Source organism: Heyndrickxia acidicola, from assembly GCF_001636425.1.
Taxonomy (GTDB): Bacteria; Bacillota; Bacilli; order Bacillales; family Bacillaceae_C; genus Bacillus_AE; species Bacillus_AE acidicola.
Genome location: NZ_KV440953.1, coordinates 491,533 through 549,203, shown reverse-complemented (window position 1 = coordinate 549,203; position 57,671 = coordinate 491,533). Strand labels below are relative to the sequence as shown.

The window sequence follows — 57,671 nt, the reverse complement described above, 5'->3', positions numbered from 1 at the left end:
AAGGCGTTGCTGCAGCAGCTGATTCAGCTTTGGAATCTTCATCATCATACTGCTGATAAAACCTATTGATTGTTCTATGTATTTTTCACATTCGTGAAATAATATAGCTTTCTTCTCATTTGGAAGCTCCTGAAAAGGAGCATGCTGCTTTGAAGGCAAAAAAGTCCTCATTAAGGCTTCAAATAAAACAGAAGCCTCGCCTTTAACGGCATTTTCTTTTTCTTTCAGCAGCCTATTTAGCAATAATACTTCTTCAGCCAGGGCTGCAATTGACTGTGAATCAAAAAACTGGCTAAATTTCGAAACAATCGTCGACTCTGCCTTTTTCAGGTGAACTAAAAATTCATCAATATGGGAATTTTCATTTTGATACACTAAGATTTTATATTCATTAACCGTTTTAATGCCTTCAGCTAATACGCGAATTAATGGCACATGTTCAATGTCAGCTAAAATTTTATAATATAATCCGCTAAAATAATCCCCCGCTAATATGGTTAATTGTCTTTGTTTCAGCGGTTCCTGGAGATTAGAAATTTTATCGTGGGTATCAAGGGCAATTTGCACAAGCATAGCAGTTGTCACAAATTTCTCAAAGTTTTGACACGAAAGATCTTGTCCCGCTAAACTGTTGATCATTAGCAAAATTCGATCTTCGTCTATGTGAGGGACCTCAATAAATTGTTTTAAGTAATAGTGAGAGATTTTATTCTGCACCATTTCTTTTATTGAAGTAACTTGTTGTATCCGTTCTTGCAAGGTCATGTCCCTTAATCCCCATTTCATCCTCAAATTATCACGTTTCAAACGAACTATCATTTTGTAAACAATATATAGTATACCATAAATCAAAATAGCAAGTGTGATATCGTCTATTTTTTCACAATTGCCTGCGCTCATTCAAGAATATTGCACTATTTCTTTGCAGATTCACTTTCAATTTCAGCAATACTTGTGAAAATTTTAGCATTTCCTCTGACTTTAATCGCAGAGGTATGCTCTGTAAACTGGGCAATCATGACCTCGCCGCTGTCCAGCTTTTCAGTATGGTGAAATCTAGTATCTGAACCCCTTGTCAGCCCAATAACACTTACACCATCATCTATAGCTTTAATGACAATATAGTCACTTGAATTAGCTTGATTTTTCATTAATTCTCTTCCCTTCTATGGACTTATTAACGACTTTTTAAAAAAATCCTTCTGCTCATCATCATGTTGTAAGGCTCATTTTCGGAAACATAGTTGCTGTTTGAAATAAAAAATTGTTTATAATAATAGCTTCAGTATTTTGATTTGCTTGCAAGATCATGTTTAGCAACCATTCATGCGAAAACTGCCTTCTTTTCATTTCAGTAATCGTTATGTATAACTCGTTATTCCTGCAATAATCTATTCGTACATTAAAAGATTTTGATCAGATTATACGGCAGTCATATATGTTCTATATTGACGCGGCTCTTTGCATGATGTTTTCCCTGCAGGACAAAAATTAGGCATGGTAATCTTTATAATATTAGCATAGACCTTTTCTATCAGCAAAACTCAAACCTGCATTCTTTAAGATAGACTCTGTTAATCTTGCCTTTTTTTTCTTACTCTAAGCGCTCGTTTCTTGGAGGGGCAGTTTTGAAACCTCATCATCATTTTTAAGACTTCCGGATCTCCCTTAATCTATTTATTGATCAGGAGTCTCCCTCCCGCCCTCCTCTCAAACACCCTCGTATTTAGTAATATTGAGATTTAAAACATTCCTAAAAAAGAATTGAAAATAGAAAAAGGACTGCTTGTTAAGCAGTCCCATTCATTCGCTCAAAGCTAATATATGTAATTATTTTACAGCATCTTTAAGCGCCTTGCCTGGTTTGAATGCAGGCACTTTGCTAGCAGCGATTTCAATCTCTTCACCAGTTTGCGGGTTGCGTCCTTTACGGGCAGCACGCTCGCGTACTTCAAAGTTACCAAAACCAATTAGTTGGACTTTATCTCCATTTGCTAACGCATTCTGGATTGTATCGAAAATAGCATCAACTGCTTTTGTAGCATCCTTCTTAGATATTTCAGCCGCTTCAGCAACAGCATTAATAAGTTCAGTTTTGTTCATGCCGTTCACCTCCTCCCAAAAAATTAAAAAAACAAATTGTTTTTTTTCGCTTATTACATTTGTAAACAATTTTACGGTTTATATACATCTTATTAATAAAAAAACCGCTAGAACCTTGTCGTAACTGTCTCCAACAATAATTCTGATAAAAGATTATCACATTAAAAATTGGTTAGCAAGAATAATTCGCGAAAATATGGGAAACTTTTCAGTTAAAATGCCCTATTCCAAAGGTTTCTCCGCTTTTTTGTCCTATTTCGAACCAATTTCCACTTCAGAATTAACTTCCATGAAATGATAGATCCCGCAGCCTTCCACGATAAAAAAGAAACTAGATGTTGTCTAATCGAAGGGAGGAGACTATATATCCGAAAACTGTTTTTTTGGCTCATTCGTGTGAAACTTTCTTTACTGTAACCTTTCAGCTCAGCTGAAAGGTTACAGTAAAGAAAGGAACTAAAAAACAACAAAGTCCCATAAAAAGCCTAATAAAAAGTTTTATGCTTATTATCCATAAACAAAGAGCTGCCAGATTTAATTGGCAGCTCTTTGTTGAATTTCTACAGAATAATGGCAATTAATCCGCCAGATCCCTCGTTGATAATCCTTTCAAGTGTTTCTTTTAACTTATATCTCGCATTTTCTGGCATTAAAGATAGCTTCGCTTGTATTCCTTCCCGTACTATCGAACTTAAATTGCGTCCAAAAATATCTGAATTCCAAATGGAGAGGGGATCATCTTCAAAGTCCTGCATGAGATAACGGACCAGTTCTTCACTTTGTTTCTCCGTTCCAATGATTGGTGCAAATTCCGATTCGACGTCTACTTTAATCATGTGAATGGATGGAGCAACCGCTTTTAAGCGTACACCGAATCGGGATCCCTGCCGAATGATTTCAGGTTCATCGAGGCTCATATCCTCAAGCGAAGGAGAAGCTATGCCATAACCGGTTTGCTTCACCATTTTTAACGCTTCAGAGATTTGATCGTATTCCGTTTTTGCATGGGCAAAATCCTGCATAAGCTCCAGTAAGTGGTCTTTCCCGCGGATTTCAACACCTACAATTTCTTTTAAGACCTGATCATATAACTCATCCGGCGCATACAAGTCAATCTCTGCAATTCCCTGCCCCATTTCAATTCCTGCTAATCCTGCGCTTTCAATAAATTCATACTCATTAAAGTATTGAACAACCCTGTCTACATCCCTCAAACGTTTTATATCTTTCACTGTTTCTTTTACTGCCGATTGATAATTCTCACGCAGCCAGTGGTTTTCTTTAAGTACCATAACCCAGCTTGGCAGGTTTACATTTACTTCGAGGACCGGAAATTCGAACAGGGCCTCTCTTAAAACATTTAAAACATCTGCTTCACGCATACTCTCAACCGACATGGCCACAACTGGAATATCATATTTTTCCGCAAGTGAAGAGCGTAAATTTTCTGTTTCTGGATGGTGTGGCTTTGCCGAGTTCACAACCATAATAAACGGCTTACCCACTTCTTTTAATTCTGAAATAACTCTTTCCTCAGCTTCTACGTAATTCGGTCTAGGTATTTCTCCAATCGTTCCATCAGTTGTAATGACGATGCCGATAACAGAATGCTCCTGAATAACTTTTCTTGTGCCAATCTCAGCTGCTTCCTGGAAGGAGATTGGCTCTTCATACCATGGTGTATGAATCATGCGGGGCCCATTTTCATCCTCCAACCCCTTTGCCCCAGGCACTGTATAACCGACACAATCTACAAGCCGAATGTTGACATCAAGTCCAGTTTCTACTTGAACTGAAACAGCTTGATTAGGCACGAATTTAGGCTCTGTCGTCATGATGGTTTTTCCGGCTGCACTTTGCGGCAGCTCATCCTGTGCCCTGCTTCGTTCTGCTTCGTTTGAAATATTTGGCAGAACAACTAATTCCATGAATTTTTTAATAAACGTTGATTTCCCAGTCCTTACCGCCCCTACTACCCCTAAATAGATATCACCGCCAGTTCTCTCTGCGATATCATTAAAAATATCAAACTTTTCCAAGAAATTCCCTCCCCACATTAAGTTCCCGGGACATAACATCCTTAAAATGATAATGGACAATATATGTGTATGATGTTGTCCTATTATGATATGACTCAAAAATAAAATTTTTCTTTTTCATTAACCTGCTAATAAAACACAGGGTATTCTTTCATCAGCCAAGCAAACATTCAAGTAAGCAATGATACTTCTATTCGGGGCTGAAATCAACATAATATGCGAAGAGTTCCATCGAAAAACCCTTCCTTTAGAATATATTGATAAAAGGAAGGGTTATGACTATTTTGCCATAAATATAGGCTCATTTTTTTCATTTACAGTGTAAGGAAGTGAATAAGCTGGAACGAACGGAGAGTGATCCGTTAGTATCGACCTAATATCCATTCCCTTTTTAAATTTTCGTTGTCCCTTTTGTTTTAGTGCCTGGTATAAGTCACTTTGATAATCAACATAGATGTCGCCGGTTCCAGTAATAACGAATGGAAGAGTATGACCGGTATAGGGGGATATGACATAAGGCTCTTGTTTATAGCCAAGCTTTTTATAATCCAGCGTATATACATCTCTAGCAATTTCGGCTTTAAAAGGGGGATAGCCTTGTATATCAATCCGTATATGCAGCTCCCGAATCTTTTCCGCAATTTCAAGATTAAAAATTTTGACCAGTGGCTTCTTTTCCGCGTTTATTAATACATATTGATAGTCCCCTCCATTTTCATAAGCATCTCCGGGTGGCTCGCTTAGATAAATGGGGGTTAATTTAGTAAAATCGATTGGATATTTTTGATATATAGGTGTATCCTGATTTTCCGTTTTTATTGGGAGAATTCCATCATTCTTTTTCTGGTATTCATTAATGGCTGTCTGGACTATTTCTAGCTGCTGGTCATTTGGTATCTCGCTTTCTGCCTTTTGATCCTGAGGGTATAAACAGCCGCCAAGCAATAATGCCGGCAATAAACATAATATAAGGAATCCTAATCTTTTCAATCTTCGGATCATCCTCTCTCTTTTAGTCTTTCAATCAGGCAGACGGTCCGCTGATTACGACAAAGATCATAATTAAGGCGCCGACAAAAAGGCAAATATACGCAATGAAAGCGGTTAGAATTTTTAAAAATTGAATTTTTATCCTATATCTGCTCAGGTATATAGTAACCATTGCAACTGCCATCAAGCCCATCGCTAAAATCGAAATCCACATTTTAAGCATAGCCAGAGACATCTTTTACTACCCCTTTCCGCTTTCATTCTATTGTTCCATTAGCCAAGAATTATGTAATAAAAGTAAACTACGGAAAATATTATATCATAATAGCAGACTCTAAAAATAAGAAATCGATGAAATTTTTCATTATTCCAAAAATATTTGAAGCACCCTGGAGCACGATTCAACCAAATTCATTTTTATTCCTTTAATGCACTAAAGGAATAAAAATGTTAGTTTAGCTGGTCCACACTGTTTGCATAAAAAAACTGAAGCAAGGGGTTCCCTTAACTTCAGTTCAACACTAGAGACAATTACCCATACCATTAGCTTAAAGCTTTTTACTTCATAGCATAGTATGCTTCCTGCTCCATAATGGCATCTTGAAATGGCCTAAATCTTATAGTGTTTCTTTCTCTGTTAGACTGCTAGTCCACTTATTCTCTGAACTGATCCTCTAGAATATCTGTCAGATCCTCCATTTCATTCGTTTTCAATCTCCCCATCAAGCGGTCAACTGCTTCCTTGGGTTTATCTCCATTGAACAATACATTGTATAAGGCTTCTGTTATTGGCATACTGACATTGTACTCCTTGGCAAGCTGATAAGCTGCCTTTGTTGTACGTACTCCCTCAACAACCATTCCCATACTTTCCAGGACTTCTTGAAGCGTTTTACCCTTTCCAAGCATATTTCCTGCTCTCCAGTTCCGGGAATGGACACTTGTACAAGTGACAATTAGGTCACCAATGCCGGTAAGCCCTGAAAAGGTTAATGGATTTGCTCCCATTTTCACTCCAAGCCTGGCGATTTCAGCCAGACCACGTGTAATAAGAGCAGCTTTTGCATTGTCCCCGTAGCCTAGTCCATCTGAAATACCTGCAGCAAGAGCAATAATATTCTTCAATGCACCGCCGATTTCGACACCAATAACGTCCGCGTTTGTATAAACACGGAAGTTTTGGTTCATAAACAGATCCTGGATACGATTAGCTGCCTCCATATTTGACGAAGTAACCGTCACTGTAGTAGGGTGGCGAAGACTTACCTCTTCGGCATGACTTGGACCAGAAAGGACAACGATATCCTTTTGCAGCTTCTTTGGCACCTCATGCGCAATCATTTCAGTAATTCTTAACAATGAATCAGGCTCTATCCCTTTACTTACATGGACAATCGTTAAAGGCTCTTTCTGAAATTCAATGATGTTCTTTAGTACTTCCCTAATTGCTTTTGTAGGAACAGCCAGAATAATCAAATCAAGGTCCTTTAAAGCATCCTGTAAAGAATCAAAGCCTTTTATACCTTCCGGCAAGCTAATATTGGGAAGATATTTATGATTCATATGCGTTTTATTTATTTCATCAATAAGCTCTTTTTTGTGTCCCCAAAGACGTACTTCATGACCATTGTCCGCCAGTACCATGGCCAAAGCAGTTCCCCAGCTTCCTGCTCCCAATACAGCCACTTTTTCTTTAACACCGCTCAACTTCTTCACCTGCTTATTATTTAAAATTTACCCTGCCATATTATTTTCTATGACGAGGTATAATTCGGATTGGCGTACCTTCAAAATCAAATGAATCTCTGATACGGTTTTCAAGGAAACGCTGATAAGAAAAATGCATAAGTTCAGGCTCATTAACAAAAACAACAAAGGTAGGCGGCTTTACCGCCACTTGGGTAGTATAATAAATTCGTAATCTGCGCCCATTATCCGTCGGGGTCGGATTCATCGCAACGGCATCTGATATGATGTCATTTAAAATACTGGATTGTACACGCATTGCATGATTTTCACTGACTCTTTGAATAACTGGCAACAAAGAAAAGACTCTTTTCTTTGTTTTGGCTGATAAAAAGACAATGGGTGCATAGCTTAAGAATAAGAAGTGCTCCCTGATAGTTTGTTCAAAAACTTTCATGGTTTTCTCGTCTTTTTCGACCGCATCCCATTTATTCACCACAATAATGACAGCTCTTCCTGCTTCATGTGCGTAGCCGGCAATTTTTTTATCCTGTTCCCTTATGCCCTCTTCCCCATTTAAAACAACACAAACAACATCGGAACGTTCAATTGCTCTTAAAGCGCGCAATACACTATATTTTTCTGTGCTTTCGTATACTTTCCCTTTTTTTCTGATACCAGCCGTATCTATGATGACATAATCCTGGTCTTCATATGTATACATAGAATCAACTGCATCTCTTGTAGTCCCTTCAATATCACTTACAATAACACGTTCTTCGCCCAGAATTGCATTCACTAATGACGACTTTCCTACATTCGGACGTCCAATAAAAGAAAACTTTATAGTGTTTTCATCATATTCTGCATCTTCATCCTTAGGAAAATGCTTGGCAACCTCATCCAGAAGATCCCCAAGTCCAATACCATGTGAACCAGAAACCGGAAATGGTTCCCCAAATCCTAATGCATAAAAATCGTAAAGCTGGTCCCTCATTTCAGGATTATCAATTTTATTTACCCCTAAGACAACCGGTTTTTTTGTTTTATATAATATTTTCGCTACCGTTTCATCTGCAGATGTGACGCCTTCGCGGCCGCTTGTTAAAAATATTATGACATCCGCTTCATCAATAGCTATTTCCGCCTGCTGCCTGATTTGCTCAAGAAATGGCTCATCTCCAATGTCAATCCCGCCTGTATCAATAAGATTAAATTCATGAGTTAACCACTCGGCTGAGCTGTAGATACGATCTCTGGTAACACCTGGAATGTCTTCAACAATTGAAATCCTTTCCCCCGCAATACGGTTGAAAATCGTTGATTTCCCTACATTCGGACGTCCTACTATGGCGACAACTGGTTTTGTCATTTTAATCACCCTTTCTATTTACCCTTTTAATCGTACTCATTTATATCTGTTCTGTCATAATGATATATATTTAGAAGCTGCTCTTCGGAATATCATTTCAAACTTAACTTTAATAGTTTAACAATAATATCCTAAGCAGGCAATCCACTTTTAAAACAGTTCCTGGCCTGCCTAATACTGTCTTTCATTTTTCACAGATTGCCGTACAGACATAAAAGTTGAGAGTTGATTTATAAGATGCCAGATAATTGTAAACGATAAATAAACGGAACAAATATCTAAAAATGGGTCAGATGCTATGGGATAGTGAATTCCCCATTTTGACAAAAAGATGGAAAAGAGAATCTCACCATGTATAGCAGCGATCACCATACTAGAAAGACACTTATATAAAGATTGAGGGTATAAAAACTGTCCCAAAAGAAAGACCATGCCACCAAGCATAAGCCTTCTATCCATGAACATCCAGATGGGATCATACAATTCCATTAACATAGCACCAGTAAAACCGGAAGTGATTATCATAACCGACAATATCATATATAATTTCCTTGTAAATGAAAGGGAATTAAGATAGTAATACCCTATAGCAAGCAATAATAATGCGGGTAATTTAATGGAAAATGAAAAAATCGGAATACTATAAGGATAAGAAATAATCAAAATTAACGACAAGGCTGCAGCCGGAATTCTCATTGAATTTTGCTTATTCAAAAAAAATGTTGCAATTAGCCACACAGCCCATAAGAAACCTAAAAACATCTCTCCATCCATTTCTACATCACCTCACTCCCATTATGGGAAAAGATAATGAACTCTAACCATGAATAACAAAAATTTATAGTGAAAACCTTATAATAGGAGGTGTTTAATATGGGAAAAGATCGTCAGGAAAAGAAATTAAAAGCAAGCCGCACCGTGGAGTCGAACCGAGACCAAGCCCTTCATTATGACGGAGCCACAAGAATGGAAAGCCCAGAAGAAGCAAGAAAAAATCAGAGGTAGCAAGAAAAGCGGAAGCTGCCCGCTTATCGGCGACCAGCATAAGACGAGCCAGACATTAGGGTCGATCTTTACCCTTATGTCTGGCTTGGCTTATGACCTCGAGCCGATGGCAGCTGAAGCTGGACATATTGAAAAGTGGAGGGCGACGTTTAGCGGCGTACAGACTTTTTAGGGCTTCGACTGAGATAAAGGAAACACGAAAAGCGAAAGCTTTTCGATGTTGACTTATCATAGGGAGAAGACCGAAAGTCTGCTAGCCGCTGGAGCCCGGAACTGGACATCTTAGAAAAGCGGAAGCTGCCCGCTTATCGGCGACCAGCATAAGACGAGCCAGACATTAGGGTTGATCTTTACCCTTATGTCTGGCTTGGCTTATGACCTTGAGCCGATGGTGACGAAAATTGGTTTTTAATCCTTTCAACTGGGACTAAAAATTCCATTTCCCATTCTTGAACTGCTATAGGAATAAACACTAATAAACAACAGCCTCTAAAATAGAAAAAGAGCTCCCTTATTGAGAACTCTTTTTTATAAATATTAATCTTTTTTTAGGCTTTTTAATTTATCTCCGATCATATCACCAAGAGAGAATCCTTTTGTTTCTTCAGGAAGCTCAAAATCATGGTTTTCAGAGGCTGGAGCTTCTTCAAGTTCCTTAATGCTTAAGGATAATCTTTGCTCACTTGCATTTACATCCAATACCTTCACTTTTACTTCCTGGCCTTCCTTCAACACTTCATGAGGTGTCCCGATATGCTTGTGTGAAATTTGTGAAATGTGGACAAGCCCTTCCACTCCAGGAAATACTTCGACAAATACTCCAAAAGAAACAATTCTTTTCACTGTGCCTGTATGAATAGAACCGAGAGGAGCTTTCTCATCAATATTAGACCAAGGGCCAGGCAGTGTTTCTTTAATGGAAAGTGAGACTCTTTCATTGTCACGATCAACCGAAAGGACCTTTACCTTCACTTTGTCTCCCTCTTTCACAACATCAGAAGGCATCGCAACATGTTCATATGAAAGCTGTGAAATATGGACAAGCCCATCTACACCGCCAATATCTACAAAAGCACCAAAATCTGTCAAGCGCTGTACTGTACCTTCAAGGACTTGTCCAACTTCAATCGACTCAAGTACTTGTTTTTTACGATTAGCTTTTTGAGATTCAAGAACGGCACGGTGTGATAAAATTAAGCGGTTTTTTTCACGATCAAGCTCCACAATTTTAAAGGTAAGTGTTTTTCCTTTATAATCAGAAAAATCTTCAACATAACGGTCTTCAACAAGAGATGCAGGAACAAATCCCCTTACACCTAAGTCAATGACAAGACCGCCTTTGACTACATCGCTGACTTCCGCTTCGAAAATTTCATTGTCTTCAAAACGGCGCTGCATTTCCTCCCAGGCTTTTTCAGCATCCACTTTTCGTTTGGAAACAATTAATGCTTCTTCTTCAATTTTCGTTACAACCAGATCAAGTACATCGCCTTCATTCACAACATCTGAAGCCTGTTCAATATGGAGGCTCGATAACTCACTGATCGGAATAATTCCGTCAAGCTTGCTGCCCTCGATGGAAACTAGAACTTGTTTCTCTTCCACCTTTGTTACAGTTCCTTTAACTTTATCATTTTCTGAAAAAGACCTTACCTCTACTTGATTCATATCTTCTGTCATTATGTATTCCTCCTTTATCCGACTGCTGAATCATATTAGTCAGCTACGGCTTCGGGGCTTTAATGTCAAAGATTTCCTCTGGCATCGGTTATTAAACAAAACTTTTTATTCGCCCATTTCAAAAGACCGAAGCTCTCATTTAAATTCATACTAATCAAAAAAAACTACTAATATAAACTTCTAACAATTAAGGCTTTTTGTCAAGCAAAGACACTCAAGACCGATGTTTTTCCATAAGTTTACGGATTTCATTCATAATCACTTCTGTTGCTTCCTCTGCACTTTTTTTATTTTGCCTTAAAGGATCCATATCAATTGGCTGGCCATATACTACTTTCAGCCTTTTAAATGGTTTGTATGGGCCAATAATGGCACAGGGAACAACATTTGCTTTTGTCCTTAAGGCAAAGAAACCGGCTCCTGCCATGCCCTTCCCCAGCTCTCCTGTTTTACTTCGAGTACCCTCTGGGAACACACCTAAAACCTGATTCTCCTTTAAAACACTTAATGCCATTCTTAGCGCTTCTCTGTCATTCTTCCCTCTCTTTACAGGGAAAACGTTGAGCTTTATCATAAGCTTTTTCATAAAAGGGGATTTAAACAGTTCTTCCTTGGCCATAAAAATAATGGGTCTCGGGGCAGTAATCCCTACAACCGGCGGATCCAGGTTGTTAATATGATTTGAGCACAGAAGTACACCCCCATCTTTAGGGAAATGCTCAAGCCCAATGATTTCAAATCGATAAATCGGGTTTAAAAGCTGCCAGACTGCCCTTTTTGCGAACATATAGAATGTCACATTCACTCTTTCCTTTCCAAAGCTAGTGTCATGATTTTATCTACTACATCCATAATAGATAACGAAGTAGTGTCAATGGTCACAGCATCTTCTGCTTTTCTTAATGGAGATACTTCTCTTTCAGAATCCAGTTTATCCCTTTGCTCAATTTCCAGCTTTAGCTGTTCAAGCTCAGAGGGATAGCCCTTTGCCAGGTTTTCAGAATGACGTCGCTCGGCCCGCTCTTCAACGCTGGCCAATAGGAATATTTTTAGCTCTGCATCCGGAATCACCTGTGTGCCTATATCCCGGCCGTCCATTACAACTCCGCCGTCCTTGGCAAGCACCTTCTGTCTTCTAACCATCTCTTCACGCACCAGGCGATATTTTGAAACTTGGGATACAGAGTTTGTTACATTAGATTCTCTAATCAGGCTTGTAACATTCTGCCCGTCTACCAAAACAATTTGGCCTTCGCTTCCGGGTTTTAGTTCAATAGTCGTATTATAAAGAAGGTCAGCAAGTGCATCTTCATCCTGAAGATCCACTTGTTTTTGAAGTGCTTTATATGTTAAGGATCTGTACATAGCACCCGTGTCAATATAAATAAACGAAAGATTTTCAGCTATTATTTTCGCTACCGTGCTCTTTCCTGCCGCTGCCGGTCCGTCAATCGCAATTCGGATTTTTTTCTTCATTACAGCTTCACCCATTCTATTTCATTTCTACATGATTTTAAGTAATCCTTCTTATTTTACCATAAGAGTTTCCAATAAAAAAAATCTCTTCATAAATTTTAGGCTGTGTTAAATTCAATGTTGATAACTGCTCGTTTTTTTGTTCATTTTACAGTAAAGAAAGGAATGAGCTAAAAAACAACAGCGTTCTTTAACACAGCCAAATGTTAAATACTGAGTATTTCCAATTCCTTCAAAATAAGAATTCCACAAAAAAAAAGAAGACTTAATGTCTTCTTATCTTCTATTCCATGTTTCCATTATCGGGGTTTCGGTATTGCTATTTACACCCTCGTAAAGAGTAATTTTTTGAAGCTGGCCAAGAAAATGAAACTGATGAAATATCATTTGTACAGTAATCAGCAAAATAAAGTGCAGGATGACTAGCTTTAAAAGCCACCTTTCAATAAACTTCATTGTTTTCACTCCTGGAAAGGCATGTATACTACTTTCTATTATGCTTTTGTTCATCCTGCATTATTCATAGGCTATGTATAATGAGTCTGTTGTTTTTCAGACATTCGGATAAATCGGCTGTTTAACAAACCTTTGAACTCGGCTGTCAGTTGATTACTAAGCCTTTCTTCCTTAGATGTAATTGGCGGATAAAGCAAAAACGAATCAACAGCTGCTGCTCTTTTTCTTGCAACTGCCTGAATTGAAGAGAGACTTTCCTGCTGCCTGCTTCTTCCCATGTGCGTATGACTTTAAATTCCAGCTGAAGATAATGATATTCGCCCGATGACATCGGAAATACAAAAATCCCTTCTCCTTCTTCTTGGTCATTCGGGATGGAATCTAATGGCAATATTACAGCACAGCCTCCTGCGCTGAGATCGGTTGTTACCGTTGGAATGTGCATATTTGATTCGCGGAAATGCAAGGCGGTGTCTACAGCCGTTTCAACCCTAACGAATTGACGCCTTTGGATTTTTTCTATCTTATCTTCTTCAGGAAGCTCCAATATAACGAGCGGAATTTCCTTTTTAATTCTTCCTACTACCTGCGTTCTGAATTTATATGCGTTTTGTTTTTCGTCTATAAAGATAATATCAAGTGATTGGGAATTCAAAAGAAAAACAGTCCGATTGGTTCGAATATCTATCGGATAATCTATATAGATTCGGTTTTCCTCTATATCCGCAACTTTGCATCTAAATTTTTCATGTTTTGAGTTGGCGGGTTCCATCGTTAAAGATGCTCCAATATTTAACATAACAGCAAGCCCTTTCTATTCTATCCCTCCTTATAATTATGACATAAATAGACTGATTTTTCTAGACTTTATCTTTTAAGGAAAATATTATTATTTTTTACAAGAAAAAGCACTTCTCTTCTTAACGAAGGAGAAGTGCTGCCTGTTTTATAGTGTATTTTTATAAATCTTCTCTGCATTTTGCAGTTTATCGACCTTTTCTTCGGCTCCATCTTTTGCATTAATATATATTCTGTACGTATCATTTCCCATTGTACCTAGAAATTCATAACAAAGCACTTCTTTTCCCAAGTCATTTACTACTACTGCTAATCTTTCTTCCATAATTTTTATTTTTGGATTCACATACGTGCGAGCTTTTTTTAGTGAAAGAACTGGTTTTGGGAGCTTTCTATCATGGTGCGCTTTCAAATAATCATCTGCGGTAAATCCAATGATTTGTCCATTATCCAAAGCCACCTTCATTCTAATTGTTTCAGGGTAAATAAAAACACCATTTTGACTAGTAACAAAGGAGAAGACTCCAATTGTGTCATATTGTGAGCTTTCGAACAAATCCATATGCTGATAATGATTTTTCGTTAAAAATGCTGCTGCCTTGTTCGCCGCTTCATTTAAACTGAGCTTTTGTTTACCGATATTACGCCTTTCGATATACCAAATGGGGAAACCGCCTTTTTTGGTGATGTCCAAGTATCCTTCATTATGATTCTTATCTACAATAGAAATGCTGTAAAAACCATATTTAGAGCCCTTTCTATTTTGTGTCACTTTTACTTTTAACGGTTTTTTCATATTGGAATACTTCTCGGCAATACGAATGGCCTCTTGCTTGGAAATGGATTTTCCCTTTAAATTTCTAAAGTTCTCATCCTTCTTTTGAATATTGACAAAATTAGGATTTTCCGTAGGTGCGTCTGAATAGCTGCTTGCCGTTTTATCTACGGTCTTAAAACCATCTATAATGGTATTGTCAGAACTTTGCTTTCCGTTTGCAAGTGCTGTCTGCACATCCATCCAGTGTAGATTGTTTTTTAGAACCAAATATTGAACCTGCCTTAACCCATCCTGGATATTCCCACTTTGGCCATATAACTTTTGAAGCGTTCCATACTCCTTATCTGTTAAAGGCTCTTTATCAAGATCTCGCACGGCAGTACGGTAGCTGAAATTCCCAACATTATTTAAAAATTCTTCGGTTTTATTAAAAGGCATAAGAGATAACGGCAGTTGTCCCACATCGTTATGGGCTTCTGAAGTTATCCTCCATACTTCTGCCAGAGATGGTGAAAGAGACTTGCGCGAATTCATGGCAAGCGTTGACCCGATTTTGTCGTGAAGCAAATCCATTCTATAACTTAGTTCGTGAAAAGACCTTTGATAATTATTTTCTGCGTTTACTAAAGCGGCTTGCTTTTGGCGGTGCTGCTGGTAGCCCCACGCTCCTGTTCCTACTACTGCCAATACTAATACTACAATGATAATACTTTTATACATTCAATTCCCCCCCTTACTTACAGAAAATGTGTTTCCCAATTTTTTTAATTTGCGGCCGCGACCATATCCACTTGCTCGTGGCAGTATCAGGATTAAAATAATAAAGCGCATGTCCAGTTGGATCCCATCCGTTTATAGCATCAATCACGGCCCTTTTGGCTGTTTCATTTGGAGTCAGCCAAATTTGACCGTCGGAAACAGCTGTAAAAGCTCCAGGTTCAAAAATAACTCCCGAAACAGTATTAGGAAAAGAAGGGCTTTGCACACGGTTTAAGATTACTGCTGCAACGCCAACCTGTCCGATAAACGGCTCACCTCTCGATTCTCCATAAACGGCATTTGCCAGAAGCTTGATATCATTTTGGGAGAAACCATTTGGAACATTTAAAGCACCTGTATTCGTTGTCGTTTGTCCGGCAGATGAAGAGGAGCTTGCAGGCGGTTTGGTGCCTGGATTTTGATTGCGAGGAGCCCCCCCATAATAGGTAAATGGACGCATTGAATTAATCTGTGATTTTACATACCCCTTATCATATTTAGAGACATCCACTAATTTATTTTTCACCGAATCCCCCGCCAGCCCGTCAACAGGTAGACCATACGCTTGCTGAAAATTACGCAATGCCCAATATGTACCCCAGCTGAAAACACCATCAATCTGCCCTTTAAAATACCCGATATATTGAAGGCGTGCCTGTAATTCTATTACATCATCGCCAACTGCTCCCCGCTGGATTACCTGATTGGTAAAAGCATGCGCTGGTTCATTACGCAAAGTTAATACCATGAAGCCTAAAAAGAAGGCTGCAAGCCCCTTTTTAACATTACTGTCCTTCAATCTTTCAACCCCCCATCACATATTTACGCCTAGTTTTTGTTGACAGAGGGATTTTATTCAATAAAAAAACAATTGAACGTTTAATTGTCCAATTGTTTAATAAAGGCTCTTTTTGTCTACTTTGTTCCTGTTTGACATAATTAATGATTTAAATAACAGGTTATGAATTAAAATTTGTGAATAGCTTACGAAAAGATGCCGTGAAGACAGGCAACTTAGCGATTTATCCATTATACGAAAAGCAACAATCTATGCAAAAAAAACCCTAGAAAATATCTATTTGGTATATTTCTTTCTAGTCAGGCTATTATACCTATTTCTTTAAAGGCTTTGTTAAATTCCTATGTTGATAACTGCTCGTTTTCAGATCATTTTTCAGCTGATCTGAAAAATAAGTTAAAAAACAACAGAGTCCTTTAATAGAGCCTATTTAAAAGAAAAATACAGACAGTGATCAATCAAAATTCTGATTTCCGGCCAATTGCACTTTTTCATGCATTTTTCTGGTTAAATGTCTGGCATGCTTCACTTTCCTCATACCCAGCCACCACAAAAAAAGCATAAAGGGAATAATATACGTTACCCATCGCTTTTCAATGAGAAAAATATAATCATATAATCCGTGTAGCAGATAAGGGATTATGAGTGCCATAAAGAGCCAGCTGGCCTTTTTATTATCGATGGTAAATTTCCCTTTCCCAAAATAATAGCCCATAATTACACCAAACAAGGCATGGCTTGAAACTGGCATCAGCGCTCTTCCAAGTGCAACTTGAAGACCATTCGCCAGAATATACAAAATGTTCTCAACCGTTGCAAAACCAAGAGATACGCTGACACAATAAACGATTCCATCATATGGCTCATTAAATTGGTCGTGATGAAAGATTACAAAATAAACAATGAACCATTTAAAAAATTCTTCCGGAAGACTGGAAGCTAAAAAGGCATTGGCAATATGCCCCATAAAAATATTCTCTGTTGTTAAAACATGCTGGATAAACATTATAGGAAAAGTGATGACAGAACCCAATAGAAACGTTTTGACCACCAGGCGGATTGGCTCAGGATTAAACTGGTCTTTTAAATAAAAGTAGCTTAACAGTGCAAGGCCCGGAGCAATTCCAGCTGACAAAACCATCAGCATAGTATACCCTCTTTTCATTCCCTTTCTTTACTTAAGGCTATTTCCTCATAGATTATTCATAGATTATTGCCTTTAACATGGTTAAAATTTTTGATGCATTTATCCGTTAAGTTATTGCATTTTAATTAGCGGCAAAACAAAAAGATTTATCTTCTACTTTTTAAAATATTCCGGGTCAATATCCTCATAGCTTGCCAATAGGACAGCTAACTTTATCCTTGCCTTTTTGCTGTCATAATCTTCTCCAAGAATAACTCCGCGCTCCAGCAGGTCGTGAGCACTTCCCAAGTAGCTGTAGGCTGGATATACTTTCCCTTCTTCTGCACTGGTAGTTACAACAATTTTCATTCCTTTGTTTAACGCATTTTGAATTGAATCAACCATGCTTGGTGCAGCCTGGCCTCTACCAACCCCTTCAAGCACAATCCCTTCTACTTGATGCTGAGTGGCAGCATCAATAAACATTCCTGTTGCACCACTGTAGCACTTAATGATTTCTACCCTTGGAATTTCCTTTATTAATTGATGTGTCTCATGAATTATTGGTTTTTGATAAACACTTACCACATCATTATCAATTATGCCTAAATAGCCATAGCCAAACGACTCGAAGCCTTGTAAATTTGAAGCGTGAACTTTCTTTACATACCTGGCTGAGTAAATTCTTTCATTGAAAACAACTACTACACCTACATCTGACAGAATCGTATCTGTGGCAACAAAAATAGAATTTCTCAAATTTGAATATACATCTGTACCAACATCATGAGGTGAACGCTGTGAACCTGTAATCACAATTGGTCTTGGATCATTAATTGTTAAATCAAGAAAATAGGCAGTCTCCTCTAAAGAGTCAGTACCATGTGTCACTACGATGCCCGAAACCGTTTCATCCAGCAGTTCTTTCTCAATCGCTTTTCTTATGTAATCCATTTTTCCAAAATCAATATGCATTGACGGAAGCTGAAGCAAGTTAATGACTCTTATTTCAATATCATCCGGTAATTGACAAAGAGCAGCTAATTCATCCCCCGTTAAGGCGCCAGATGAAAGTAAGCCATTTTCAATTGTTTTACTTGCAATGGTTCCCCCCGTTGTAATGAGCGATACTTTCTTTTTCAATTCCTTCACCCTTTCTACTCAATATTTTACACTAAAAAAGAAGGATTGCGTGACATTAGAAAAGATTAGTTTTTCATTTAATTCGTTTCAACTTCCCTTTTTTCATATCTTGGAAAACATATACTTATTAAATTATCCTGTGTTTATTCCCTTATTCAACGGATTCTTACAATGGTTGTTTTACTGTAGAGTATGAGCTTAATTATGCATGTTCACCAGCATATTTTCACTTAATCTGCTTTTCAAACGCCTTTGTTATTCCGCTGCAGACACTCGCTTTCCGCAGGGCAGTCAGAGAGCCTCCTCGGCGCAATTTGCGCTTGTTTGGTGCCGCCTGTAGTAGGACAAGAAAAATATCTACAGATTTTAGCATTTTGTAATTTCCTGCTAAAAATAAAAAATCGGCTTTCACCGATTTTTATTTAAGATTTATTCGTTAAATCATTTAACCAATATAGTCTCTGTCTAGTTCCAGCGCCCATTGATTTTCTGCGTTTCCTCCCTGCGAAAAGTCAACATCTAGTTTTCTTTATCTCAGTCAAGATTATAAAATCGGTACACCAATGAGCAGGGGGCAGCACGGTTCTTATTCTCTGTCTGCAATAGAAGCAGCAATCAGGCCGCCATGAAAACGCCCATTTTCAATAAAAATTTCATTCGCATTATTTCCTGCAGCAATAACCCCTGAAATAAAAATCCCTTCAATGTTTGTTTCCATTGTTTCGGGATTGTGAACGGGTCTTCCTGTAACGGCATCCAGTTCAACTCCCATATTTTTAATAAAGGAATGGTCAGGATGATAGCCTGTCATCGCGAATACAAAATCATTTTTTATCTTTTTTAGCTCATTTCCTTTTTGATAGACAACTTGTGTTTCTGTAACTTCGGTCAAATGTGCACCAAATTCCAATTTAATGTGTTCATTTCGAATTAAGGCATCGTATTCAGGCAAGATCCACGGTTTAACACTTTCAGAGTATTTGGTGCCTCTGTATAAAGCGGTAACACGGGCACCTGCTTTATTTAATTCAATTGCTGCATCCACAGCTGAATTTTTACCCCCGATTACTACCACATCCGTATCAAAAAATGGATGTGCCTCTTTAAAATAATGGAAAACCTTGTCAAGGCTTTCCCCCGGTATATTTAAATAGTTGGGGTGGTCATAATACCCTGTAGCCACAATGACATAAGGTGTCTCATATACTTGTTTTTCTGATACCACTTTAAATAAACCGTTTTCCTGCTTTTCTACTTTTTCTACCCTTTCAAAACGATTTACCCTCAGGTTCTTTCTCTTTGTTACTTCCCGGTAGTAAACAAGAGCCTGATTCCGTTTTGGTTTTAATTCTTCATTGACAAATGGAACAGAACCAATTTCAAGCTTTTCACTTGAGCTAAAAAATGTTTGATGCGTTGGATAGTTAAAAATTGAATTAACGATATTTCCTTTTTCAATAATTAAAGGAATTTTACCTGCATCCTTTAAAGCAATGGCAGCAGCAAGCCCGCATGGCCCGCCGCCAATAATTACACAATCTTCTTTTTGCATTACTTTCACCTCTGTCATAACAGCTTTATTCTATAATCGCTATTCGTAATTTACATACCAGACTGCAAACTTAGTTCGAAATAATACGAAGCAACAATTAATAATTAGAAGAAATCCGTTCTTTTTGTATTTGTTTCTGTTAATCTTGCCTGTTGATTTCTGCTGAAGGCACTCGCTTTTCGTGGCGGCAGGGGACTGCTCGCGGCATGCTCCTGCAGGGTCTCCCCTAACTGACTTTTCTAAGCAGGAGTCTTTCGCCTTTTGCTCTAATCAACAAAGGGATAAAATTATCATTGCTCTTTAATAGAGCCTTGTTCTTACTAAGGCTCTATTCGTAAACTCTGTTGTAATTGAACATATGAAAATAAAAAAACAACAGGTTCTGTATTAAAACTTGTGATTAGATTACAAAAAATATACACGAAAGCGCAACCGAAAACGGAATTGATCTATTGTATGAAATGCAACAATCAATCCGAAAACAGCCTTAGCTAATAAGGCTACAACCATTCTATATAGATGGTTTTATTAAAGAGCTCTGTTGATTTTAGCTCATTAGTGGAAAACAGCCGTTTTACACACCTTTAAGCTAGCTAAAAAACGAGCAGTTATCAACATAGAAAATAAATAGACCCAAAAATAAAAAATCTCCCATCGATTATGATAGGAGATTTTTTGTCTTCCTGCAATGATCTTGCCCGGATAAAATAAAATTATTGCTGTTTACTTTTAGAACAAAAATTAAATCCAGCCTCTGAAACGGGAAGCTTCAGCTGATTTCCGTACACCAACCATATAAGCAGCCAACCGCATATCGACCCGCCTGGTTTCAGCAGTATTGTATACATTTTCAAAGGAGCTGACCAATACTTTTTCAAGCTTTTCTTCAATTTCCTCTTCAGTCCAGTAATACCCCTGATTATTTTGAACCCATTCAAAGTAAGAAACGGTTACGCCGCCGGCAGAAGCAAGGACATCCGGAACCAAAAGTATACCGCGTTCAGACAGAATTTTAGTTGCTTCAAGAGTCGTTGGGCCGTTCGCTGCCTCTACTACAATTTGCGCTTTAATATTATGTGCGTTATCTTCGGTAATTTGATTTTCAATTGCAGCCGGAACTAAAATATCACAGTCAAGTTCAAGCAATTCCTTATTCGATATCGTATTATTAAAAAGCTTTGTTACTGTACCAAAGCTGTCTCTTCGATCAAGCAAGTAATCAATGTCCAAGCCTTCAGGATCATGGAGGGCGCCATAAGCATCAGAAATTCCAATTACCTTTGCTCCAGCATCGTGCATGAATTTAGCTAGGAAACTGCCTGCATTTCCAAAGCCTTGAATGACGACTCTCGCGCCTTCAATTTTGATATTTCGTCTTTTTGCAGCCTCACGGATACAAATGGTTACCCCCTGGGCTGTTGCTGATTCACGGCCATGAGATCCGCCTAAGACAAGAGGTTTACCAGTAATAAAGCCTGGAGAATCATTTTCCTTTAAACGGCTGTATTCATCCATCATCCACGCCATAATTTGTGAATTTGTAAAGACATCCGGAGCTGGAATATCCTTTGTAGGTCCTACAATCTGGCTGATCGCCCGGACATAGCCGCGGCTTAGGTTCTCAAGCTCGCGGAATGACATATCGCGAGGATCGCAAATGATGCCGCCTTTTCCCCCTCCATATGGAAGGTTTACAATTCCGCATTTCAACGTCATCCAAATGGACAATGCCTTTACTTCCTTTTCCGACACATTTGGATGAAAGCGTACTCCTCCTTTAGTCGGACCGACAGCATCATTATGCTGTGCACGGTACCCAGTAAAAATTTTAACGGATCCATCATCCATACGGACTGGAATTTTAACAGTAAGCATACGAATCGGCTCTTTAAGCAATTCATATACTTCCTCAGGGTAGCCCAGTCTGTCCAAAGCTTTGCGAATTACGGTCTGTGTTGATTTTAATACATCATGCTTTTCTTCAAGTGTGTGTTTATCTGCACCCTGTTCGGCTGCCATTGTTGGTAACCTCCTAAAATATCACTTTCATGAACGATAAGTTTCGTCCTTCAGAAAATAGTATACACTTTTACTATATTTATGCAATATGATTTTTCAAAGAATTGAAACCGCTACCAAATGATATGTTCCTTCACCTTCCTTTTACAAATGTCGTTAAAAGAGATACATTTTCTGCTAAAATCAGCATGCGGCATCTCACTTAAATTCCCCTTTTTTTCGTAAAGGTTTGTTAAAGGACAATGGTGTTTTTAGCTCAGTGAAACATCAGTTTCACTGAGCTAAAAAATGAGCAGTTATCAACATTTTACACATCCCTTGTTTAGAAAAAGATAAAAATTAGACAATAAAATACTCCGAACCCCTCCCTGCAATTTTTCCTTCCAAAAAAGCAAAAAGGACACCCAAGGCGCCCTCATTTTATATCCATTTTTAGATTCTAATTTATTATGTCATTTGCAGGTCATTATTTTTTAAAGTGCACTAATAGTGTATCAATGGCCTTTTCTTCTATTAGACAGCTGCCATACTCCTCAACCATGTGGATAAAGGTATGAGCAGGTGTACCAAACTCCTCAAATAAAGAATGAACGTACACTGATTCGGATTGTATCACCGCATAATATTTTTCTTCAAATTGATATAGCTTACTATTTAAATGGATTTTGTGATTATCCATGCAAAATGCCAGCTCAATTAAATCATCGATCGTTTCAAAAGCATATAAGAAGGCCTTCCCCAATATTTCTTCGGCCTCGGAAAGAGTTTCTAATATTTCTTCATTATCGTCATAAACTTCATCCATCGTTAGAATAAGCACAATTTCTTTCGCATTTAAAGAGTATATTTCAACAGAAATCGTATCGGAAGCTTCGAGCTGATATTCTTCCCGTGCCACTTCCACCATTTCGTCAAACAAGTCATACCAAATAAAGGATTCTAATTCTTCTGCAAGAAACCCTCGTTTCTGCAATTCTTCAAACGTAATGGAGTATTTAATTTTGTTTGGAGAAAGTCGTTCAAGTTTCATGTATTCCGCCCCCTGATATGGCTCTTAACACCATACTATGTTATCAGGGGAAGATGGTTCTTTTATCTGACTATATTTCATCCTTTTTTTAATGTAATTACATGCACTTCCGGTTTTGCACCAAGCCTAAGAGGCAGATGAGAGGTGCCATAGCCATTGCTGATCAATTGAATCATCCCTTCTTTTGTCCGTATTCCCCCTCTTTTATATGGACTATAGCCTAAGATATGAATTTGTCCCCCATGTGTATGGCCGCTTAAAATAAACGGGATGAAGGTATTCTTGTTTAACTGGTCCATGATTGATGGATTATGAGATAATAAAATTTTAAATTTTGCATTTTCTGTATTTACTAATGCGGCTTCCAGATCATCTTTCTCCATTGCAATATCATCAATTCCAATCAGTGCTATGCTTTTTTCAGACGATCCAAGCAAAAGGCTTTCATTACGGATCATCCTGACATTGGTATTCTTCAATAACGAAATGAGCTGTTCTTCCTTCACATCATAATCATTATTGCCCCATACAAAAAAGACGGGACCTATCTCCTTAAGCCGCTGCAAATTTTGGGTTACTCTTTCCATAGGAACTTTCTTTTCGAGAAGATCGCCGCCAATAATGACAAGATCTGCATTGCCTTTTCCCTTTTCAATGATAGATGGATGAATGATCCTTTTATGTATATCAGAAATAAAAAAGATTTTAAGCGGTTCACGATCATGCGGGAACGAGGAAAAAGAAAATGTGTGACTTAGCACATTATTCTCAAAAGCTTCTTTTACCATAAAAATCAGGAGCGCAAGCCCCATAATGACCAGTAAGCCAATGCCGATGATGTATACCATTTTTGCCTCCTAATCTGTTCATTTTAGTATGATACCACTACAGGCAGCTGTTTTAAACATCAATCAAGCTGCCGCTGTTACACAAAACAGCCATCAGGCAAATTTTCCAGTAGGCTCTGTTAATCCTGTTTGTTGATTTCCACTCCAAGCGCTGCTTATCGCCTGTGAGTTCTTCCTTTACTCGCTATTCCCTAAGGACTACAGCATATCCGTTCCAATCAAAGTTCGATCAATATCAACATTGAACTGTAGCATAGCATTTCAGATAAAAGTGTGAAACAGTACATGAACAGCTTTTGCAATTATGGAATGCCATACAAAAAAGGAGACTTACCATTACAGCAGCTCCCTCTTGTGCATCATTCTCCCGCATTCAATCCTCAGTTTATCAGTCCTCAAAAATACTTAAAATACGGAAACCTGCATTTTCCAATTTCTTCACAAACCTATCGAGATTATCCTTTTTTTCAACCTTTAATACAATTCTTCTTACAAGCATATCATTTTCGTCGAACGTCACTAAAGAAATAACTGATTCATGGAATTGTTTAATAATCTCTGAAAGCCTTGAAATTCGCCCTTCCACTTCCACCGAGCTTAACGCTATCCGAACTCCCGGACGGTTCATGCCAAAAGCACTTTGAAATTGCTCAAGTACATTAAAGCGTGTAACCACACCTTTAAACTGTCTGTTTGAATCTACCACAGCTAAAAGAGGGAAATCTTTAAGACTGACAAGTGTTTCTTCAAAAATTTCGTTCCCTTGAAAAAAATCGTTTTCATGAGTCACTATATCTTTTGCTTTAGTGGAAAGCAAGAATTCTTCTTTTGAAAGACCCGTTTTGAAAAATGCTTTATAAATATGGTAATGGGTAATCATGCCCACATATTCCTCACCATTTAACACCGGAAGTCCATCCACAGCTTTTTCCTTCAATACCTCTAAAGTCTTTTCAAGGGAATCATTTACATCCACAACAAAGCAATTGTGCTTTGGAATCATTACACTTTTAATAAACATATTACTACCGCCCTTCAATAAAGCAAAATTATTTTCAGTTTCATTATACTTCGACAAAATTGGGATAATTCCTCTTCTCCTTTTAAAGCCATAAAATATTATTTTGATTTTCTATTAAAATTACCCCAGTTCAATCTTTCCTTCTGATTTCCCTCTCCTGGCGCCTGCACTCCGATGCCGGTTTGGGAACCAGATCTCCTCATTAAACCTGCGGTGGCTCCTTTAACCTTTTTTCCTGCAGTGTTTTCCGCCTTTTCCCCATAAGATCTGAGCCAAAATGAACAATGCGTTTACACAGACTTAAATTTATGCCGTGTTACATTTCTATGTTGAAAACTGCTCGTTTTTCAGCTCATTTTCATGAGCTAAAAAACAACAGAGACCTTTAACAAAGCCTAAATTTAAAAGACATGAATAACATCACCTGGCCATACAATGAAATAATGACATACAAAAGGAGGAAATTATGAGTACAAATTATAAAAGCTACGAGCCGTATGCCAGTCCTTTTGATCCTTGTCCGCCCATTAAGGTGAAAACATATTCAACACCGCCAAATCTTTATATGGGGTTTCAGCCCTCAAGCCTTCCACAGTTTTCTCCCAAGGAAGCTTTAAAAAGAGGCACTCTTTGGAAACCCTTCTACGACCCCTATTACAGTCCATATGAAAGCGCAAGGGAGAGATCGGAAATATGAAACAGCTCCCTCCTGAGTATTATGAAATATTGGAAGAGCTGCAGACAGTCGATTTTGTGATCGTAGATCTTGCCCTATATCTCGATACACATCCGGAAGACCAGGAAGCCATCCAGCAATATAACAGCATGATTAAACAGAGGAAGCGGATCAAAAAGCAATATGAACTGCAATTCGGTCCCTTGACTAGCTTTGGAGGAAGCTATTCCCCTTTTCCCTTCGAATGGAAAGAAGCTCCATGGCCATGGCAAGTATAGTTCAATATGTTTCGATTTTATTGAAAAGGAAGTGAAGATTATTTATGTGGGTTTATGAAAAAAAACTCCAATATCCTGTTAAAGTTTCCACGTGCAACCCAAAGCTAGCCAAATTCCTTATTGAACAGTATGGAGGAGCCGATGGTGAATTGGCGGCAGCACTTCGCTATTTAAATCAGCGTTATACTATTCCTGACAAAGTCATTGGATTATTAACCGATATCGGTACAGAGGAATTTGCCCATTTAGAAATGATCGCCGCAATGGTTTATAAGCTTACAAAGGACGCCACACCTGATCAAATGAAAGAAGCCGGTCTGGAAGGGCATTATACAAACCATGATAATGCCCTTTTCTATCATAATACTGCCGGTGTCCCCTTTACTGCTACCTATATTCAAGCAAAAGGAGATCCAATTGCCGATTTATATGAGGATATTGCTGCTGAGGAAAAAGCAAGGGCTACCTATCAATGGATTATCAATTTAAGCGATGATCCTGATCTAAACGACAGCCTCCGCTTCTTGAGAGAACGGGAAATCATCCATTCCCAGCGTTTTAGGGAAGCTGTGGAAATTTTGAAGGAAGAGCGTGACAGAAAGAAAATTTTTTAAGATCTCTTTTCTACAACGGATAACTCCTTTTTACTTACTTTGATGAAATAAATTTATATCATATTTTTTCTTCATCATTTCAAAAACCAAATGTCTTTCTTTCCATGCTTCGTTTTTCCATAAATCCTTACTCTTATCAATAATCTCACAACGGAGAGCATGATACTCGCTTTCCGTCTTTTGTTTTTTATCATAAAGAATTTTCGTAGCGCCCCATAATCCTGCAGCAGACAATAAAAACAATGCATGCTTAAATTGTCCTGCAAACACCATAAAAATCTCCCCAAACGAATATGAATAAGGCTCTAAGACTGTGTGATACAAAAGATAAAGACAGGCAAAGCTATAAAATACGCTTGTCCATAATAAAAGCAAGTGACGCTTTTTATACCGTTCAAATTTTTTTTTTCTGCTAACAAGATTCTGCAGCATTTGTTTTGTGGTTTGATCAGTATATTGGTTCAGCATTGCAATGTTCTGTTCCATCCCCCATCCCCCTTACTAAAAATTATGAATAGTCCCCTTAAACTATGATTGATATTTTTATTATTCTTAAAGTTTCTACCTTAACACACTTTTCTAAGCAGGATTCTCGCGCAACTGCTCCAATCAACATAGGTTTAAAATCACATTCCATTGTTTTTGGCTGTTTTCGCATAGATTGTTGCTTTTCGCAGAAATGTTCAATCAGAATTAAGTGAGTCATCGTGGCATTATTTCGGCTGAAGTTATTTAGTTTAGAAGCCTGAACTCTGTGTAACTTAGATTAATTTATACAAATAACAACAAAGTTTACGCAAAGAGACTTTTTCTTTAACAAAGACCACTATACTAATCAAATTCGCATTATGGAGCATTAAAATGTGTTCTTTTTTCATAACGATAAGGCAATGATTATACCAGTGGTCAATTTGGCCTGACGTTTCGAACTCGTAACAAAGTTATTTTTAGGGTAGCCAAAAACTAAACAAAAAAAGAGATTCACAGTTTCACCTGGTAATCTCTCTTAGCGTTACGTATTATGAACCAATAACAATTTTAAGTGTCTGTCCAGACTGTATCCCGTTCGGTCCTATTTTGTTCCATTTTTCTATTGTTGCAATACCTGCCTGGGAGTGATAATACTTCATGGCAATACTAAATAAAGTTTCTTTCGGTTTTACTTGGTGATATAAAACCAGAGCCTTCGAATCCTTACTTCCCTTAGAAGGAGCTGAAGCCTTATTAGGGCTTCTATTTATGGGTTTTGCTATCTTAACAGGCTGCAGTTTTTCCTCAGGCTTTTTCACAGGCTGTGTGGACTTTTCTGACGGTTTTGAGCTTTCATCGGACTTTTTTACTAATACTTGATTTTTCTTTTTTTGAGAATCTGCTGCTGTGGAACTGGCTGTTGCTGTTGAAGAAGTATTACCGCCGCCAATATGGTTATCATAGGAAATTTCCACCCCTACCCCGTTGTCCTTCTGCGCATTTACCAGCTTTGGGTGTGAGGAAAAGTATGTATAAGCAAAGAAAACCGTAATGGGCAGCAATATAAAAAATACTAATAAACCTCTTAAAAGAGGAAAGCCAAGTGATGGTTTTTGCTCTTGTTTTTGCTCATTTTCCTCTTTAGGACCGTCCTCTTGTAGGGAATCCTGTTTAATCAGTTTTTGTTTTTTCATTTGATGGTATTCCCTGCGAGTCGGCAAAGTCTGGTCTTCCAGTTTTACGAATTTGACATTGTTATCGGCTTTTTGCCGCATCTTCTCCATTCGCTCTTGATAAGGATCATACTCCATTCACTATCCCTCCCTATCATCTATCTGTCTCTTTTGTATTTAATTAATAGTCCAGAAAAAAAATCAATGACAAAATGCATGACTATAACCGTCAAAAGATTATGATGAGAATATTCATAGATACCGCCTATCCAAAAGCTTAAGATCAAAATATTGACAATTAAAAACCAGTGCCCCCAATAGCGGATATGGACGATTGCAAAGATTAAGCTTGCTGCAATCCAGCCAAAATGTGTCTGGATGATGCCTCGGAATAATATTTCCTCAGAAAAGGCAATGAGCAATGTCAGAAAAAAGATACCACTAAAGCTTCTCCTTTTAAAGATTCTCTCATTAATCCCTCCATCGTGATAGTAATGCCCTGGAACCCATTTCATTAATAACATGTCAAGCAGCACTACTGCAGCACCGCTGGAAATGCCCATACTGTAAATAGAAGAATCAAACCGAATAAGTTCAAAAAATGTCGATAAATCTTTAAATAAAAATATACCTGAAATTACCGAAATCGTTAATAGTGCAAATTGAGTATAAATTAAGTGAAAATTCAGTTCTCTATCTGTTAACTGCTGTATTATTTCAGATTGGCTTTTCTTTTTTTTCATCTCTGCTCACTTTCTTAACAATAGCCTTCTAAGCGTCATTTCCCAAGACTCAATCGGAATTTCACTATCTTCCCCTTCATTGGCACTGTAGTGATCCAAATTTACACCGCATTGATCGCAGCAGTTCAATATACGTAAAGGAGCTTTCTCATTGAAATAGCTTAATATCCCCTTACGCCGGCAGCTGTTGGAATTTAACCATGCCTTCACTTCTTTGAACTTTCCTATCTTATACGCTATTCTCTCAGACCTTATCTTTTTTACCTGCCTCACTGTTTCAGCAGTATGAGAAGAAAGTATTTGATAAAAACGTAAAAAACGTTCCTGAACATCTGTCAGGCCTATTTCAAGACTTCTCTCAGGATTGAGATAATACGCTTCAATTTGATATTCTTCAGGAAGTTCATTTTCAATCATGGATAAAGGCAAGGAATCGTCTCCGGGGCTATATAACAGAATCGCAACACTCGGTTTCCCATCCCTTCCTGCGCGTCCAATTTCCTGGAGGTAGGATTCCATCTGCTGAGGCAAATGAAAATGAATGACAAAACGAATATCCCCTTTATTGATTCCCATTCCAAAAGCGCTTGTGGCGCAAATAACATCTAACTGCCCATATAGAAATTGCTGTTGAATTAAAAGTCTTTGCTCCTGCTCCATTCCTCCATGATAGGCATCCGCCTTAATTCCTTGCTGTTTAAGGAGCAGTGCCATTTCTTCGGCCATTTTTTTACTTGTAAAATAAACAATTCTCGGTTTTTTTAAACTGTTAACAAGATTCATTAATTTCTCTGTCTTCGCTTCAAAATGGTCAAGCTCCTCCACTTGGATAGCAATATTGGGTCTGTCCACTGAAAATACCCATTCATCAACAGGATCCAGCTCTAAAAGCCTGATAATATCCTCTCGCACTTGTTCAGTTGCCGTTGCTGTTAAAGCAAGAGTGACAGGATTATTAAGCTGCTTTCTGATTTGCCCAAGTTTTAAATAATCCGTACGAAAGTCGTATCCCCATTGAGAGATACAATGTGCTTCATCAATAACAAACAAAGAAATCATTAGCCTGCTGCATTTTTCAATTACATAGGGATTTGAGAGCATCTCAGGAGATATATAAATAAAACGGTAATTCTCTAAAGAATCTAACACATTTTTCCTTTCAGCAGGCGATAAAAATGAATTTAAAGCCACCGCTTTTTTCTCCCCCTGTACTCTTAGCTGCTCCACCTGATCCTGCATCAATGAGAGCAGCGGCGATACAATTAGAACAGAACCCTTTAACATATATCCTGGAAGCTGGTAGCACAATGACTTCCCTGTACCTGTAGGAAGTAACGCAAGAGTATGATGTCCATTTAAAACGGAAGTAACAACTTCTTTCTGTCCTTCACGGAAGCTTTCGTATCCAAAATGCTGTTTAAGTGCTTGTTGCATGTTCATGTATCTGTCCCCTTTTTGCCAAAGCCAGCCTGATCTGAAAATAGGAAGCATTTTTAACGGCTTCTTTAATCGGCTTTAATCTTTTAAGGCCCAGAGTCTGCGAGGCAAGAAAAATATTTTGTTCCATTTTTTTATCCAAATACATATCAATTTGAAATTCCGGTTCATTTAATGCAATTTCTATGATATGGTCTTCAATTGTACTGGTTTTAAGGTTTCTCATTTCCGCAATTTCACTGACTGTGTATTGTTTTTTTAATAAGTCATATGTTTTTTGTGTGGAACGTGTCCAAGCGATTTCCTGATATGAATCTGCTATCACCTTATGAAGAATCAGATACTGATCAGGTGTTTCTGTTACTTTTTGAATAAGCGAATGGAGCAGATGCAAAAAACGATACCAATACTCGGATTCCTCCATATTCAAATATTCTGAAGCCTGTTTCATCGTTTTGCCAATATGTTGATAGCCTGTCAAACGAATTACTAAAATTTCCGGATCCTCAGGGGGATTCTCAGATAAAAAATTCGTTAGTTCCTTATACAATTGTCCAGAAAGCTCTTCTTTTGGAAGAGCCTTGTTCTGCAAAAAGCCCTTCATCCAACGAAGTAATGCTTCGTCTCTTTGAATAGGATAATAATGGTTTTCGTTATTAACCAGATTAGACATAACCTGTATGGTTAAACTTAATCTTTTCCAAAGTAAATTAGCCGTATCCTGATATTTCAAGCCATTTATCTGCTTTGGGAAAGGATGGTGAAGAAAAAAAACCTTTATTTGATCAAGTCCTTTTTGAGTTAGCAAGGCATGCGAATCATTTTCTTCAAGTAACATTTGTTTACGCAAGTTTTTAATTATTGCGGCATAGGCTTCTCTTGAAAGAAAAGGATAGGTTTGAAAAAGGTGCCCCAATTGAAAGATATGAGCATCCTGGATGGTTTGGGAGGATTTTTTCCCTTTTAATAAGTGGTAAATTGAATAAATGGTCCTTTCGTTTTTGACTTTATTTAAGGACCAAAGAATGACAGCATCCAAAAAAGTCATAGGCAGAACCCCTTATTTCATGTCTTTTTATGTCTTATTTTATCATAAAAATCTCAATTTTTGTCATATATATTTTCCAACAAATATGAACATGGAGTGAAGAAACCAACGTTTGATTTGCATTTCCTAAGGATTATCTATTGAATTCTTTGGAAATCAGCTTTAGAATAATGAGGGGAATTCTCATTTTCCTGACATCATCCTTGTCATAAAAGCAAAGGGTGTAGAATGATATAGATAAACACTCGCTTAATGCTTTGTACGTTAAGCAGAACTACCAGGAGGTTATAGGATGGCTAAATTTACAATCGTTGATAAAGATACTTGTATCGCTTGCGGTGCTTGCGGTGCCGCAGCTCCAGATATTTATGATTACGATGATGAAGGTCTTGCCTATGTTATTTTAGACGATAACAAAGGGATAGCGGAAGTTCCGGAAATACTCGAGGAAGACCTTCTTGATGCGTTTGAAGGCTGCCCGACTGAATCTATCAAAATGGCAGATGAAACCTTTGATGGTGACCCATTAAAATTTGAATAGTACTATAAAAGCAGAGCGCCCGTTTATCGGCGATCTGCAAAAGACTGGCCGGCTGAAAGATTGTTTTTTTACCTTTTGGCCGGCCAGTCTTTTGACCTCGAGCCGATGGCGCATGGAGCTGGACATCATAGAAAAGCGGAGAGCGCCTGCTCATCGGCATGTCTTTTAACCCCGAGCTGGACATTTTAGAAAAGCGGAGAGTTCCTGTTTATCAGCGTACGGATTTCGTGGTTTACGACTATGATAAAGGAAACAAAAGCGAGTTAGTAAACAGTTGATTTTGACTTATAGCAAAAAAACGCAACCTCCCCGGCGCCAGGTGCTGGAGGTTGACAGAGACTGCATTGATTTAAGAATTTTATACTTATATTTAAAAAAGACTGTGTTAAATTTCAATGTTGATAACTGCTCGATTTTCAGCTTTGCTGAAAGGCGTGTGAAACAGCCGTTTCACAGGAATAAGCAAAAAAACAACAGTGTCCCTTTAACAAAGCCTAAAAAAAACAAAAAAACCAGGTGGTTCAACACCTGATTTTTTTTATTAGATAACGGATCGCTTTTCAATCCATCCCTGCAAACGTGTAAAAATAAGCATGAAAACAAGTGTAACAATAAATCCTTTTATGATATTAAACGGTAAAATACCAGCAATAATGTAGCTTTTAACGTTCGGAATATGCAAATTCGCAAGAACAAAATAGGCTGGCAGGATTACAAAATAGTTTAGTACACTCATTAACACTGCCAGTGAAACAGTTCCTGCTATTAATCCGATTGTCATTCCTTTTTTGGTTTTTAAATGCCTATAGATATAGTAAGTCGGCAATACAAAAAGAAGTCCTGACACAAAATTTGCAGCATTTCCAATCGGTATGCCTACATCACTGCTTACCATCAGATAATTTATGATATTTTTTATCAATTCAACAAGTACTGCGCCAATCGGTCCAAACACCAAAGCAGCTATTAAAGCGGGAATATCGCTAAAATCAACTGTCAAATAGGAAGGGAATGGCGGTATGGGGAATTTAATCAGCATCAGCAGACATGCCAGACTGCTTAACGCCGCTATTCCCACGGTCGATCTAAGATTTACTTTCCTCATTTTCCTCTCTCCTTATGAGATTCACCTCAAGCAGAAGAAAAGCTCGCCATTATTTGGACATCCCCTAAAAATATAAAACCCCAAAGAATAGTATCTTTAGGGGAGTAAAGGCATGCACAAATAAATGTTTTAAATTTTTTTAAAAAAATTCAAAAACATCGGCTAACCTTCATCTTCTCCCATCCAGACTTTACTGTCGGCTCTGGAATCACACCAGATCCTGCCTAAAAGGCTCGCGGGCTTATAAGCTTTAGCTTCATTACCGCCGGTCGGGAATTTCACCCAGCCCCGAAGATGAACCGTATTATTTTACATTTTTTATTATATTATAAAGAAATCTTTTTGGAAAGAATTTTGTTTTCGTTATTGAAGTGTATTGGTTGTAATTCCTCTTGAAAGTGAATATTCCTTCTGATTTCCTTCAAAATGCTCATAAAGAATATTCAATACTTAGTTCGCTTTTATTTTGGAATAGCAATTTTTTGGTTAGGAAAGATTTGGCTTCCTTTATCCTTAAGATGATTTATTGTAATAAGTTTCTTAACTGTTGTATTGTGTTTTTTCGCTATTTCCCATAAGGTTTCATTTTTTGCCACGATGTATATACTTATGTTTTTGCGGTTGTCAATCAAATGAGAAGTTACTCCACCCGATACTTCAATCGCTGGATATGGGTGGTGCTCCAACGCCACGACAGACTGTCCTATTTTTCCTTTTCCAAATACGTCAAAAGGATCTATTGCGTTTACCTTGCTGATTGTCCATTTGCCATTATGTACTTCAAAATGAAGGTGATTCCCAGTGGAATTCCCTGTACTTCCCATCAACCCAATCTCTTCACCCTTTATGACTTTTTCACCCTTTGTAACCAGTCTTTCGTCAAGATGAGCATATACGGTTTCAAATCCATTTAAATGATGAATAAAAACAACGTTTCCATAACTGGAAGAACGATAAGATTTTGTCACTATTCCATTACCCACAGCAAAGATAGGTGTATGGTAACTTCCTGCTATATCTATCCCTTTGTGAAGCCCTCCTCTTGAATCAAAAACATCCGAAATAGTTCCTTCTGCAGGAAAAAACCAGTCTGATGTTTGGTTCATAACGCTTCTATCGGATGCCTGAATCTTATTGTTTGGTGCCAAACCGCTTCCTACTGCCAATAGTATCATGATGTATAAAAATCTTTTCCCTGCTGAACCCATATTAGCCTCCTTAATTTGGCCCTTGTTTGAATGAATCCTCTGCCATACATAAATTGGCCATACTTCCACATTGAAGTTAACAAGAGCATCTTCTATTGTAGACCAAAAGCGAAATATTATACTTTGATCCTTTTATTAAGGGGCCGATTGATAGTTGATCTTTTTTAGCTCATTTCTTTCTTTACTGTAAAATGAGCTAAAAAACGAGCAGTTGTATCAACATTGAAATTTAACACAGCCTTTAAAAAAGCAATCAGGTCTCATCCTGATTGCTTCTTTCGAGTTTTATCTTGTTTGCTATTGCTCAAGGCGGTTCGGTGCTACTGGCACTTCAATTGCTTTTGAAAAATGAAAACCATTCCAGCTGGCAGGTTCAATATTTTGAAAGGTTACAGTGGAATAACCGAAGTCTTTCCCGGTAAGCAGAATCGCTTCAATCATATTCATAGCATTCTTTGGTGATTCCTTTGTTAAATCTACCTTTCTATCAAATCTAACGGTCACATTTTTCCCATCTTGGTTCAACTCCGTCACTCCTATGCCGCCGGTGAAAACGGAATGATATAAATCGTTTGGAGACTTTTTCATGGCAGCTAAAGCATCCGACAGTTGCTTAAAGGTTTGGTCAGAAGGTACGAGATAGCTTTTATTTCCTATGGTATACGAATAATATCCGCTTTTAGGTACTTTATTAATTTGAACATTGTTCACTTCACCAATCTCTCCAATGCTTAATGGCTCCCCTTTTTCATTCTTGAATTCAGCCTCTTTAACAGGCAAGTATCTGAAGCTGTCATTGACCAATTTATCCAGATTAAGCTGAAGAGACTCAGGAATAAATCCTGCCTGATTTTGATAGACCGTAATGCGGATAATTTGATTCGCGGAATCATATGCTAAAACGCTTTTTAAAGGAAAAAATTGATCAAACCCCCATTCCGGTTTGGGTGTTTGGCTGGCAATTTGTTTATATTTATCAAACCAATTCTCAGAAGATTTCGGCACGACTACACTTACTGGAACAGGAATAGCATCATGGGTCAGCACCCCGTAAGTATATACATCATGACTTTTAAGATCACTGGAATAAACGGCACTTCGATCTTCGCTTTCCTGATTTTTTGCTGATTCCATTTTGTTTGATGACAAAGCCGATTGATTTCTTTTTACAGAATCGGAAATTTGTCCTGCAGTTTGATGAATAACCGGCTGTTTTTTTGATACTTGGTGCTGAGGCACATTCGCCGCTGTTAAATGAACATTTTTTTGTGATAATTCAGCCCCTCTGGCGGACTTTGTTTGTTCTTTATTCACCATTGAAACAGCTAAAACCATTATAATAGCAATTGCTGCTGTTGTGGCTGCCGGTATCCATAGAGCTCTTTTTTGCTTGTGTTTATGCTCTTTTCTGCTTTGCACTTTACGATACACCTCTTCTTGGTTTTGTCGATCTCTTATAATGGGCATTTTGCGGAGAAGCTCTTCTATTTGGTGTTCATCTTGATCAAAGTTAGCCATAATTGACTTCTCCTTTCCTTTCTTTTTGATTCATTAATCGTTTCAATACCAATAGAGCCCTATGCTGAGTTGTTTTGACCTTGCTTTCCGTCCATTCCAGCGCTTCAGCCGTTTCCTGTATGTTTAAATGATTCAAATAGCGCATGATTACCACCATTTTCTGGTCTTGGCTGCATTCATCTAAACATCTGTAAAGCTGCTGTATTTCTTCTTTTAAGACAGTTAGTTCCTCAGGAAGTGGTTTGGGATCGCTATAGTCTCTTCCTTTCCAGTCCAATTCTTCGGCAATTCTTAGTCGCCATCGCTTTTGCTTTCTGAAGTAATCAATTGAAACATTTTTTGCAATGGAGAAAAGCCATGTCTTCTCTGAACTTTTTCCTTCGAAGAATCTATAGGATTTTAAAACTCTTAAGTAAACCTCCTGCACAAGATCTTCAGCAAGGTCTCTATCCTTTACCATGTAAAAAATAAACTGATAAAGGTCTTGATGGTATTTTTGGTATATTTCTTGAAAAACGGAGTCCATTTCTATCCCTCCCCCGTTAACTAGTAGTCGAATGAAAAACTAAAAAGTTACAGCATTTCGTAAAATTTTAATACTCTTTCTTCTTTCATCTATTTTAAAGGGAAGAATAGAAAAAGCACAAGTTACCATTTATCCATACAAGGTCTAAATAAGGTAAAATATTCTTTAATTGTTAAATAAATCTATCACATTCTGGCTTCCCATTCGTCAGAAACGGCTTTTCCATACAAATGAGCTAAAAAATAACCAGTGATCAATATGGGCATTTAGCAAAACCTTGCGATGCTGACTTATCGTATGGAGAAGACATCGATATCCAAAGACTCCATTAGTTAATTATTTAATTGTACAAAAAAGCGCCATTTTGAAATGGCGCTTTTTGGTGAATTCACCAAACAGTTTCTCATGAAACAAGATTTATCGGCTTTTTTCTTCACTTTGTGCTTTGTATTCGCGGAAGATAGAAAGAAAATGTCGTGCCTTGTCCAACTTTGCTTTTTACCGAAATACGGCCATGGTGTGCCTCGATAATATTCTTTGCAATAGCAAGACCTAAACCAGTCCCGGATTTACCTCGTGTGCGGGCCTTATCCGCCTTATAAAATCTTTCAAATACAAATGGAAGATCTTCATCCTGTATCCCAGTCCCGCTATCTGTAACACTTATAAGGACACCATCTTCAAATTCTTCTTGTGTTACTTTTACAGTACCATTTTCCGGAGTATACCGGATGGCATTGTCAATTAAATTTGTCAAAACCTGTTCAATGCGGTCAGGGTCCATTTCAATCATAGCTGCTTCCTGTTCTACTTCAGAAGAAAGCAGCACATTTGACTCCCTGGCTACTCCTTGGAATTTATATGTTACCCTTTGTATAAATGATTGAATCGGGGTCATATCAAGGTTAAGGCTAATATGCCCTGCTTCCATTCTAGCTAGATCTAGAAGTTCATTTACAAGACGGCCAATCCGCAGGGTTTCGTCATAGATAATTTTTGCGAACTCCTTCTTTTCTTCATCGGTAACCGCAATATCGTCAATAATAGCTTCGCTGTATCCCTGCAGCATTGCGATCGGCGTACGCAGTTCATGAGAAACATTGGCAATAAAATCATCTCTTAAAGTATCAAGCCGCCTCTCTTCTGTCATATCTCTGATCACAACCACTGCTCCCCTGACATTATCACGATTGTAAAGAGGGCTGATAATCACCACATACGTTCTTCCTTGAATGGTCAACTCACTTGTCTGCTCTTTATCCGTTTTAATCACCTGATCCAATAGATCCAGCATTTCCTTTGGAGCTGGCAGCTGACTGTCCTTGCCTTGTTCATAAAACCAGTGCTGCAAAAAAAGTTCTGCAGGAGGATTGGTTATCAGAATAGTCCCATCTCGATTAAACGTTAGTACTCCATCGGCCATACTGCTTAATATACTTCTCAGCTGCTCTTTTTCTTGATTAAGCGCATTGATATTAAATTTCAGCTGTTTTCCCATTTGGTTGAAGGCGGTTGCCAATTCACCAATTTCATCATGAGAAGCCACAGGAACCTTTGTATCAAATTTACCCTTCGCCACTTGGAAAGCCGCCTCTCTCATTTTCCTAAGCGGTGCTGTAATCCTCGTAGATAAGAAAAAAGCAAAAAAAGTTGTTAATATGATCGCAATTCCTGCAGCTAATAAAATTAGCTTTGTTGTCTTATCAGTCGTTTCTTTTAGGACATCAAGAGACTGATAGATAAAAACAGCCCCATTTTCCTTATTGATATGCAGAGGTGCAGCAGCAACAATAATGTGATTGTAACGGTTTTGCTCATGATTTCCTGGCGGCGTCATTTCTTTTTCAAACACTTTATTGGAGCTGAAAACTTTAGATAGATCTGCATCCTTTACAAGAGTTTCTGGACTTAACGGAAGAGTTTTGGAATCTGTTGTGGGATAAACAATCTTGCTTACATTATATGCAATAATCACTTGTGCATTTTTATCTGCCAGCTGAATAGCGATTTCTTTTCCCATTCCATCATTCGGGTGAACTTCGACAATTCGGGCGATTTTTGTTGCCGTCCCTTTAAGATTTTGCTCAATTTGACCAACATTATAGGACTGGAAAAACTCCAGCAGCAACATAGTAAGGATAATAAGGACAAACGAAACGAGCAGAAGTATAGTCATCCAAAGCTTGCCGACTACACTTCTCCAAATTCTCATTCTTCCGTAACCTCAAATTTATACCCGACTCCCCATACGGTTAAAATCATTTTTGCAGCCTGCTCTGATACCCGGTTCAATTTTTCCCTTAAGCGTTTTACATGGGTATCAACAGTTCTTAAATCACCAAAAAATTCATAATGCCATACTTCTTTTAAAAGATGCTCACGATCAAACACCTTATCCGGCGCTTTTGCCAGGAAGTAGAGCAATTCATATTCTTTTGGTGTAAGATTCACTTCCACTCCATCCGCTGTTACACGGTGGGCATCATTATCAATCGTTAAATGCGGATATACGATTAAATCTTTGGATTTCGTTTCTGTGTTCATAAAGCTTGATGGAGTGCTTCTGCGCAGCAACGCCTTAACCCGAAGCACCACTTCCCTTGGACTGAACGGCTTTACAATATAATCGTCCGTCCCAGCTTCAAACCCCTCAACCCGATTGGTTTCTTCACCTTTAGCAGTCAGCATGATAACGGGAGTTGATTTTTTTGTTCGAAGCTCCTGACAGACCTCAATTCCATCCATACCAGGCATCATTAAATCTAACAGAATACAATCATAGTTCGTTTCTATTGCCTTTTCCAATGCCTCTTTGCCATCTTCAGCTTCTTCAATTATGTAGTTCTCTCTCTCGAGATATATTTTGAGCAGACGTCTAATTCTTTCTTCATCATCCACTACCAAAATTTTTCCCAATGGTTGTTCCATCAATCATTCCTCCTTACAAGTGATCTGTAATATTTCTTAGATGATAACTGTTTATTTTTTCAAAGGGTGCCTTATGCTAAGCTGAAAGGAAGATATAAGAAAGTGAAAGCGCCATGCTACTTGGCGTTATAGAAAAGCATAATAAAAATCCATTAGCAATAGCTTTCATCAATGTGAAAGGATGCTATAATTGTTTCTCAATCAGCCTCCATAAAAACAGGGCCGAACTCAAGATGGCTTCATACACGAAAACCATCTAGAGACAGACCCCATAAACATGTTGAATTCCCTTATACACCTGCGTAGGAATGCAGGCCTGCTATGATAAGGTTTACCGCAATCAGATTAAACATAATGATGCCAAATCCTATTACGGCCAGCCAAGCAGACTTTTCACCATGCCAGCCTTTTGAGAGCCGCAAATGGAGAAATGCTGCATAAAATAACCAGGTTACAAGAGCCCAAACCTCTTTGGGATCCCAGCTCCAAAATTTGCTCCACGCAATTTGGGCCCATATCATAGCAAATATTAAAGCGCCTAATGTGAAAACAGGGAAGCCTATTAAAACAGAGCGGTAACTAATTTCATCTACCAGATCATCCCGTATATTCTTAGTCAATGGTTTAAGGAGTTCGCCTATTCTTTTTCTTATTATTAACCTTGTCACTATATAGATTACCACTCCTGCAGCAATAGACCAAATAAAACTATTAAATTTTTCTGCATTTATATATGCAGGCAGTAAAACCCACGGCTTCATTACGCCATGTGTCTGAAGGGTGCCCTCATTTGGACCGAATACAGCAGGCAGGTGATACATCAATCCGTCATTCCCCGTTAAATCCGTTCCATTTTTATCTACCCAATTAAATGCAGCATTGTAGTGCATGGCGGCAAAAATAGAGGTAACGATAACAAATCCAAGGAAGCTGATTAATCCAAACATGACCGCTTCAAGCCAAAAAGTTTGCTTGCCTCTTTTATTCTGATCTGTCATTTTTACTAAATAGATTAAACCAGCAGCAAAACTTATTGAGAGTATCGCTTCGCCTGTTGCAGCTGTCGTCACATGTATTTGCAGCCAATAGCTCCTGAGTGATGGCACCAAAGGATTAATATCCCTCGGAAACATGCTGGCATAGGCGATGATCAATAGTGCAATGGGCAAAGCAAATAATCCAAGGACGGCTGTTCGATAGATAAAGTAAATGACAATAAAGGCTCCCACCAGCATCATGCCAAAAAAAGTAGTAAATTCGAATAAGTTACTGACGGGCGCATGGCCGGATGCAATCCAGCGAAGAATGAAATAGACGACTTGGGAAGCAAAACCAATGATGGTGACAACAATCCCTGATTTTCCCCAGCGATTTTGTTTTGGAGTTTGAGAAACGGCCTTATTCGAGCGAATGGCCCCTCCAAACAAAAGTGTACCAATCAGATATAAAATAAATGCCATAAACAAAAAGTCACTGCTGAGTCCGGTAATGCCGGTCATATTATCCCTCCTGCTCCCCTTCTTTTTTCTTTTCCTGCTGATCGATGGGCTCCGGAATCCCTGTCCCTTCTAAAACGAAAGCTATTTCTCGTTTCAGTCCATACCAATTTTTGTTGGTATGCCCGGCTATAAGCACCTTTCCATCTTTATTTTGCAGCCAAATCCTGCGATGGTTCCAATAGGCGCCTTGTACGACACCAATCATAAAAATGAAGCCGCCAAAAGCCAATACCCATAAGGTTAAATCCTTATGCACTGTAAGCGCAGATACATTCCTAGTGTCGATACCGGCAAAAGCCATTTTATACTCATTATTTCCGAGAGGCTCAATTGTTTCTCGAATTGCAGCAAAGCTTTTTTCACCCTTTGGATGCTCTGGGGTAATCATGTTGAATAAAAAAGCGGGATTATCGGGAATGGGAGAACTCGATTGAGGTTCTCCATTTTTTGCAAAACCTGTAAAATTCGGATAGAAACCAAGTAATTGGACTTTGTATCCGTTGCCCAGGTTATATACATCCTTTGGATTGAATAAATCAATCTTCATCAGACCATAGAACTTTCCTGTTTTTTTGTTTTCAAGTCGGAACCACATATCATGAAATTCATTTAATTTATAATCCATTTGATAGACAGCATAATGGTCAAATTTCAATGGTTGATTGACTTTAATTTGGTAAGATTCTAATTTTTTTAGTTTAGCAGGCTCACCGGCAATTTTTCCGCCTTCTCTTTTATACAGTACCACATTGGACTGGAAATTTTTCGGCACACTGCCAACACGGTCAATAGCCTGATCAAAATTTTGATTATCTTTCTTTTTATCATAGGTCTGCAGGATGAATTTCTTATTCTCAATGACAAACTGAGAATTTGTTCCCGGGACAATTTTTTTCTCTCCTTCTCGAATCCAAAGCAATTCATCTACGTACATACCAGGAATAAAACGAAGCATAGAGCCGATTAAAAAGATAATTAACCCTATATGATTTATGTATGGTCCCCAGCGGCTAAAACGGTTTTTTTCAGCCAGTATATTTCCGTTTTCTTCCCTCAGGCGATATCTTTTTTCTTTTAATTTGGACTTTACTTGCTCAAACGCTTCCTCTCGCCCGTGTCCTTCCGAATTCCCAAAGATGCGCTGCCGCATAAGAAAGCCTTCATGCCTCGTTACCTTCTGATTTTTCAAAGCCCTTCTAAGAGGAATATACCGGTCCAAACTGCAGATAACAAGAGATACTCCAATTGAAGCAATTAATAATAGGTACCACCACGAATTATATAAATCTTGGAAACCAATTGTATACCAAAGATCCCCAAACCAGCCGTATTCATCTTTATAATATTGGGCGGGGTCAGAACCGGAGGGGATGTATTGCTCCTGCGGAAGTATGGTTCCTAAAGCAGATGCGATCAGGGTAATGACAATCAGCCAAACGCCTACCTTTACAGAGGAGAAAAAATTCCATACTTTATCGACAATGGTCTTGTTATAGGTTTGAGAGCGTCTGGCACTGCCCTCATACCTCATGTCATGCAAGGATTCTTTTATCGCTTCTTCTGTCATGGCCCTCCCGCATGATTCACAGAGAATGGTGCCAATTGGATTGACATGACCGCACTCGCATTTCATTTCCCTCATAGAAAAAACCCCTTTATTACGGCTTAATGCTGTCAAATAAACTTCTAAAATCTTTTTCTTTTAAATTCTGATTTCCAATAATGATTTTTTTCACCCTTCCATCGGGGCCGATTAACAGCGATTCAGGCAAAGGATCAATCCCATACTCATTCTGAACGTCTCCGTCTTTGTCTATCATAACTGGAAATTGAAGTCCATATTGCTTAATGAAGTTTTCTACAAGATATCTAGTATCCTTTACATGTACAGCTAATATTTCTACACCTTTTTTATGGTATTCCTCATACAAATCATTCATATATGGCATTTCCCTCTTGCAGGGATCGCACCAAGTTCCCCAAAAATTCAAAAATACACCCTTGCCTCTGTAATGTGACAGCTGATGCGTTTTTCCGTTCATATCTTTTAAAACAAAATCAGGAGCTGTTTGCCCCACATGGATTTCTCCCTGGCTTGCTTTCGTTAAATTGGAATATAGAGTATAACCGACTGCCCCCAGCAGAACCAGCAGAATTAAGCTGCGAATGACCAGCCTTTTTTGCTTTATTTGAGTCATAGCGCCACACCCCTTTATGAAAACGGTCACAGTTTTAATCTATTATAGCATTTTAAACCTGTAAATTTAAGAATTCTTTGAAGGTTATGTGAATTTTTACAACTTTCTTTTTTCTTCTCCCTTTGCCCGCACTCTTCCAACAACATTAATGGCTGCCAGTTTCCGCCAATGCTCTCAGTTGTTTTACTTCATGCGGCGTTAATTCTCTGCTTTCTCCGGCGTTCAGTCCGTTTAAGGTTAAAAAAGCAAAGCGTTCTCGCTTTAATTTTTGAACTGGATGGCCCACTGCTTCAAACATCCTTCTGACCTGGCGATTCTTTCCTTCATGGATGGTGATTTCTACAATAGATCTCTGCTTTTGCTTTTCTGCAGAAAGGACTTTCGTTTTTGCAGGTGCTGTCACTCCATCTTCCAGCTTTACGCCTTTTTCCAGCTGTCTAAGGGACTGCTTTGTCGGAATGCCCTGCAGCCGTGCAACGTAGGTTTTATCAATTTCATAACGAGGGTGCATTAAGAGATTGGCAAAATCTCCATCGTTTGTTAAAAGAAGAATGCCGGATGTATCATAATCAAGACGGCCAATCGGATAAATGCGCTGCTTGATTAGCGGAAAGTAATCTGTTACTACTTTCCTGTCTTTATCATCACTGACTGCTGAAATAACTCCTCTTGGTTTATAGAATAAGAAATAAACCTTTTCTTCGCTTTCCAACGGGATGCCGTTTACCTCCACACGGTCAGAGGATGAAACTTTTGTTCCAAGCTCTTTAACAACCTTTCCGTTAACCTTTACTTTCCCTTCTATAATTAATTCCTCCGCTTTGCGGCGAGAAGCTGCTCCTGCGTGAGCAATTACTTTCTGTAGTCTTTCCATTTCAAATTCCACCTCTATTTTAGGTATTTCTAGTCTTACCTTAAGAATTATTACACATGTAGAGTAAAAAGCAAAGAAGCTCAGGCAATATTTGCGTAATTGCTGAGTTTCTATCCTCCCTGTTCACATTTAACTGCAGCCCACTCTCCATATTATTTTTAAGCTTTGTTATTCTTCCTGTTGATTTACGCTGCAGGCACTCGCTTTCCCTGGGCGGCAGGGAATAAGTCGTCACATTCTCCGCAGGATTCTCACCTAAGACGTTTTTTAAGCAGGAATCTCGCGTATCTGCTCCAATTAACATAGGTTCAAAATCAACATAGATCTTTTACAGCGCCTATTGATATGGAAAAATACAAGCGGATTGCTTTAGCCAAGGCTGGTTTCACATAAATTGTTGATTCACGTATAAAGGATTATTCCCTATGTTGTCTGTCTTCGTGGCATCTTTTCGTAAGCTATTAAAAGTTTTAATACTGAATCTGGGTTTATACTCCTTTTTGTGTCAAATAGCAACAAAGTTTACGAAAAGAGCCTTAGCCAAATATCCAGGACACTATAAAGATTGCTGCCAGTATACCTGCCAAGTCAGCTAGAAGCCCTACCTTCAAAGCATCCCCCATTTTTTTTATTCCCACAGCCCCGAAATAGACCGTTAATACATAAAGGGTCGTATCTGTACTTCCCTGTATAGTGGAGGCCATCCTTCCAATAAAAGAATCAGGCCCGTGGACGGCAAGGATATTACTCATGAGGCCGAGAGCCGCGTTCCCTGATATTGGCCTTATCAGGGCAAGAGGGACAACATCCGCAGGTATTCCAGCCCAATTTAAAAAGGGTTTGAGAAAACTCACAAAATAATCAAGCGCTCCTGATGCCCTGAAAATAGTAATCGCTACAAGCATTCCTACCAGATAAGGAATGATGGATACAGCAATTTTAATTCCTTCCTTTCCGCCTTCTACAAACATCTCATAGGCAGGTATCTTTTTCCAAACACTGTATAACAATATAAAACCGATCATAATGGGGATGATCCAGATGGAGATCATGGAAATAACTTGCATCTATTCTCCCCCTTTCCGCTTTCTTCTGAAATAAAAATACCGGTCTATTAAAATGGCTACAATAGTTGCAATTGCTGTAGCGAGCAAAGTAGGACCGACAATTTCTGTCGGCGATGCAGAATGATAATTCATTCTTATTGCAATAACGGTTGTAGGTATCAATGTAAGACCAGATGTGTTTAATGCCAAAAAGGTAATCATAGAACGGCTCGCAACCGGCTTTCCTCCATTCAATTCTTTCAATTGCTCCATCGCCTTTATGCCCAGTGGTGTAGCTGCATTGCCTAAACCAAACATATTCGCCATAATATTGGAAACGATATACCCCATCGCAGGATGGTCTCCTGGCACTTCAGGGAATAGCCGTTTTATTAACGGATGGCAGAGCCTGGAAAATTTATAAAGCAGTCCCGATTCTTCTGCAATTTTCATGATGCCCAGCCAGAAAACCAGTATACTGATTAATCCAATACATAGTGTAACAGCTTCATTTGCAGAATGAAAAATGGCTTCATTTACTTGTTTCATTCTTCCATTTACTGCAGCAAAAATAAGCCCGACAATGGTCATCCCGATCCAAATATAATTAACCATTGTTCATTACACCTAACTGAATAAACAGTACCTGCTTGAAGATCCCAAGCCAGCTGGTTTTTTCAGTTTGTTTTTCCGTGCTATAGTAGACCGGGATACGCCGGATTTGTTTATTGTCCATATAAATAATAGCTTTTCCCACGATATGCGGTATTTTTTTGGGACTCTTCCATTTTTCACTTGGTTTTACAAGCTGATAGTCCACATGAATATCCGATTCCTCCTGTTTTTTCAAGGGATATACAACATCGTTTTTAATATATACATGGTTTTTTAGATACTTCGTCGTTATGGCATTCACCAAACCCTTTTCTAGAATTATAGTAGGATGGAAGTTCTTGAATCCATATTCATACATGGAAATATGATCATTCCAATCGTCAGAATCATTCAGAGTAACAGAAATCAAATTTTCACCATCCTTTGAAGCCGTTGTAACGAGAGTCCTTCTAGCCAGCTTGGTAAAACCTGTTTTCCCCCCTGTACAATATTTATATTTTTCGGTTAAAAGCCTGTTCTTATTTTTCCAGCCCTTATACATTTTAGTTCCTGCAATTTTTTCGTATGTTTTATTTTGCATGGCATAACGCGTAAGGACAGCCATATCGTAGGCTGTTGAAAAGTGGTCTGAACTGTCATCCAGTCCGCTTGGATTGGAAAAATGGGTATTAAGCATGCCTATTTCTTTGGCTTTTTGATTCATTAAGAAAACAAATCCCTGTATACTCCCTCCTACATGTTCAGCAATGGCATTAGCTGCATCATTCCCGGAACGAAGCATCAGACCGTAAACCAAATCCACCAGCTTTCTTTTTTCTCCTGCCTTTAAATAAAGGGAAGAGCCTTCCGTTCGGACTGCAGTTTCACTTATCATAAATGTATCATTCAGTTTACCCGATTCTATCGCAAGAATAGCCGTCATTATTTTTGTTATGGATGCAATTCTCCTAGGCTGGTTAGCATTTTTTTCATATAGAATCCGCCCGGTATCCTGATCCATTAATATTGCGCTGGCCGCTCCGACAGAAATGCTTGCAGAGGCCGGCTTAGAAGGCATGAGTGCTAAAAGCATCATCACGATGAATAAACGTGCAAGGAAATGTTTCATATAAGTGCTCCTCTTCCTTTTCATTATCTGCAGTATTTCCGGAGAGAATCACATGGCAGCCGTCACGATCTTTTCTCTCACCCAACTTCACCCCATCTTTGTACAAGTTTATGCAGAACCAAGGTTGATATGAATAAAAAAGAGGCCATTTGCTAAGCAAACAGCCTCTTGTCTTCTATTATTCATTAGTTTCCATCGACTCTTTGAATTTCTCAAAAAATAAATCCGCTTCGTCGAGATCATTTTCTTCATCAATATCCTGGGATAGCGGCGGAAGTTCACTTAAGTCCTTTAACCCAAAATAATCAAGGAATTCTTTCGTAGTACCATATAAAATGGCCCTGCCTGCTCCTCCTGCACGGCCAGCTTCCTTGATCAGTCCTTTTGCCATTAAAGTTTGCAATGGCCGTTCTGTTTTTACACCCCGTATTTCTTCTATTTCCAGCCTTGTGATCGGCTGTTTATAGGAAACAATGGCGAGTGTCTCAAGTGCAGCCTGTGAAAGTGTAGAAGAACCAGGAGCTTCAACCAATCGCTTTAGATAATCCGCGTTCTCCTTTTTGGTTGCCAGTTGATATGTATTCGCTATCTCGACCAGGGTAATACCTCTATCTGGATCATTTTCATACTCTTCTTTGAGCGTATGAATAAGTTCAATCGTTTTTTCTTCCTCTACTTCAAGTACAGCCATCATTTGTTTAATGGATAGTCCTTCGTCACCCGCAGCGAAAAGCAAGCTTTCTAGGATCCCTTTCCAATTAGTTGTTTCCAACTACGCTCGCTCCTTTCCGGGCAACATAAATTTCTTCAAAATTTCCTTCCTGGTCCACAAAAATTTCATTCCTTTTCATTAATTCCAATACTGCTAAAAAGGTAATAACAATATGCTCTTTGTCCTGATAAGGGAAGAGTGAATAGAAACTTTTTTTTCCCCGAATTGAATTCAATTCTTTTGTTATTTCATCCATTCTCGTTTCAATTGATATTTCCTGCCGGGCTATTTTAGTTGATAACGGCTTTTGAAGCTTCTTTCTTCTTAACAGCTTATTTAATGCGCCAATCATATCATAGAGCGATACTTCGACTTCCTGTTTATCCATCTGAGTTTCAGTCATCAATTCTGTCAAATCACTTGGGGGCTTTGTAAACATTTGGCCGCGGTCCATTTCCAGGTTCTTCAACTGCTGGGCAGCCTCTTTGTATTTTCTGTAAACAACCAGCTGTTCAACAAGATTGTCCCGTGGATCTTCCATATCGGGTTCGAGCTCATCCTCAAAAAATTCTTCTTCCTGCTGAGGAAGCAGCATTTTGCTTTTTATTGCAAGCAGGGTAGCAGCCATGACTAAATACTCACTCGCAATATCTAACTCCAGTTCCTTCATTGCATGGACATATAGTAGATATTGTTCGGTAATTTCAGACATAGGGATATCATATATATCAATTTCAAGACGATTTATCAAGTGAAGCAAAAGATCCAAAGGTCCTTCAAAAGCTTCGATTTTTACATTATACTCCATACAATCACCAATTCTAATATTCAAGCCTAAAGGGCTATTAATAGTATAGATGATTATAAGGCATCCTCCAATAAAAATTTTTTCACAGTCTTCCTAATCCCCGGACTTTACAAATAGAAATTTCCCCCTTTGGGCTCTGGCCCATACACCTTTATTCCGTTCTACATACAATACATCGAATGAAAAAACAGGAGGGATTTACATGGGAGACGGAGTTGGATATGGCGGAGGCTTTGCGTTAATCGTAGTATTATTTATTTTATTGATTATCGTTGGCGCTGCATATATTTACTAAAAACAAGAACACAAGGATAAATCCTCGAAAAGAAGTCGGTCTAGCTGCCGATTTCTTTTCCCTTTATTGGTTTATTTTTATAGATGTTAAAAAATTGAAACCTTGGAGTTCTTGAGGATACATATGATAAGCTAGAACGGTGCATCATCTACAATCTATTTCGTGCTACCGCTAAGTATCAAGGAAAGCTTTATGGAGAGGAGTTTATAAACATTGCATTATCCTTCCGAATATATATCTTATTTAATTCATTTTCATGGGGATCGGGATTACTTTGAGTGCCATGAAATTTTAGAGGAATATTGGAAAGAGTCCAATGATTTCAACAGGGATTCAGTGTGGGTAGGTCTCATCCAGGTGGCCGTTGCATTCTATCATTACCGCCGCAGGAACCTAAAAGGTGCCTCCCGGTTATTAACCAGATCTAGGAATCTATTAAGTAAAAAAGAACAGGATATCCATCACCTCGGATTGGACTACCCTAAACTCCTGAATATTTTAGATGTCTCTATTGCAAAACTTAGCTCAGGTCAACCTTATAAAAGCATTGACCTTCCCATTCTTGACTCTAAGCTTTTACAGCTGTGCTTGACAGAGTGTAAAAAGAACGACTTCCAATGGAATATGCCAAGTGATCTGCAAAATCACTTTATTGTTAACAGACATTTAGTCAGAGACCGTTCTGAAATTGAGAAAATGAGATTAGTTGCGTTAAGTCAAAAGTGAAAAAAATGCAAAGGCATCGCTTGGCTAAGAAAAGCGTAAGCCATAAGGTTTCACATAAATTGGCTATTTATTTCCGCTCTAATCTATAGAGCAAAAACCACAAAAATTCCAATTTTCAAGTTCAATAATAAATCTTAAATTTTTATTTTGAAAACTGCTCGTTTTTTAGCTGAGCTGAAAGTCGTGTGAAACTTCTGTTTCACACGAATGAGCTAAAAAACAACGGCGTCCTTTAACAAAGCCTATTATAAATTATTAAAGTATGTAGAGCGTTTCAATCTATAAAGTAATAAAAAATTTTATACTTTCCTCTAAAACAAAAAGCAGACGCATTATTCCTTTGCGTCTGCTTCTTCAAGGTCACATTTATCAAAAAATGCTACAGTATGCGGATTGGGTATAAGCTGTTTATCCTCATATATCTGTTTTAATGATTTCATCATATTTTTTCCGACACCTTGTTGCCTGTGAGAAGGATTTACGGATATATGTTGAATTTCTACTATTTGACCATTGATTGTCACTCCAATAAGACCAATCAAATCTTCCTCTTTCCAAAAAAAGAGCTGCCAATCATCTTCTGTTTCATATTGCTTTATGGTCTGCTGCAGCCTTTTAAGATCCTTTTCGTTGGGCATAAATGATAATAGCCCCATTGCAATCTTTTCAAAGGCTTTTTTATATCGAATTAACATAACATATCCCTCGTTATCTTTTTCCGTTTTTTACCTTTTTCCTTACAGTATAGACCATGCCTTCTTAGAATAAACAGTATTCTACCTGTACATTGCCATTTTTGGATAGGACGGTGTCTGCTTTACTTACCAGGTAGAAGAAAAAAACAATCGTACACACCCCAAATGAGTGCAGCCATGATTAACAGAATAAATAACCAGACATTTTTTTACGCATTTTTATCTCCCAATACCAGTATAAGCTCCGTAACAAAATTTGTTCTTACTCGTTATTGTACCTATTTTCTTTTTTTTTCGCAATCCTTTGAATCTATTAAGATTGAACATTGACATTATAAGGAAGATCATGACGAATAATATCTTCATATGTTTCACGTCTTATCACCAATTGAGCTTCTCCATTTTCAACAAAGACAACCGGAGGGCGTGGAATACGATTATAATTATTTGACATTGAGTATCCATATGCTCCTGTACAGAAAACAGCCAAAATATCGTCGTTATTTGTTTTTGGAAGCGGCAAGTCCCAGATGAGCATATCTCCTGATTCACAGCACTTCCCTGCGATGGATACATATTCTTCCACAGCGTCGTTTGGACGGTTCGCTAAAGCAGCTTCATATTTTGCTTCATAGAGCGCAGGACGAATATTATCACTCATGCCGCCATCTACAGCTAAATATTTCCTTACATCCGGTACCTGTTTGCTTGAACCAATGGAATAAAGAGTAGTTCCTGCTTCGCCGACTAGCGACCTGCCTGGTTCAATCCAAATTTCAGGCATTGGCAAATCAAGACTTTCTGTATGACGCTTTACTTCGATTACAATTTTTTCGACATAATCAGATGGAGCCAGCGGAACATCTTCTTCTGTATACCTGATTCCGAATCCTCCCCCCAAGTTTAAAACAGATGGAAAATAGGAATACTTCTTCTCCCAGTCATGCAATTTATCAATGATTTTGTGAGCAGCAAGCACGAAACCAGTCGTTTCAAATATTTGTGAACCAATATGGCAATGAACACCAAGCAGATTTACATGATCAGACTCCAAAGAAAGCTTTAAGGCTTCTTCCGCCTGTCCATTCTGCAGGTCAAAGCCAAATTTAGAATCCTCCTGGCCTGTCAGGATATAGTCATGTGTATGGGCTTCTATTCCCGGAGTTATCCTTAATAGAATATCCATCTTGCAGTCCTTTTCACTGCATAACCCCGTTAATAGGTCCAGCTCATAAAAATTGTCGACTACCACACAGCCAATTTTGTGTTCTATAGCCATTAACAGTTCTTCTCTGCTTTTGTTATTCCCATGAAAGTGAATCTTCTTAGTCGGGAATTGTGCAGCAAGAGCCGTATATAATTCTCCTCCTGAGACCACATCCAAAGACAAACCCTCTTCTTCAGCAAGATTAAGCATGGCGATGGATGAAAAGGCCTTGCTTGCATAGGCTACTTGCGAACGCACTCCCAGCTTTTCAAATGTATGTTTAAATGACCTTGCCCTTTCTCTAATGAGCTGTACATCATAGACATACAAAGGCGTACCATAATTTTTAACCAATTCCATCGTATCTACTCCGCCTATTTGCAGATGGCCATTTTCGTTGACCTTTTGGGTTCCATATAAATGCATTCTCTTCATCTCCATGCCTTAGCTTTTACAACCGAAAACTGATGTAAAATAGACAGCTGTCATAGGACAAACTGTCTATTTAAAATCTTAACGGAAATTAGATAAACTTTATCATAGAACAACCATTTTGACAATGGTCTTACTCCTTTGGAGGCTGTCTAAATCGATCCCTTGGATGTACAATGCTCGGACGGTATATAGAGCCCGGAATAGGGCGCCGGATGAGAATATGGACGAATGCAGGCGGATTAAACGGTATAAACGGCCACATGTAAGGAGTATTCAATGAACGATTTGAAATTAAAAACAGTAAAAATACTGTGCACCCTATGACTAGACCCGGCAATTTAAAGATAGCTACTATTATTAGCAATGCCCATCTCACCAGCTTGTTAGCTACACTTAATTCGTAGCTTGGCGTAGCAAAGGTTCCTACAGCTGCTATCGCAACATACAGAATAACCTCTGCCGTAAAAAGACCTACACTGACCGCTATCTGGCCGATCATGACTGCAGCAATTAAACCCATTGCCGTCGCCAACGGGGTAGGAGTATGAATCGCTGCTATCCTTAAGAATTCGATACCTAAGTCAGCTAATATAATTTGCACAAGCATTGGAATATGTGTATGTTTATTCGGACCAATAAACTCAAGATTATGCGGGAGCAGATGAGGCTCCAATACATATAAATACCATAATGGCAGCAAAAACAATGATGACATTATCCCAAGGAAACGGACTGACCTTAAAAATGTTCCAACCAAAGGTGCCTGCCTGTATTCCTCTGCATGCTGTGTATGATGGAAAAAGGTTGTCGGTGTAATGATGACACTGGGTGATGTATCAACAATAATTAGGACATGCCCTTCAAGCAAATGAATGGCCCCGGTATCGACACGCTCTGTAAACCTGACAAGAGGATATGGATTGTAGCCCTGGTGCAGAAGATATTCTTCTACTGTTTTGTCTGACATCGTAATACCATCTACTTCAATCGATTGGATCTCCTGCCGGATCGTGTCCACTAATCCCGGATTTGCGAGCCCTTCAATATAAGCGAGAGCAATGTCGGTTTTCCCTCTTTCTCCGACTTTTAACATTTCAAAGCGAAGACGTTCATCCCTTATTCTTCTCCTGGTAAGTGCTGTATTAAAAATAATATTCTCTACATACCCATCCCTTGAGCCGCGAACGACCTTTTCTGTGTCCGGTTCAGCCGGCTGACGCCCCGGATAGCTTCGGACGTCCACTATTAGGGCTATCGGTTCTCCATCCACCACAATGCCAATTAGGCCTGACAAAACCATATCGACCATTTCATCGATTGTTTTTACCTTCATGACCTGCTGATGCACGATTCTGTTTTCAACGATATCAAATACTTTACTTGAAAGCCGCTCTGTGTCATTTAAAGTAATCAGATATTCCATAATCTGAACGATGTAGGATGTATCCACTAAACCACTTATATAGTAAAAATGGATATCCTTTTTCAGAACTTTGATTTTGCGTACACCTAAGTCAAAGCTGACTCCTAGGCCAACCCGGCTTTTGAAGTAAGCTTCTAATTCGTCCACCCTTTCCGGAATTGGCTTTTTTGTACTCAAATCATTTTTCTCCATAGAACCCGCTCCTTTCTAATATCCATTCAACTGCTTTCTTCGTCACTGGAGCTCCATTGGTATAGTGATCAACCTTCCCCATTTTTCCGATGTCACCAATTCCTACGATGATAGGCAAATCCAACTGATCAAGACAATATACGGTATCTCCATTAACCTGCTTCATTTCCATTTCCGGAACACCAAATTTGTCCACCCCATAAGGAGTAATATTTCCTTCTTTGTCGAAACACACATCCACCTTTGTCCATTCCGCTTTGTGTGTTTTAGATGCTACGGCTATCGCTCCCAGCACGTTTATTTCTTTGTGATTTGCAATATATTTCAGTGCCTGCTCCCCTTTGCCTTCTCCTAAAAATCCGCTGTCGTCAAACATTACAAAGACCGGATCATAGGGAGCTTTTTTGATTAGCTTTAATATGGCTGGTCCAGTTAACGCAGTAGGGTTGCCGGCAGATTGTGAAATACACCGTCCTCCTATTTCCACTGCTATATGTTCAATTGCTTTTCTGGCATATTCATCTCCATCTGTAATTAATATCACCTGACGAAGCTTATTCATGCGGAATTTCCTTTCCAAAATAATTATTGCCTGTTCTAATTGCTACTGGTCTACAAAATAAATCCAATCAAACAAAGATCCAATGACTTTGCCAATAACAATTGCCATCAGCACAACGATTAGTTGTCCTTCCATCCCTATTCTTTTTGTAAGAATGGGAATAACGTTAACAACTTCGGTCAGCGCTGCTGCTATCATGCCTACAAATATGCCGCAAGCAAGGCCGATCGGCACCAAAAGAAACGAAGGCAGGTAAAGCTTAATGTCATATAATGCACCCCACGTTCCCGAGAGCGTCCCCATTATGATGGCCCCTTCATAGGCATGGATTAAGTGTTTCGTTTTGGATAGTTGGGTTAACCGCGGGATTAGTCCTAAAACTGTTAAGAAAGCAACATATCCGCATCCCACAATTAAACCTCCTGACAGTCCAAAAATGAGTATAAATAAAATACTAACGGTCATCATCAAGGCGCTTCAAATTCTCCTTATTCTCGTTCATAATGACATATTGGTCCAAGTCCTGCTGATAATTAAACACTTCTACCTCCAATGGGCTTGGTTCTTCATTAAACCGTTTTCTAAAAAGATGGTTAAAAAACATAATCATTCCAATTCCTAATCCAATGGAATAAGGGATTTGGAGCAAAAGAGGTTTTTTCACGGCATGGCCTGTTATAATCTTGTAGATTTTTTGATGAACAGCACCCATGCTGACATCTTCATGAAAATTCATAATGGCGAGAGCTGAACCTATAAACAGAAGAATCCAGATAAGCAGGAATACTGGTATACTGACTTCTTTCTTTTTATAAACAATTTCTATTATGGTTTGTGCAGGACCTATAATTTGAATATCCGTATTGTGATATACATCTTTAATAGCTGATACCACTTTCATCACATCGATGACCACATTGCTTTTATCCTGCTCTGTAATCTTATAAATTTCCTTCTTTTTAATTCTTGTAAGCACAGGTTCAGGTGCGATAATCTGGGCGAGTTCTCCAATTGTAATGGCACTTTCCGGTTTAACCTGAATCCGGTTAAACATACGCAGATAAATTGATTCCTCCATTGCTTTTCAACCCCTAAAGCAGCAATATACTCTTTACCCTGTAGTATGTGGATATGACGGGTGTTTATTCAAGCAACTCTGGAAAAACGAGCAGGAACAATTTTCACCATCGAACTTATCCCCCTAAAAAAGACCGCATGGAATTCACAATTCCATGCGGTCTTTCATTTGTTCAAGTATTTTCTTCTCAAGCCGGGATACCTGCACCTGTGATATTCCCAGACGATCGGCTACTTCTGATTGGGTCTGATCCTTATAATATCTCAAATAAACGATTAGCCTTTCCCTGTCATCCAAGCCTCTGATTGCCTCCTTTAGGGCAATCTTATCAAACCACTTTTGATCATTTTGATCAGAAATCTGGTCCAGCAAAGTGATAGGATCTCCATCATTTTCATAGACGGTTTCGTGAATAGATGAAGGAGAACGACTGGCCTCTTGTGCCATAATCACATCCTCAGGAGAGATTTCCAGAAAAGCCGCTATTTCATTTACGGTGGGAACTTTCCCATTTTTTTTGGACAGTTCATCCTTCGCTTTGCGGATACGATTTCCAATCTCTTTCAGGGACCGTGATACCTTAACGGTTCCATCATCCCGAATAAACCTCTGAATTTCTCCAATGATCATTGGAACTGCATAAGTAGAAAACTTAACATCATAGGAAAGATCAAACTTATCGACGGATTTTAAAAGCCCAATACAGCCAATTTGAAATAAATCATCCGGTTCATATCCTCGGTTTAAAAACCGTTGCACCACTGACCAGACAAGCCTCATATTTTTTTCTACAATTTTATCCCTGGCTTCCTGGTTCCCATCCTGGCTTCTTTTTATTAAATCCTTGACTTCATGATCTTTTAAGTAAACCTGTTTATTCTCTTTTTTCAGTTCCACATCCATAGGCACATCTCCTCAATTACATAAGGCTTTTTTTAGCGCCAAATGCTTTTTCAAACGAATGATGGTGCCCAGTCCTGGTTGTGATTCTACGTCAATATCATCCATGAAATTTTCCATAATTGTAAAGCCCATTCCTGACCGCTCTAATTCAGGCTTCGTCGTAAACAGCGGCTGCCGTGCTTCCTCAATATCGGTGATTCCCATTCCTTCATCACGTATAATAACCTCAACCGTGCCTTCCTCGATGGTTACAGATATAAAAACCATGCCATCCGGATTTTCGTCATAACCGTGAATAATGGCATTGGTTACAGCTTCTGATACCACTGTCTTAATTTCCGTTAATTCATCTAAAGTTGGGTCCAGCTGAGCAATAAAGCTGGCAACTGTTACCCTCGCAAATGATTCATTTTGGCTGAGTGCAGAGAATTGAATATGCATTTCATTTCTCATTAGGCTACCCCCAATCGACTTAAAGCAAATTGTTCCGACTCGTCTAAACGGATTATCTTAAACAATCCCGACATTTCAAACAATCTCTTCACTGCCGGTGAAATAGCACAGACAACCATCTCTCCGTTTTTCTGTTTTATTTGTTTATATCTTCCAAGAATAACACCCAGACCGGAACTGTCCATAAAAGATAATTGCTCTAAATTTAACACAATATGCTGAATATCGTATTGGTCAATAGCCTTTGTTACCTTGTTACGAAGATTATCGGCAGTATGGTGATCAAGTTCTCCATTCAGGCGGATGCACAAGACATCTTTTTTGATTTCCATTTCAATTCCAAGACCCACTATTTACAGCCTCCTTAAGTGTTATAATGAGTCAATTCGCCTTTTTATCCCCTTTATCCTGCCTTGTGACAAAACTAGATGTTTATCGCCAAAAAAATTCTTCTTTCGATTTTATTTGCTTCTTAGTTGGTTTTGGTAAATAACCCAAATGACCGTTTGAAGAGCTGCCACCAGCTTGCAACTTTTACATCCTTCTTTGCCACAAGCTCTGTTTTAACAATCTCATTTCCATCCTTCGATATGGTCAGCATGCCTATTTCCTGCCCTTTTTTAATAGGAGCCTGTAAATTTTGCTTTATCGTAATCACTTTTTTTACTTTGTTTGCTCCCTCTCCTTTTTTGGTCAGGATGGAAACTGGCTCATTTGTAACAGCCTGAACATATTTACTGTCACCTTTGCTGATTTTGGCTTCGCCAAGCACTTGCCCCTTCTTATAGACAGGATGTGCTGCATATTGTGAAAATGCATAATCAAGCATACTCGTTACCTGAGCATTGCGGACTTTTGTTGAAGGTGCACCAAATACGACAGCGATTACTCTCATATTATCCTTCTTAGCAGTAGCGGTTAAGCAAAATTTAGCCTCATTAGTGAATCCTGTTTTCAATCCATCTACTCCAGGATAAAAACGCACCAGTTTATTTGTATTAACCAGCCAGAATTTTTTACCTGAGTTTTCACGAAGATAAGCTTCATAAAGTCCTGTGAATTGAGTGATTTCTTCATGTTTCAATAATTCTTTTGCCATAATGGCCATATCATAAGCAGAACTGTAATGGTTTGCGACAGGAAGTCCTGTAACATTTTCAAAATGGGTATCTTTTAAGCCTAATTCCTTAGCTTTCTCGTTCATCATTTGTACAAAGCCTTTTTCACTGCCACCTATTTTTTCTGCCATGGCAACAGCTGCATCATTTGCAGAGCCGACTGCAATACCCTTAAGCATATCTCTTACCGTCATTTCTTCTCCTGGCTCAAGAAAAATCTGGGATCCTCCCATAGATGCAGCATACTCGCTTGTACGCACTTTATCCGTCATTTTAATGGACCCTTTATCAAGTGCCTCCATAATTAAAAGCATCGTCATTATTTTCGTCATTGAAGCCGGAGGCAATTTTTGATGGCTGTTTTTTTCATAAAGAACTGTCCCAGTATCACGTTCAATTAAAATGGCGGACTTAGCTTCTGATGCAAGGTCTGTTTTGGTTTCAGAAGCGGACGCCCTTGGTGAGAGAAGTGATGCGAAAATCATTAGGCAAGTTAGTAAAGCAAGAAACTTTTTCAATTTAACCCCTCCAAATTTAAAATGATGTATACGTTGATGCTATGTTCCTATTCTCCCCAATTAACACCGGAATCGTTCTTTCAAAAAAAGTATCTAAAGGGAAGTATGTACTTTGTCTGGATTGCATACTTTTTACCTAGCACCATTTTTTCCAAGTGAGATTTTTTTATACAGATGCACCTCGAATTTGATAAATATTATCGTGCCCCTGCTGTCATTGCTGTTTCTTCGGTAATACCAGTTTTCTGGTAACATAAAAAA

The 57,671-nt window shown here is 38.5% G+C and carries 60 protein-coding genes and 1 riboswitch (1 of these 61 running past the window's edge); of the genes, 7 read left to right on the top strand and 53 right to left on the bottom strand.

Going from position 1 to position 57,671, the window contains the following annotated elements; genetic code table 11:
* The 9 genes from A5N88_RS02560 to A5N88_RS02520 all read right to left on the bottom strand — a co-directional run.
* Positions 1–765, bottom strand: the 5' portion of a protein-coding gene (locus tag A5N88_RS02560; protein WP_066262661.1) for a heptaprenyl diphosphate synthase component 1. 57 nt of this gene lie to the left of the window's left edge; the window shows 765 of its 822 coding nt (coding positions 1–765); the start codon lies at positions 763–765; the stop codon falls past the left edge of the window.
* A gap of 149 nt (positions 766–914) precedes the next feature.
* Entirely contained in the window at positions 915–1,151 is a 237-nt protein-coding gene (gene mtrB / locus A5N88_RS02555) for a trp RNA-binding attenuation protein MtrB (protein WP_066262659.1), read from the bottom strand.
* Between the two features lie 679 nt (positions 1,152–1,830).
* Positions 1,831–2,103 (bottom strand): HU family DNA-binding protein, encoded by a 273-nt coding sequence (locus tag A5N88_RS02550; RefSeq protein ID WP_066262658.1) that lies wholly within the window; start codon positions 2,101–2,103, stop codon positions 1,831–1,833.
* 560 nt (positions 2,104–2,663) lie between these two features.
* Complete coding sequence (gene spoIVA, locus A5N88_RS02545) at positions 2,664–4,142, bottom strand: stage IV sporulation protein A (protein WP_066262657.1); 1,479 nt, start codon at positions 4,140–4,142, stop codon at positions 2,664–2,666.
* A gap of 279 nt (positions 4,143–4,421) precedes the next feature.
* Complete coding sequence (locus A5N88_RS02540; RefSeq protein ID WP_066262655.1) at positions 4,422–5,132, bottom strand: YphF family lipoprotein; 711 nt, start codon at positions 5,130–5,132, stop codon at positions 4,422–4,424.
* Between the two features lie 34 nt (positions 5,133–5,166).
* Positions 5,167–5,367 (bottom strand): DUF2768 domain-containing protein, encoded by a 201-nt coding sequence (locus tag A5N88_RS02535; RefSeq protein WP_066262653.1) that lies wholly within the window; start codon positions 5,365–5,367, stop codon positions 5,167–5,169.
* 419 nt (positions 5,368–5,786) lie between these two features.
* Positions 5,787–6,839, bottom strand: a complete 1,053-nt coding sequence (locus tag A5N88_RS02530; RefSeq protein ID WP_157090581.1) for an NAD(P)H-dependent glycerol-3-phosphate dehydrogenase — start codon at positions 6,837–6,839, stop codon at positions 5,787–5,789.
* A 40-nt stretch (positions 6,840–6,879) separates the two neighbouring features.
* On the bottom strand, positions 6,880–8,190 hold the full coding sequence (gene der / locus A5N88_RS02525) for a ribosome biogenesis GTPase Der (protein WP_066262649.1): 1,311 nt from the start codon (positions 8,188–8,190) through the stop codon (positions 6,880–6,882).
* Between the two features lie 171 nt (positions 8,191–8,361).
* Positions 8,362–8,964, bottom strand: a complete 603-nt coding sequence (locus tag A5N88_RS02520; RefSeq protein WP_066262643.1) for a YphA family membrane protein — start codon at positions 8,962–8,964, stop codon at positions 8,362–8,364.
* 99 nt (positions 8,965–9,063) lie between these two features.
* Between A5N88_RS02520 and A5N88_RS02515 the strand changes: the two genes are divergently transcribed.
* A complete protein-coding gene (locus A5N88_RS02515; RefSeq protein ID WP_066262640.1) occupies positions 9,064–9,195 on the top strand; it encodes a YpzI family protein in 132 nt (43 codons plus the stop codon).
* A gap of 537 nt (positions 9,196–9,732) precedes the next feature.
* On the opposite strand, the gene rpsA is transcribed toward A5N88_RS02515, so the two are convergent.
* The 14 genes from rpsA to A5N88_RS02445 form a co-directional block, all read right to left on the bottom strand.
* Entirely contained in the window at positions 9,733–10,875 is a 1,143-nt protein-coding gene (gene rpsA, locus A5N88_RS02510) for a 30S ribosomal protein S1 (protein WP_066262637.1), read from the bottom strand.
* Between the two features lie 214 nt (positions 10,876–11,089).
* On the bottom strand, positions 11,090–11,680 hold the full coding sequence (locus A5N88_RS02505; protein WP_232317505.1) for a lysophospholipid acyltransferase family protein: 591 nt from the start codon (positions 11,678–11,680) through the stop codon (positions 11,090–11,092).
* Complete coding sequence (gene cmk / locus A5N88_RS02500) at positions 11,677–12,351, bottom strand: (d)CMP kinase (protein ID WP_066270173.1); 675 nt, start codon at positions 12,349–12,351, stop codon at positions 11,677–11,679. The genes A5N88_RS02505 and cmk overlap by 4 nt, the downstream gene beginning before the upstream one ends.
* A gap of 276 nt (positions 12,352–12,627) precedes the next feature.
* A complete protein-coding gene (locus tag A5N88_RS02495; protein WP_066262635.1) occupies positions 12,628–12,807 on the bottom strand; it encodes a DUF5359 family protein in 180 nt (59 codons plus the stop codon).
* Between the two features lie 145 nt (positions 12,808–12,952).
* Entirely contained in the window at positions 12,953–13,606 is a 654-nt protein-coding gene (locus A5N88_RS02490; protein ID WP_066262633.1) for a flagellar brake protein, read from the bottom strand.
* 147 nt (positions 13,607–13,753) lie between these two features.
* Complete coding sequence (gene ypeB, locus A5N88_RS02485) at positions 13,754–15,103, bottom strand: germination protein YpeB (protein WP_066262630.1); 1,350 nt, start codon at positions 15,101–15,103, stop codon at positions 13,754–13,756.
* Positions 15,104–15,116: 13 nt separating this feature from the next.
* Positions 15,117–15,890 carry a spore cortex-lytic enzyme gene (gene sleB, locus A5N88_RS02480; protein ID WP_066270169.1) on the bottom strand — a complete coding sequence of 258 codons (774 nt, stop codon included), beginning with the start codon at positions 15,888–15,890 and terminating at the stop codon, positions 15,117–15,119.
* Between the two features lie 505 nt (positions 15,891–16,395).
* Positions 16,396–17,088, bottom strand: coding sequence for a glutamic-type intramembrane protease PrsW (prsW, locus tag A5N88_RS02475; protein WP_066262626.1), 693 nt, complete (start codon positions 17,086–17,088; stop codon positions 16,396–16,398).
* Positions 17,089–17,241: 153 nt separating this feature from the next.
* Positions 17,242–18,210, bottom strand: coding sequence for an asparaginase (locus A5N88_RS02470; protein ID WP_066262616.1), 969 nt, complete (start codon positions 18,208–18,210; stop codon positions 17,242–17,244).
* Positions 18,211–18,796: 586 nt separating this feature from the next.
* Entirely contained in the window at positions 18,797–19,762 is a 966-nt protein-coding gene (locus A5N88_RS02465; RefSeq protein ID WP_066262614.1) for a YpdA family putative bacillithiol disulfide reductase, read from the bottom strand.
* 741 nt (positions 19,763–20,503) lie between these two features.
* Positions 20,504–21,781 (bottom strand): Glu/Leu/Phe/Val family dehydrogenase, encoded by a 1,278-nt coding sequence (locus tag A5N88_RS02460; RefSeq protein WP_066262613.1) that lies wholly within the window; start codon positions 21,779–21,781, stop codon positions 20,504–20,506.
* A gap of 466 nt (positions 21,782–22,247) precedes the next feature.
* A complete protein-coding gene (locus A5N88_RS02455; protein WP_066262609.1) occupies positions 22,248–22,811 on the bottom strand; it encodes an adaptor protein MecA in 564 nt (187 codons plus the stop codon).
* A gap of 77 nt (positions 22,812–22,888) precedes the next feature.
* A complete protein-coding gene (locus tag A5N88_RS02450; protein ID WP_066262607.1) occupies positions 22,889–23,659 on the bottom strand; it encodes a metallophosphoesterase in 771 nt (256 codons plus the stop codon).
* A 388-nt stretch (positions 23,660–24,047) separates the two neighbouring features.
* Positions 24,048–24,680, bottom strand: coding sequence for a CBS domain-containing protein (locus A5N88_RS02445; RefSeq protein ID WP_066270167.1), 633 nt, complete (start codon positions 24,678–24,680; stop codon positions 24,048–24,050).
* 466 nt (positions 24,681–25,146) lie between these two features.
* On the opposite strand from A5N88_RS02445, the gene A5N88_RS02440 reads away from it, so the two are divergent.
* Genes A5N88_RS02440 through cotJC form a run of 3 tightly spaced genes read left to right on the top strand, consistent with a single transcriptional unit; the run spans position 25,147 to position 26,248 of the window.
* Positions 25,147–25,377, top strand: a complete 231-nt coding sequence (locus tag A5N88_RS02440) for a spore coat associated protein CotJA (protein ID WP_066262600.1) — start codon at positions 25,147–25,149, stop codon at positions 25,375–25,377.
* A complete protein-coding gene (locus A5N88_RS02435) occupies positions 25,374–25,634 on the top strand; it encodes a spore coat protein CotJB (RefSeq protein WP_066262595.1) in 261 nt (86 codons plus the stop codon). Before A5N88_RS02440 ends, A5N88_RS02435 begins: the two co-directional genes overlap by 4 nt.
* A 44-nt stretch (positions 25,635–25,678) precedes the next feature.
* Positions 25,679–26,248: a spore coat protein CotJC gene (gene cotJC / locus A5N88_RS02430; protein ID WP_066262592.1), complete on the top strand. Its 570-nt coding sequence runs from the start codon at positions 25,679–25,681 to the stop codon at positions 26,246–26,248.
* Between the two features lie 30 nt (positions 26,249–26,278).
* On the opposite strand, the gene A5N88_RS02425 is transcribed toward cotJC, so the two are convergent.
* The 5 genes from A5N88_RS02425 to A5N88_RS02405 form a co-directional block, all read right to left on the bottom strand.
* Entirely contained in the window at positions 26,279–26,734 is a 456-nt protein-coding gene (locus A5N88_RS02425) for a YpbF family protein (RefSeq protein WP_066262590.1), read from the bottom strand.
* Between the two features lie 533 nt (positions 26,735–27,267).
* Positions 27,268–28,029, bottom strand: a complete 762-nt coding sequence (locus A5N88_RS02420; RefSeq protein WP_066262586.1) for a LysM peptidoglycan-binding domain-containing protein — start codon at positions 28,027–28,029, stop codon at positions 27,268–27,270.
* A 20-nt stretch (positions 28,030–28,049) separates the two neighbouring features.
* Positions 28,050–28,634 (bottom strand): CPBP family intramembrane glutamic endopeptidase, encoded by a 585-nt coding sequence (locus A5N88_RS02415; protein WP_066262584.1) that lies wholly within the window; start codon positions 28,632–28,634, stop codon positions 28,050–28,052.
* A gap of 6 nt (positions 28,635–28,640) precedes the next feature.
* Positions 28,641–30,074: a RecQ family ATP-dependent DNA helicase gene (locus tag A5N88_RS02410; RefSeq protein ID WP_066262582.1), complete on the bottom strand. Its 1,434-nt coding sequence runs from the start codon at positions 30,072–30,074 to the stop codon at positions 28,641–28,643.
* Positions 30,052–31,119 carry a YpbB family protein gene (locus A5N88_RS02405; RefSeq protein WP_066262580.1) on the bottom strand — a complete coding sequence of 356 codons (1,068 nt, stop codon included), beginning with the start codon at positions 31,117–31,119 and terminating at the stop codon, positions 30,052–30,054. The genes A5N88_RS02410 and A5N88_RS02405 overlap by 23 nt, the downstream gene beginning before the upstream one ends.
* Before the next feature lie 292 nt (positions 31,120–31,411).
* Between A5N88_RS02405 and A5N88_RS02400 the strand changes: the two genes are divergently transcribed.
* Entirely contained in the window at positions 31,412–31,660 is a 249-nt protein-coding gene (locus A5N88_RS02400; protein WP_066262578.1) for a ferredoxin, read from the top strand.
* Positions 31,661–32,201: 541 nt separating this feature from the next.
* Here A5N88_RS02400 and A5N88_RS02390 read toward each other — a convergent pair.
* The 15 genes from A5N88_RS02390 to A5N88_RS02320 form a co-directional block, all read right to left on the bottom strand.
* Positions 32,202–32,765: an ECF transporter S component gene (locus A5N88_RS02390; RefSeq protein WP_066262572.1), complete on the bottom strand. Its 564-nt coding sequence runs from the start codon at positions 32,763–32,765 to the stop codon at positions 32,202–32,204.
* Between the two features lie 167 nt (positions 32,766–32,932).
* Positions 32,933–33,065: riboswitch (FMN riboswitch) on the bottom strand.
* A 161-nt stretch (positions 33,066–33,226) separates the two neighbouring features.
* Positions 33,227–33,973 carry a peptidoglycan DD-metalloendopeptidase family protein gene (locus A5N88_RS24010; protein ID WP_157090579.1) on the bottom strand — a complete coding sequence of 249 codons (747 nt, stop codon included), beginning with the start codon at positions 33,971–33,973 and terminating at the stop codon, positions 33,227–33,229.
* A 297-nt stretch (positions 33,974–34,270) separates the two neighbouring features.
* Positions 34,271–35,491: an RsiX family anti-sigma factor gene (locus A5N88_RS02380; RefSeq protein WP_066262571.1), complete on the bottom strand. Its 1,221-nt coding sequence runs from the start codon at positions 35,489–35,491 to the stop codon at positions 34,271–34,273.
* On the bottom strand, positions 35,484–36,050 hold the full coding sequence (locus A5N88_RS02375; RefSeq protein WP_412733844.1) for an RNA polymerase sigma factor SigX: 567 nt from the start codon (positions 36,048–36,050) through the stop codon (positions 35,484–35,486). Before A5N88_RS02375 ends, A5N88_RS02380 begins: the two co-directional genes overlap by 8 nt.
* Before the next feature lie 400 nt (positions 36,051–36,450).
* The gene (locus tag A5N88_RS02370; protein WP_066262567.1) at positions 36,451–38,229 is read right to left on the bottom strand and encodes an ATP-binding protein; all 1,779 of its coding nucleotides are present in this window, start codon (positions 38,227–38,229) and stop codon (positions 36,451–36,453) included.
* Positions 38,226–38,945 (bottom strand): response regulator transcription factor, encoded by a 720-nt coding sequence (locus A5N88_RS02365; protein WP_066262564.1) that lies wholly within the window; start codon positions 38,943–38,945, stop codon positions 38,226–38,228. The genes A5N88_RS02370 and A5N88_RS02365 overlap by 4 nt, the downstream gene beginning before the upstream one ends.
* Positions 38,946–39,235: 290 nt before the next feature.
* Positions 39,236–40,435: a c-type cytochrome biogenesis protein CcsB gene (gene ccsB, locus A5N88_RS02360; RefSeq protein WP_157090763.1), complete on the bottom strand. Its 1,200-nt coding sequence runs from the start codon at positions 40,433–40,435 to the stop codon at positions 39,236–39,238.
* Between the two features lie 10 nt (positions 40,436–40,445).
* Complete coding sequence (gene resB, locus A5N88_RS02355; protein WP_066262559.1) at positions 40,446–42,086, bottom strand: cytochrome c biogenesis protein ResB; 1,641 nt, start codon at positions 42,084–42,086, stop codon at positions 40,446–40,448.
* A gap of 16 nt (positions 42,087–42,102) precedes the next feature.
* Complete coding sequence (resA, locus tag A5N88_RS02350; RefSeq protein WP_066262556.1) at positions 42,103–42,642, bottom strand: thiol-disulfide oxidoreductase ResA; 540 nt, start codon at positions 42,640–42,642, stop codon at positions 42,103–42,105.
* 145 nt (positions 42,643–42,787) lie between these two features.
* Positions 42,788–43,534, bottom strand: coding sequence for a pseudouridine synthase (locus A5N88_RS02345; RefSeq protein WP_412733845.1), 747 nt, complete (start codon positions 43,532–43,534; stop codon positions 42,788–42,790).
* Positions 43,535–44,052: 518 nt separating this feature from the next.
* A complete protein-coding gene (locus A5N88_RS02340; RefSeq protein WP_066262550.1) occupies positions 44,053–44,583 on the bottom strand; it encodes a spore maturation protein in 531 nt (176 codons plus the stop codon).
* Entirely contained in the window at positions 44,584–45,177 is a 594-nt protein-coding gene (locus A5N88_RS02335) for a nucleoside recognition domain-containing protein (RefSeq protein ID WP_066262548.1), read from the bottom strand.
* The gene (locus tag A5N88_RS02330; RefSeq protein WP_066262546.1) at positions 45,170–46,285 is read right to left on the bottom strand and encodes a D-alanyl-D-alanine carboxypeptidase family protein; all 1,116 of its coding nucleotides are present in this window, start codon (positions 46,283–46,285) and stop codon (positions 45,170–45,172) included. Before A5N88_RS02330 ends, A5N88_RS02335 begins: the two co-directional genes overlap by 8 nt.
* A gap of 178 nt (positions 46,286–46,463) precedes the next feature.
* Positions 46,464–47,057, bottom strand: a complete 594-nt coding sequence (scpB, locus tag A5N88_RS02325; RefSeq protein WP_066262544.1) for an SMC-Scp complex subunit ScpB — start codon at positions 47,055–47,057, stop codon at positions 46,464–46,466.
* The gene (locus tag A5N88_RS02320) at positions 47,044–47,805 is read right to left on the bottom strand and encodes a segregation/condensation protein A (protein WP_066262540.1); all 762 of its coding nucleotides are present in this window, start codon (positions 47,803–47,805) and stop codon (positions 47,044–47,046) included. The genes scpB and A5N88_RS02320 overlap by 14 nt, the downstream gene beginning before the upstream one ends.
* Positions 47,806–48,007: 202 nt before the next feature.
* On the opposite strand from A5N88_RS02320, the gene A5N88_RS24005 reads away from it, so the two are divergent.
* Together A5N88_RS24005 and A5N88_RS02315 are read left to right on the top strand one after the other, a co-directional pair.
* The gene (locus tag A5N88_RS24005) at positions 48,008–48,100 is read left to right on the top strand and encodes a YjcZ family sporulation protein (RefSeq protein WP_083952985.1); all 93 of its coding nucleotides are present in this window, start codon (positions 48,008–48,010) and stop codon (positions 48,098–48,100) included.
* Between the two features lie 213 nt (positions 48,101–48,313).
* On the top strand, positions 48,314–48,826 hold the full coding sequence (locus tag A5N88_RS02315) for a DUF309 domain-containing protein (RefSeq protein WP_066262537.1): 513 nt from the start codon (positions 48,314–48,316) through the stop codon (positions 48,824–48,826).
* 332 nt (positions 48,827–49,158) lie between these two features.
* On the opposite strand, the gene A5N88_RS02310 is transcribed toward A5N88_RS02315, so the two are convergent.
* From A5N88_RS02310 to A5N88_RS02265, 10 genes are all read right to left on the bottom strand, one after another.
* A complete protein-coding gene (locus A5N88_RS02310; RefSeq protein ID WP_066262532.1) occupies positions 49,159–49,521 on the bottom strand; it encodes a GNAT family N-acetyltransferase in 363 nt (120 codons plus the stop codon).
* Positions 49,522–49,834: 313 nt separating this feature from the next.
* Positions 49,835–51,154 carry a diaminopimelate decarboxylase gene (lysA, locus tag A5N88_RS02305; RefSeq protein ID WP_066262530.1) on the bottom strand — a complete coding sequence of 440 codons (1,320 nt, stop codon included), beginning with the start codon at positions 51,152–51,154 and terminating at the stop codon, positions 49,835–49,837.
* Between the two features lie 139 nt (positions 51,155–51,293).
* Positions 51,294–52,778, bottom strand: a complete 1,485-nt coding sequence (locus tag A5N88_RS02300; protein ID WP_066262529.1) for a spore germination protein — start codon at positions 52,776–52,778, stop codon at positions 51,294–51,296.
* Positions 52,765–53,340, bottom strand: a complete 576-nt coding sequence (spoVAEA, locus tag A5N88_RS02295; RefSeq protein WP_066262523.1) for a stage V sporulation protein SpoVABEA — start codon at positions 53,338–53,340, stop codon at positions 52,765–52,767. The genes A5N88_RS02300 and spoVAEA overlap by 14 nt, the downstream gene beginning before the upstream one ends.
* A gap of 42 nt (positions 53,341–53,382) precedes the next feature.
* Entirely contained in the window at positions 53,383–53,805 is a 423-nt protein-coding gene (locus A5N88_RS02290; RefSeq protein WP_066270165.1) for a stage V sporulation protein AB, read from the bottom strand.
* Positions 53,795–54,418: a stage V sporulation protein AA gene (locus tag A5N88_RS02285; protein WP_066262522.1), complete on the bottom strand. Its 624-nt coding sequence runs from the start codon at positions 54,416–54,418 to the stop codon at positions 53,795–53,797. Before A5N88_RS02285 ends, A5N88_RS02290 begins: the two co-directional genes overlap by 11 nt.
* A 144-nt stretch (positions 54,419–54,562) precedes the next feature.
* Complete coding sequence (gene sigF, locus A5N88_RS02280; RefSeq protein ID WP_066262521.1) at positions 54,563–55,321, bottom strand: RNA polymerase sporulation sigma factor SigF; 759 nt, start codon at positions 55,319–55,321, stop codon at positions 54,563–54,565.
* A 12-nt stretch (positions 55,322–55,333) separates the two neighbouring features.
* Entirely contained in the window at positions 55,334–55,774 is a 441-nt protein-coding gene (gene spoIIAB / locus A5N88_RS02275; protein WP_066262517.1) for an anti-sigma F factor, read from the bottom strand.
* Positions 55,774–56,124 (bottom strand): anti-sigma F factor antagonist, encoded by a 351-nt coding sequence (spoIIAA, locus tag A5N88_RS02270; protein WP_066262515.1) that lies wholly within the window; start codon positions 56,122–56,124, stop codon positions 55,774–55,776. The genes spoIIAB and spoIIAA overlap by 1 nt, the downstream gene beginning before the upstream one ends.
* A 122-nt stretch (positions 56,125–56,246) precedes the next feature.
* Entirely contained in the window at positions 56,247–57,410 is a 1,164-nt protein-coding gene (locus A5N88_RS02265) for a D-alanyl-D-alanine carboxypeptidase family protein (RefSeq protein ID WP_066262513.1), read from the bottom strand.
* Positions 57,411–57,671: the final 261 nt, after the last annotated feature.

What these genes read in the sequence shown, in the direction of transcription:
- A5N88_RS02410 (WP_066262582.1), bottom strand. Translation starts at nt 30,074, where the DNA reads ATGAACATGCAACAAGCACTTAAACAGCATTTTGGATACGAAAGCTTC.
- resA (WP_066262556.1), bottom strand. Translation starts at nt 42,642, where the DNA reads ATGACTCAAATAAAGCAAAAAAGGCTGGTCATTCGCAGCTTAATTCTG.
- A5N88_RS02365 (WP_066262564.1), bottom strand. Translation starts at nt 38,945, where the DNA reads ATGGAACAACCATTGGGAAAAATTTTGGTAGTGGATGATGAAGAAAGA.
- A5N88_RS02490 (WP_066262633.1), bottom strand. Translation starts at nt 13,606, where the DNA reads ATGTTAAATATTGGAGCATCTTTAACGATGGAACCCGCCAACTCAAAA.
- mtrB (WP_066262659.1), bottom strand. Translation starts at nt 1,151, where the DNA reads ATGAAAAATCAAGCTAATTCAAGTGACTATATTGTCATTAAAGCTATA.
- A5N88_RS02300 (WP_066262529.1), bottom strand. Translation starts at nt 52,778, where the DNA reads ATGGAGAAAAATGATTTGAGTACAAAAAAGCCAATTCCGGAAAGGGTG.
- A5N88_RS02465 (WP_066262614.1), bottom strand. Translation starts at nt 19,762, where the DNA reads ATGCAAAAAGAAGATTGTGTAATTATTGGCGGCGGGCCATGCGGGCTT.
- A5N88_RS02370 (WP_066262567.1), bottom strand. Translation starts at nt 38,229, where the DNA reads ATGAGAATTTGGAGAAGTGTAGTCGGCAAGCTTTGGATGACTATACTT.
- sleB (WP_066270169.1), bottom strand. Translation starts at nt 15,890, where the DNA reads ATGGTATTAACTTTGCGTAATGAACCAGCGCATGCTTTTACCAATCAG.
- A5N88_RS02520 (WP_066262643.1), bottom strand. Translation starts at nt 8,964, where the DNA reads ATGGATGGAGAGATGTTTTTAGGTTTCTTATGGGCTGTGTGGCTAATT.
- A5N88_RS02450 (WP_066262607.1), bottom strand. Translation starts at nt 23,659, where the DNA reads ATGGTATACATCATCGGCATTGGCTTACTGGTCATTATGGGGCTTGCG.
- cmk (WP_066270173.1), bottom strand. Translation starts at nt 12,351, where the DNA reads ATGAAGAAAAAAATCCGAATTGCGATTGACGGACCGGCAGCGGCAGGA.
- resB (WP_066262559.1), bottom strand. Translation starts at nt 42,086, where the DNA reads ATGAGGGAAATGAAATGCGAGTGCGGTCATGTCAATCCAATTGGCACC.
- ypeB (WP_066262630.1), bottom strand. Translation starts at nt 15,103, where the DNA reads ATGTATAAAAGTATTATCATTGTAGTATTAGTATTGGCAGTAGTAGGA.
- A5N88_RS02435 (WP_066262595.1), top strand. Translation starts at nt 25,374, where the DNA reads ATGAAACAGCTCCCTCCTGAGTATTATGAAATATTGGAAGAGCTGCAG.
- der (WP_066262649.1), bottom strand. Translation starts at nt 8,190, where the DNA reads ATGACAAAACCAGTTGTCGCCATAGTAGGACGTCCGAATGTAGGGAAA.
- A5N88_RS02420 (WP_066262586.1), bottom strand. Translation starts at nt 28,029, where the DNA reads ATGGAGTATGATCCTTATCAAGAGCGAATGGAGAAGATGCGGCAAAAA.
- A5N88_RS02390 (WP_066262572.1), bottom strand. Translation starts at nt 32,765, where the DNA reads ATGAGGAAAGTAAATCTTAGATCGACCGTGGGAATAGCGGCGTTAAGC.
- cotJC (WP_066262592.1), top strand. Translation starts at nt 25,679, where the DNA reads ATGTGGGTTTATGAAAAAAAACTCCAATATCCTGTTAAAGTTTCCACG.
- A5N88_RS02445 (WP_066270167.1), bottom strand. Translation starts at nt 24,680, where the DNA reads ATGTTTATTAAAAGTGTAATGATTCCAAAGCACAATTGCTTTGTTGTG.
- spoIIAB (WP_066262517.1), bottom strand. Translation starts at nt 55,774, where the DNA reads ATGAGAAATGAAATGCATATTCAATTCTCTGCACTCAGCCAAAATGAA.
- A5N88_RS02335 (WP_066262548.1), bottom strand. Translation starts at nt 45,177, where the DNA reads ATGGTTAATTATATTTGGATCGGGATGACCATTGTCGGGCTTATTTTT.
- spoVAEA (WP_066262523.1), bottom strand. Translation starts at nt 53,340, where the DNA reads ATGAATAAGCTTCGTCAGGTGATATTAATTACAGATGGAGATGAATAT.
- A5N88_RS02535 (WP_066262653.1), bottom strand. Translation starts at nt 5,367, where the DNA reads ATGTCTCTGGCTATGCTTAAAATGTGGATTTCGATTTTAGCGATGGGC.
- A5N88_RS24010 (WP_157090579.1), bottom strand. Translation starts at nt 33,973, where the DNA reads ATGGGTTCAGCAGGGAAAAGATTTTTATACATCATGATACTATTGGCA.
- A5N88_RS02400 (WP_066262578.1), top strand. Translation starts at nt 31,412, where the DNA reads ATGGCTAAATTTACAATCGTTGATAAAGATACTTGTATCGCTTGCGGT.
- rpsA (WP_066262637.1), bottom strand. Translation starts at nt 10,875, where the DNA reads ATGACAGAAGATATGAATCAAGTAGAGGTAAGGTCTTTTTCAGAAAAT.
- A5N88_RS02380 (WP_066262571.1), bottom strand. Translation starts at nt 35,491, where the DNA reads ATGGCTAACTTTGATCAAGATGAACACCAAATAGAAGAGCTTCTCCGC.
- A5N88_RS02330 (WP_066262546.1), bottom strand. Translation starts at nt 46,285, where the DNA reads ATGAAACATTTCCTTGCACGTTTATTCATCGTGATGATGCTTTTAGCA.
- A5N88_RS02425 (WP_066262590.1), bottom strand. Translation starts at nt 26,734, where the DNA reads ATGGAACAGAACATTGCAATGCTGAACCAATATACTGATCAAACCACA.
- A5N88_RS02455 (WP_066262609.1), bottom strand. Translation starts at nt 22,811, where the DNA reads ATGAAACTTGAACGACTTTCTCCAAACAAAATTAAATACTCCATTACG.
- A5N88_RS02495 (WP_066262635.1), bottom strand. Translation starts at nt 12,807, where the DNA reads ATGAAGTTTATTGAAAGGTGGCTTTTAAAGCTAGTCATCCTGCACTTT.
- A5N88_RS02440 (WP_066262600.1), top strand. Translation starts at nt 25,147, where the DNA reads ATGAGTACAAATTATAAAAGCTACGAGCCGTATGCCAGTCCTTTTGAT.
- A5N88_RS02550 (WP_066262658.1), bottom strand. Translation starts at nt 2,103, where the DNA reads ATGAACAAAACTGAACTTATTAATGCTGTTGCTGAAGCGGCTGAAATA.
- A5N88_RS24005 (WP_083952985.1), top strand. Translation starts at nt 48,008, where the DNA reads ATGGGAGACGGAGTTGGATATGGCGGAGGCTTTGCGTTAATCGTAGTA.
- sigF (WP_066262521.1), bottom strand. Translation starts at nt 55,321, where the DNA reads ATGGATGTGGAACTGAAAAAAGAGAATAAACAGGTTTACTTAAAAGAT.
- lysA (WP_066262530.1), bottom strand. Translation starts at nt 51,154, where the DNA reads ATGCATTTATATGGAACCCAAAAGGTCAACGAAAATGGCCATCTGCAA.
- A5N88_RS02340 (WP_066262550.1), bottom strand. Translation starts at nt 44,583, where the DNA reads ATGCAAGTTATTTCCATGATCTCCATCTGGATCATCCCCATTATGATC.
- A5N88_RS02285 (WP_066262522.1), bottom strand. Translation starts at nt 54,418, where the DNA reads ATGGAGGAATCAATTTATCTGCGTATGTTTAACCGGATTCAGGTTAAA.
- A5N88_RS02515 (WP_066262640.1), top strand. Translation starts at nt 9,064, where the DNA reads ATGGGAAAAGATCGTCAGGAAAAGAAATTAAAAGCAAGCCGCACCGTG.
- A5N88_RS02415 (WP_066262584.1), bottom strand. Translation starts at nt 28,634, where the DNA reads ATGAAAAAAAAGAAAAGCCAATCTGAAATAATACAGCAGTTAACAGAT.
- A5N88_RS02405 (WP_066262580.1), bottom strand. Translation starts at nt 31,119, where the DNA reads ATGACTTTTTTGGATGCTGTCATTCTTTGGTCCTTAAATAAAGTCAAA.
- A5N88_RS02460 (WP_066262613.1), bottom strand. Translation starts at nt 21,781, where the DNA reads ATGGCAGCCGAACAGGGTGCAGATAAACACACACTTGAAGAAAAGCAT.
- prsW (WP_066262626.1), bottom strand. Translation starts at nt 17,088, where the DNA reads ATGCTGATGGTTTTGTCAGCTGGAATTGCTCCGGGCCTTGCACTGTTA.
- A5N88_RS02290 (WP_066270165.1), bottom strand. Translation starts at nt 53,805, where the DNA reads ATGACCGTTAGTATTTTATTTATACTCATTTTTGGACTGTCAGGAGGT.
- A5N88_RS02310 (WP_066262532.1), bottom strand. Translation starts at nt 49,521, where the DNA reads ATGTTAATTCGATATAAAAAAGCCTTTGAAAAGATTGCAATGGGGCTA.
- A5N88_RS02320 (WP_066262540.1), bottom strand. Translation starts at nt 47,805, where the DNA reads ATGGAGTATAATGTAAAAATCGAAGCTTTTGAAGGACCTTTGGATCTT.